The organism is Parabacteroides sp. AF19-14 (assembly GCF_003635485.1).
Classification (GTDB): domain Bacteria; phylum Bacteroidota; class Bacteroidia; order Bacteroidales; family Tannerellaceae; genus Parabacteroides; species Parabacteroides distasonis.
Genome location: NZ_QTMJ01000025.1, coordinates 665 through 58,335 on the forward strand (window position 1 = coordinate 665; position 57,671 = coordinate 58,335).

36 protein-coding genes (1 of these 36 cut by a window edge) are annotated in these 57,671 nt (G+C 47.3%); 14 read left to right on the forward strand and 22 right to left on the reverse strand.

All coding sequences use genetic code 11. From position 1 onward, the window contains the following. Nucleotides 1–170: 170 nt before the first annotated feature. Both DWX33_RS18925 and DWX33_RS18930 read right to left on the reverse strand, forming a co-directional pair. Nucleotides 171–1,748: an ATP-binding protein gene (locus DWX33_RS18925; RefSeq protein WP_122380857.1), complete on the reverse strand. Its 1,578-nt coding sequence runs from the start codon at nucleotides 1,746–1,748 to the stop codon at nucleotides 171–173. A gap of 282 nt (nucleotides 1,749–2,030) precedes the next feature. Next, the gene (locus DWX33_RS18930) at nucleotides 2,031–3,206 is read right to left on the reverse strand and encodes a 6-bladed beta-propeller (RefSeq protein WP_057327048.1); all 1,176 of its coding nucleotides are present in this window, start codon (nucleotides 3,204–3,206) and stop codon (nucleotides 2,031–2,033) included. A 128-nt stretch (nucleotides 3,207–3,334) separates the two neighbouring features. Between DWX33_RS18930 and ruvB the strand changes: the two genes are divergently transcribed. Both ruvB and DWX33_RS18940 read left to right on the forward strand, forming a co-directional pair. After that, nucleotides 3,335–4,360 (forward strand): Holliday junction branch migration DNA helicase RuvB, encoded by a 1,026-nt coding sequence (gene ruvB / locus DWX33_RS18935; protein ID WP_008778665.1) that lies wholly within the window; start codon nucleotides 3,335–3,337, stop codon nucleotides 4,358–4,360. An 11-nt stretch (nucleotides 4,361–4,371) separates the two neighbouring features. Then, entirely contained in the window at nucleotides 4,372–5,868 is a 1,497-nt protein-coding gene (locus DWX33_RS18940) for a lipopolysaccharide biosynthesis protein (RefSeq protein ID WP_122379019.1), read from the forward strand. Here DWX33_RS18940 and DWX33_RS18945 read toward each other — a convergent pair. Then, a complete protein-coding gene (locus DWX33_RS18945) occupies nucleotides 5,865–7,952 on the reverse strand; it encodes a sensor histidine kinase KdpD (protein WP_122380858.1) in 2,088 nt (695 codons plus the stop codon). The genes DWX33_RS18940 and DWX33_RS18945 overlap by 4 nt on opposite strands. Nucleotides 7,953–8,084: 132 nt before the next feature. Here DWX33_RS18945 and DWX33_RS18950 point away from each other — a divergent pair, with 132 nt between their 5' ends. Further along, nucleotides 8,085–9,443, forward strand: coding sequence for a TIGR00341 family protein (locus DWX33_RS18950; protein ID WP_005860553.1), 1,359 nt, complete (start codon nucleotides 8,085–8,087; stop codon nucleotides 9,441–9,443). Nucleotides 9,444–9,472: 29 nt separating this feature from the next. After that, nucleotides 9,473–11,605 carry a S46 family peptidase gene (locus DWX33_RS18955; RefSeq protein WP_370450843.1) on the forward strand — a complete coding sequence of 711 codons (2,133 nt, stop codon included), beginning with the start codon at nucleotides 9,473–9,475 and terminating at the stop codon, nucleotides 11,603–11,605. 139 nt (nucleotides 11,606–11,744) lie between these two features. Here the strand turns inward: DWX33_RS18955 and DWX33_RS18960 are convergent, their stop codons facing one another. From DWX33_RS18960 to DWX33_RS19000, 9 genes are all read right to left on the reverse strand, one after another. Then, nucleotides 11,745–12,914 (reverse strand): aminopeptidase C, encoded by a 1,170-nt coding sequence (locus DWX33_RS18960; RefSeq protein WP_122380860.1) that lies wholly within the window; start codon nucleotides 12,912–12,914, stop codon nucleotides 11,745–11,747. Nucleotides 12,915–12,944: 30 nt separating this feature from the next. Beyond that, nucleotides 12,945–14,555: a dipeptidase gene (locus DWX33_RS18965; RefSeq protein WP_005863888.1), complete on the reverse strand. Its 1,611-nt coding sequence runs from the start codon at nucleotides 14,553–14,555 to the stop codon at nucleotides 12,945–12,947. 27 nt (nucleotides 14,556–14,582) lie between these two features. Continuing rightward, nucleotides 14,583–15,623 (reverse strand): S9 family peptidase, encoded by a 1,041-nt coding sequence (locus DWX33_RS18970; protein WP_122380861.1) that lies wholly within the window; start codon nucleotides 15,621–15,623, stop codon nucleotides 14,583–14,585. A gap of 120 nt (nucleotides 15,624–15,743) precedes the next feature. Beyond that, nucleotides 15,744–17,516, reverse strand: a complete 1,773-nt coding sequence (locus tag DWX33_RS18975; RefSeq protein WP_122380862.1) for a DEAD/DEAH box helicase — start codon at nucleotides 17,514–17,516, stop codon at nucleotides 15,744–15,746. Nucleotides 17,517–17,639: 123 nt separating this feature from the next. Continuing rightward, nucleotides 17,640–18,695, reverse strand: coding sequence for a tyrosine-protein phosphatase (locus tag DWX33_RS18980; protein ID WP_008773268.1), 1,056 nt, complete (start codon nucleotides 18,693–18,695; stop codon nucleotides 17,640–17,642). A 73-nt stretch (nucleotides 18,696–18,768) separates the two neighbouring features. Further along, the gene (locus tag DWX33_RS18985) at nucleotides 18,769–19,698 is read right to left on the reverse strand and encodes a carbohydrate kinase (protein ID WP_121962624.1); all 930 of its coding nucleotides are present in this window, start codon (nucleotides 19,696–19,698) and stop codon (nucleotides 18,769–18,771) included. 17 nt (nucleotides 19,699–19,715) lie between these two features. Then, nucleotides 19,716–20,327, reverse strand: a complete 612-nt coding sequence (locus tag DWX33_RS18990; protein WP_122145574.1) for an SIS domain-containing protein — start codon at nucleotides 20,325–20,327, stop codon at nucleotides 19,716–19,718. Between the two features lie 94 nt (nucleotides 20,328–20,421). Next, a complete protein-coding gene (locus tag DWX33_RS18995) occupies nucleotides 20,422–22,068 on the reverse strand; it encodes a M20/M25/M40 family metallo-hydrolase (RefSeq protein ID WP_122380863.1) in 1,647 nt (548 codons plus the stop codon). Nucleotides 22,069–22,072: 4 nt separating this feature from the next. Beyond that, nucleotides 22,073–23,641, reverse strand: a complete 1,569-nt coding sequence (locus DWX33_RS19000) for an ATP-binding protein (RefSeq protein ID WP_122380864.1) — start codon at nucleotides 23,639–23,641, stop codon at nucleotides 22,073–22,075. Nucleotides 23,642–23,815: 174 nt separating this feature from the next. Between DWX33_RS19000 and DWX33_RS19005 the strand changes: the two genes are divergently transcribed. After that, nucleotides 23,816–25,036, forward strand: a complete 1,221-nt coding sequence (locus DWX33_RS19005) for a pitrilysin family protein (RefSeq protein WP_034531802.1) — start codon at nucleotides 23,816–23,818, stop codon at nucleotides 25,034–25,036. Between the two features lie 2 nt (nucleotides 25,037–25,038). Here DWX33_RS19005 and DWX33_RS19010 read toward each other — a convergent pair whose 3' ends face one another. Next, nucleotides 25,039–26,247 carry an acyloxyacyl hydrolase gene (locus DWX33_RS19010; RefSeq protein ID WP_122380865.1) on the reverse strand — a complete coding sequence of 403 codons (1,209 nt, stop codon included), beginning with the start codon at nucleotides 26,245–26,247 and terminating at the stop codon, nucleotides 25,039–25,041. A 20-nt stretch (nucleotides 26,248–26,267) separates the two neighbouring features. Continuing rightward, nucleotides 26,268–27,668, reverse strand: coding sequence for a sodium:alanine symporter family protein (locus DWX33_RS19015; RefSeq protein WP_005863901.1), 1,401 nt, complete (start codon nucleotides 27,666–27,668; stop codon nucleotides 26,268–26,270). Between the two features lie 175 nt (nucleotides 27,669–27,843). On the opposite strand from DWX33_RS19015, the gene DWX33_RS19020 reads away from it, so the two are divergent. Both DWX33_RS19020 and DWX33_RS19025 read left to right on the forward strand, forming a co-directional pair. Then, complete coding sequence (locus DWX33_RS19020) at nucleotides 27,844–30,171, forward strand: TonB-dependent receptor (protein WP_122380880.1); 2,328 nt, start codon at nucleotides 27,844–27,846, stop codon at nucleotides 30,169–30,171. 39 nt (nucleotides 30,172–30,210) lie between these two features. Further along, nucleotides 30,211–30,717 carry a flavin reductase family protein gene (locus DWX33_RS19025; protein ID WP_008778870.1) on the forward strand — a complete coding sequence of 169 codons (507 nt, stop codon included), beginning with the start codon at nucleotides 30,211–30,213 and terminating at the stop codon, nucleotides 30,715–30,717. 2 nt (nucleotides 30,718–30,719) lie between these two features. Here the strand turns inward: DWX33_RS19025 and DWX33_RS19030 are convergent, their stop codons facing one another. The 8 genes from DWX33_RS19030 to DWX33_RS19065 form a co-directional block, all read right to left on the reverse strand. Then, a complete protein-coding gene (locus tag DWX33_RS19030; protein WP_122380866.1) occupies nucleotides 30,720–31,484 on the reverse strand; it encodes an AAA family ATPase in 765 nt (254 codons plus the stop codon). 125 nt (nucleotides 31,485–31,609) lie between these two features. Then, on the reverse strand, nucleotides 31,610–33,256 hold the full coding sequence (locus DWX33_RS19035) for a hypothetical protein (protein WP_121962621.1): 1,647 nt from the start codon (nucleotides 33,254–33,256) through the stop codon (nucleotides 31,610–31,612). A gap of 11 nt (nucleotides 33,257–33,267) precedes the next feature. Next, nucleotides 33,268–34,554 (reverse strand): hypothetical protein, encoded by a 1,287-nt coding sequence (locus DWX33_RS19040; RefSeq protein WP_121962620.1) that lies wholly within the window; start codon nucleotides 34,552–34,554, stop codon nucleotides 33,268–33,270. Between the two features lie 10 nt (nucleotides 34,555–34,564). Beyond that, a complete protein-coding gene (locus tag DWX33_RS19045; RefSeq protein WP_147425518.1) occupies nucleotides 34,565–37,504 on the reverse strand; it encodes a hypothetical protein in 2,940 nt (979 codons plus the stop codon). Nucleotides 37,505–37,524: 20 nt separating this feature from the next. Beyond that, nucleotides 37,525–40,482, reverse strand: coding sequence for a hypothetical protein (locus DWX33_RS19050; RefSeq protein ID WP_122380868.1), 2,958 nt, complete (start codon nucleotides 40,480–40,482; stop codon nucleotides 37,525–37,527). Nucleotides 40,483–40,615: 133 nt separating this feature from the next. Further along, nucleotides 40,616–42,307 (reverse strand): helix-turn-helix domain-containing protein, encoded by a 1,692-nt coding sequence (locus tag DWX33_RS19055; RefSeq protein ID WP_121962617.1) that lies wholly within the window; start codon nucleotides 42,305–42,307, stop codon nucleotides 40,616–40,618. An 86-nt stretch (nucleotides 42,308–42,393) separates the two neighbouring features. Then, nucleotides 42,394–43,125, reverse strand: a complete 732-nt coding sequence (locus DWX33_RS19060) for a helix-hairpin-helix domain-containing protein (protein WP_121962616.1) — start codon at nucleotides 43,123–43,125, stop codon at nucleotides 42,394–42,396. 77 nt (nucleotides 43,126–43,202) lie between these two features. Further along, the gene (locus tag DWX33_RS19065) at nucleotides 43,203–44,567 is read right to left on the reverse strand and encodes a sodium-dependent transporter (protein ID WP_005863916.1); all 1,365 of its coding nucleotides are present in this window, start codon (nucleotides 44,565–44,567) and stop codon (nucleotides 43,203–43,205) included. 118 nt (nucleotides 44,568–44,685) lie between these two features. On the opposite strand from DWX33_RS19065, the gene DWX33_RS19070 reads away from it, so the two are divergent. The 7 genes from DWX33_RS19070 to DWX33_RS19100 form a co-directional block, all read left to right on the forward strand. Then, nucleotides 44,686–45,645 (forward strand): site-specific integrase, encoded by a 960-nt coding sequence (locus tag DWX33_RS19070; protein WP_048926888.1) that lies wholly within the window; start codon nucleotides 44,686–44,688, stop codon nucleotides 45,643–45,645. A gap of 610 nt (nucleotides 45,646–46,255) precedes the next feature. Next, the gene (locus DWX33_RS19075) at nucleotides 46,256–46,846 is read left to right on the forward strand and encodes a DUF3575 domain-containing protein (protein WP_048926887.1); all 591 of its coding nucleotides are present in this window, start codon (nucleotides 46,256–46,258) and stop codon (nucleotides 46,844–46,846) included. A 19-nt stretch (nucleotides 46,847–46,865) separates the two neighbouring features. Next, nucleotides 46,866–48,335, forward strand: a complete 1,470-nt coding sequence (locus DWX33_RS19080; RefSeq protein ID WP_122380869.1) for a DUF3868 domain-containing protein — start codon at nucleotides 46,866–46,868, stop codon at nucleotides 48,333–48,335. Between the two features lie 63 nt (nucleotides 48,336–48,398). Beyond that, on the forward strand, nucleotides 48,399–50,489 hold the full coding sequence (locus tag DWX33_RS19085; RefSeq protein WP_122380881.1) for an Mfa1 family fimbria major subunit: 2,091 nt from the start codon (nucleotides 48,399–48,401) through the stop codon (nucleotides 50,487–50,489). 144 nt (nucleotides 50,490–50,633) lie between these two features. Continuing rightward, nucleotides 50,634–51,743, forward strand: coding sequence for a FimB/Mfa2 family fimbrial subunit (locus DWX33_RS19090; RefSeq protein WP_122380870.1), 1,110 nt, complete (start codon nucleotides 50,634–50,636; stop codon nucleotides 51,741–51,743). Nucleotides 51,744–51,767: 24 nt separating this feature from the next. Beyond that, a complete protein-coding gene (locus DWX33_RS19095) occupies nucleotides 51,768–53,435 on the forward strand; it encodes a FimB/Mfa2 family fimbrial subunit (protein WP_199713330.1) in 1,668 nt (555 codons plus the stop codon). Between the two features lie 35 nt (nucleotides 53,436–53,470). Then, a protein-coding gene (locus DWX33_RS19100) for a hypothetical protein (protein ID WP_122380871.1) crosses the window boundary here: on the forward strand, nucleotides 53,471–57,671 show its 5' portion. The gene runs 1,730 nt beyond the window's last position; only the first 4,201 of its 5,931 coding nucleotides appear in the window; it begins with the start codon at nucleotides 53,471–53,473; its stop codon lies off the right edge, out of view.

A 57,671-nucleotide genomic window follows, 5' to 3' on the forward strand; every position in this document is an offset into this window, starting at 1 on the left:
TCGAAGTTCTGTATGCCGATGGGATAAATTGTCTGGTTCATGGCTTTGTGTATTTATGTGACTTATATACAAAGGTAACTCTTTCTCCCAAAAGGGCAAGTAACGGCGCTTTTTTCTGTACGGTACGATCAGTGGATGGCGCGTGCCGTGAGCGTTTTGCCTTTCCACAGCTATCGCGTGGGCTCAACCAGCCACTTCTCGATATTGCGGGTCTCGGCAGAGAAGTTCACGCCGATCTTGAAGACCTCCCGGTCGTCTCCGGCGAAGGGTAGGGCGTAGCCTTTCTCCTCGATCTGCCGCAGGGCCTCCTCGGCGGTTCCGTTGAGCTTGAACTCCATGATATATACATAGCGATCGGTTTGCAAGACGAGGTCTATACGCCCGTTCGAGGTATGGTACTCCACTTGCGTGTACAGGCCGACCAGCTTGAAGACGATGAAGAGGACGTTCCGGTAATGCAGCTCCGTGTCTCGTTCCGGCTTTTGCCCGGCGATCACCTCGTAGGGTGTGTCGGCGAAGAAGCTTTGGAGGCGGTGGAAGAAGGCGTCGTAATTGCCAGACCGTATCTCCCGAACGAACTGTCCGATCTCGAAGGGGGTCTTAGAGGCTTGTATGCTCGTATAGAAAGGAAGTAGGTATTTGACGAAACCTTCTTCCACCTCCTTGTTCGGGAAACTCAGTCGATAAATGCCAAACTCAGGATCATAGCCCTTGATGGTCAGATACCCGCTTTGGTAGATGACGGGTATGGGATTGTTCGAGGCGGAGTCGATGCTGTTCAGCACATCGGCGTCGGTCTCCGTGTTGGCCATCTCGTAGAGGTCGTAATGGGTGTGCTTGAGCAGCTCCACGAGGTAGGAGGGTGTTCCGGTCTCGAACCAGTAGTCTCCGAATTCCATCTTAGCGAAGGTATTCAATAGGCTGAATGGATTATATATACCCTCGGACTTGGCGGTGAAATGGTATCCGTCATAGCGTTGCTTGAGTTTTAGGCAGGTTTCCTCGTAGGTCATCATTTGGGTATCAGCCAGTTCCTTCACTTCGTCATCCAGATAGGCATGTATCTCTTTCTCTGTGATGCCGCATATCTCGACGTACCGATTATCCATCGACAGGTCCATGAGGTTGTTGAGGTCGCTGAATACGCTTACCTTGCCGAACTTGGTCACGCCGGTCAGGAACGCTAGGCGGATATATCCGTCCATGCTCTTCAGAACGCCGTAAAACGCTTTCAGTATAGAGCGGTAGGCCTCCTGTAACTCCAGATTCCCGATCGCCTGTAGCAAAGGCTTGTCATACTCGTCTACCAGTATGACCACTCTCCGTCCTGTTCTCTCATAGGCACGGCGTATCACGCCGGTGAAACGATCGGATGGTGTTATCTCTCTCTCGTCTTTCCCCCACAGGTCTTCCCAAAGGTTCAGATAACGTCGTAATATACTCTCTAATGCCCCAGGGTCAGAATATCTCTCCGCATTTAAATCCAAATGTAAGATGGGGTATCTTATCCAGTCTTTTTCCAATTTCTCCATTGCCAGTCCCTCGAACAGCTCCTTCTTTCCTTGGAAATAGGCCTCCAGCGTGGACAGCAGCAAGCTTTTCCCGAAGCGTCGGGGGCGGCTGAGGAAATAATATCGTCCGGTTGTTACTAATTGGTAGATTAGGGCGGTCTTATCAATATAGAGATAACCATCTTTGCGAAGGCTCTCGAAGTTCTGTATGCCGATGGGATAAATTGTCTGGTTCATATCGTCCTATATTTTATGCGACTTATAAGCAAAGTTACATAAAATATAGGAGAGGAACCGTATCTTTAGAAGTAAATTTTCAACAATAATATCTTACTATGAAGTAGATTTATAACTTGCTGACAGTAAGATGGATAAATATGCTTGTCGAATTTCCGTAAAAACACGTACATGTTTTCACGGATTCACGTACGTGTTTTTGGGAATTCACGTACGTGTTTTCCGAAAAACATGTACGAATAAAAAACAAGTCTGGAAAAACAGACAATAAGTAAGAAGTTTTTATTCCTTATACTTAGCCACCATAATCACGGGGTTGGATTCCTCATTCAATCCCGCTGCGATCTCATTCAAGCGGCCTTTCAGCTTACCTTTCTCGTAGTCTTCCACCAACTCATTGGCTTCTAGTTTCTTTATGAAAGCGATCCCATCGTTATTGATGATCTTTAGTATTCCGTGTTCGTACCACATATCAACGGGTGTCTGATCTACGAAATCGTTATTATATACGACACACTCAAAGATAGCGTCCTCTTGTTTATCATATACCAAGTCGGTTCTGGGGAATCCGGTTTCTTTCTCAAAATCCCATTGTTTCTTTGTTGTTTGCATGAAATAATACCGGTCGGTAAGAATACTTGGATAAAGAAATACTTCCGGGGCCATAGAGCGGATAGGTGGAGTCCTTACGATAAAGGGTTTGATAGAGTGATCTTGGGAATAACTATAAATCGTATCTGTAGATGGCTCTATTAAGACCCAACTTCCATTTTGGGAAATTAATTCGGTATTACGAGGTCCTGCGGACCAAATTCCTTTTGATAAAAACGGTGATATCTTATGCTCATAAGGGAGTTCGATTTCCTTGACAATGCTCCCGTCTTGTTTGGACAGGAGCCAAAATGCGCTTTTTCTCAGATTTTTATAATTGCCAATCTCATCGTAGCAGATTAAGTTGTCTTGATCGAAATTGTATATCTTCCCGCTATTGAAATTAAAATCTTTATCGTACTTTAAAGTTCGCTTAAAGTTTCCGGACAGGTCGTATACGATAAACTGGCTCGAATAGTAGTTGTTGATAAACAGCTCACCTTTCTCCTCATCGAGGGCAATAGACCCGATATTCGTGTATTCTTGGCTACCTTGGCCGCTGCGGTTGATTTTTCTCTGGCCTTTTCCGGTCCGGTCGAAGATAAATATATCTCCGTCTTGTCCGTTCTTGTTTCTAAGGATTATGAGATTTTTGCCGATGGCTTGCATGCTGGCTGAGGTTATGAATTCCTCATTCGTTTCTAATGGGATGTATTCCACATCCAAAAAGTCTTGAAGAATCAGTTCCTTCTTCGGATAATTTGCCGTGATATCCACGGTTAAAAAGTCGTTAGCCGGTTGCTTACCACTTTCGCATCCCGTTATCAGGAACAGGATCATCGCAGAGATTGTGAGTATAAGTTTCATGGTAGTATGTTTTTAAAGGTGTCCCTTTAGCAAACATATGCTTTTCTCACTGTTAGAAAAATATTTTATACATCTATTTTCGTGAATGTGTTGTTTAACATTATCTTTGCAAGTCAATGAACGTGAATATGGAAGATGATTTTGATATAAGGGATGCCCGGATGCCGGAAAACGAACGAGAGTACGAGAACGTGCTTCGGCCGCTTTCGCTCCGTGACTTCAGCGGGCAGGCGAAGGTGGTGGAGAACCTGAAGGTGTTCGTCATGGCTGCCCGCATGCGTAAGGAGGCGCTGGATCATGTGCTTTTGCATGGACCTCCCGGGTTGGGAAAGACAACGTTGTCGAATATTATAGCGAACGAGTTGGGGGTTGGTTTCAAGGTCACGTCGGGGCCGGTGCTGGATAAGCCGGGAGATCTGGCCGGGGTATTGACCTCGCTGGAGAAGAACGACGTGCTTTTTATCGATGAGATTCACCGGTTGAGCCCGATCGTGGAGGAATACCTGTATTCCGCTATGGAGGATTACCGGATCGATATCGTGATCGATAAAGGACCAAGCGCTCGCTCGATACAGATCGATTTGGCTCCGTTTACATTGATTGGCGCTACGACCCGTAGCGGCTTGCTGACTAGTCCGCTGCGTGCCCGTTTCGGCATCAATATGCACTTGGAGTATTATGATATGGAGACGCTGACGAAGATCGTGCTCCGTAGTGCTAATATCTTGAATGTAAAATGTGAGTTGAACGCCGCTAGAGAGATCGCTTCCCGTAGCCGGGGTACGCCTCGTATCGCCAACGCTTTATTGCGCCGTGTGCGTGATTTCGCTCAAGTGAAGGGGAACGGAGATATCGATAAGGCGATCGCTTGCTTCTCTTTGGAGGCGTTGAATATAGATCGGTATGGCTTGGATCAGATCGATAATAAGTTGCTGACGACGATCATTGATAAATTCCAGGGAGGCCCGGTCGGATTAACGACAATCGCCACGGCTTTGGGCGAGGACCCCGGAACGCTAGAAGAAGTGTACGAGCCTTTCTTGATCAAAGAGGGCTTTATCAAACGCACGCCCCGTGGCCGTGAGGTCACCGATTTAGCTTATACCCATCTGGGACGTAGCCGGGTGGGGGAACAAGGTTCTTTATTTGATTAGACAGATACGATATGGCAGGAGGAATGAAGCGGCTCGCTAAAGAGACAGCCGTTTATGGATTGAGTAGTATAGTGGGGCGTTTCCTGAATTGGATGTTGGTGCCGATGTACACACGTGTGTTGGCCGGAACAGGGGATTATGGGATCGTGACGAATTTATATGGTTGGACAGCCCTGTTGCTGGTCTTGCTTACGTATGGCATGGAGACGGGGTTCTTCCGTTTCATCAATAAGAAAGAGGAGCAAGAGCCGATGCGGGTGTACGCTTCCGTGCTGTATTGCCTGCTGGGAAGTTCGGCGCTGTTTAGCGTAGCGGTTTTCGCCTTGTTTCCATCTATTAGTGCCGGCTTGGGATATGGTGACCATCCGGAGTATATCGGGATGATGGCGGGTATCGTGGCGGTAGACGCTTTTTGTTGCATTCCGTTCGCTTATCTTCGGTATAAGGGAAAAGCATGGCGTTTCGCCGGGATTAAGTTGCTGAGTATTTTCTTGAATATTATCTTGAATATATTCTTCTTGATCACTTGTCCGTGGTTGCATACGCACTATCCGGAGGCGATAAGCTGGTTCTATCGTCCGGATTATGGGGTAGGCTATGTATTCGTGGCGAACGTGTTTACGACACTGATAACCTTATTGCTTTTGATCCCGGATATCTTGCCGGGCATACGGGCGAAAGTAGACGGAACGGTATTGAAACAAATCTTGCGTTATTCCTTCCCGATCCTCATTCTAGGTATTGCCGGTATCTTTAACCAGACGGCAGATAAGATCCTGTTTCCATTCTTGTTTGATGATAAGGAGTACGCGAACGAGCAATTGGGTATATACGGCGCATGCTTCAAGATCGCCGTGGTGATGGTGATGTTCACGCAGGCTTTCCGGTATGCCTATGAGCCGTTTATTTTCGCTAAAAACAAGAGCGATGATAATAAGAAAGCCTACTCGGAAGCGATGAAATATTTCATCATATTCGCCTTGTTTATCTTCCTCGGGGTAATGTTCTATATCGATATCTTGAAGTACTTTGTCGGGCCGGCCTATTATCCCGGATTACGGGTGGTGCCGATCGTGATGCTGGGCGAGTTGTTCTTCGGTATTTATTTCAACCTCTCCTTATGGTATAAGCTGATCGACCAGACACGATGGGGCGCCTATTTCTCCACGATCGGATGTGTGGCCACGGTCTCTATTATCTTGCTGTTCGGTCCCTCGTACGGTTATATGGCTTGTGCGTGGGCATCGTTCTTTTGTAATTTATTGATGATGCTTTTATCCTATTTTGTAGGACAAAAGAAATTCCCGATCGAGTACGACTTGAAATCCGCATTTCTTTATTTCGGAGTGGCGACGGTGTTATACGTGGCAGGCATGGCACTGCCGATACAGTCTGAATGGCTCCGGTTGGGATACCGCACGATCTTATTAGGCGTATTCATCGCATTTATGGTTAAAAGGGATTTACCTTTACGAGAACTCCCGTACGTAGGACGTTTCTTCCGTTAATCGGTAGGTTCGGAGGGCTTGGACGGCGTGGCGATTGGCATTGTGATAACGAAGCGTGAGCCTTTCGTATAAGACGGATCTGTCTTTATCTTACCGTTTAGCCAGTTAACGATCAAGCGACATAGGTAAAGCCCCAGGCCAGAGCCGGGAATGAAATCATTGGTCTTCGTGAAACGCTCGAATATCCATTCCTGTTTGTCTTGAGGGATGCCGCAACCCGTATCTGTTACCGACAAGGTCACTAAATTGGCTCCGCTATCCAGATGGTATGAAAGCGTGATGCTTCCTTTCTCCGTGAATTTATTCGCGTTAGCCAGCAGATGCGAGATGATCAAACTGAAATAAGCACGGTTGGTCAAGATCATATCATTCTCCTTATCGCCTTCCACCACATAGTTGATCTCCGGCTTCTCTTGATATTTCTTTACCTGTTGCATCTCATGTAAACAAAGCTCATGGATACGTGTGGGAACAAGAGGAAGGGAATCATTGCCGCTATCGAGCTGGGCGATCTCAAGGAGATTGTTCAGCATGGAAGTCAAGTGGTAACAGTTTTCATAGATAATACGGCTGAAAGCCTGTTTCTCGTCCATGGAGATATCGTCGTTGGTGATGAGTTCCGAGAAACCGTTGATTGCGTTTAAGGGAGTCCGTATCTCATGCGACATATTCCGGATGAAGGCGGTCTTCATCTCCTCGCTTTCTTGTGCTTTCTGGTTCGCTATCAAGACCAGCTCGTTAGACTTCTGCAATGCCCGATAGAGGGATCTCATTTTGCCTAGCCGGAAAAAGATATAGAACACGGCGCATAAAGCTAGAAGCAATAAGGATATATACAGGTAATTCTCTTTCTTGCTTTTCTGTAATTCCAATTCCAATGATCTCTTTTCGATCACCAACTCGTTCGCCCCTTTCTCGATCTCCAGATTTTCCATTTTCTTCCTGAGTTCTTGCATACGTAAGGTGTCTAGCAATACAGCGTATTCCTTGGATGTCTCATAGGCTTCCTTGTACATCCGGAGGCTGTCGTAAGCGGCAGCTTTCGCGGACACATAGGCGATTACATGTTCCTTGTAAAGCGGTATCTGTTTGGAGAAATTGATCAAAGAGTCACTGAACTCAATGAATTTCTTATAGTCCTTAATACCTAGGTAATAATTCGATGAGGTGTAGTAGAGCTCATACTCCGGGGCGGCGCTAGCTGATTCCGGATAAGCCTTCAGCAGATTCATGAACTTACGGTAATAAGAGGTCGCCAAATCCTTTCCAATAGCCTCGGCGCTAATGGCAAGGTTTGAATAAGCGCTTAATAATTGACGTTTGTTGACTGCGTAAGGACGTTTCCTCATCTCCGGGATGTTAGAGTAACCTAAGATCGTATTTAGGTAACGGGTAGCATATTGTCCTCGTTCTTGAGGGTTACTCGCATAAGCGCATAGCATGAAATAGGTGTTAGGCAAGAAATTGTACGCATATCGTAGGGGCAGTTTTTCCGCCTCGGCCAGAACATTGTCGAAATATTCTCTTCCTTGCTTAAAGTCCTCCTTAAGCATATTTTCTTCCATAATGCTGTTGCTGACAGCCATACCAAGTATATAATTGCAGGCTATTTTCTCGTAGGGAGATAATTTATCAGGTTCTTCCAGCTTGAATAGGCAATTCATGAGGACTTTCTTTCTCGGTTCACCGGATGTGTAGAATATGACGCGCGTATCTTGGATCATTTTCATGAACGACACGAGGCTGGCTCTGGCTTCTCCTTTTAGCTCCTGCTCGGCCTTGGCGATGTAGGTATTAGCGCTATCGGTTTGGTCCGTGTTGATATAACATCGGAGAATCTCGGTCAACGCCGCTTCCTTATAGTAATTGTCATTCGCTTTTAAGGCCTCCTGATAGAGTTGTTTAGCGTTTACTAATATGTCATCGTTTCGTGAGATATCCATTAAATTGGTAAGGATTTCCAGTCTAGAGCGTTCGGAGGTTGCTTTTTGCAAGGCGCTTTTAAGCGAGTCTGGCGTTGTCGTTTGAGATGAAACGACAAAGGACGTAAACAATAAGCATAAAAGCATTAGATATCGTTTCATACAAATAGGATCTCTTGTTGTTGTATTGTAAATGCAAATATACGTAATCTCACCATAAAAAAGCTATTAAATAGTTAGAAAAACAAACAATTGGAATATCTTTGCATAAATATGGGACAAGATTAATACCGCATGGAAAAAGGATTGCTACATAAACAGATTATGGATTTTTTCGTCCGTAATTTTGATGTCCGGCAGGAAAAGGAAGATGAGCTGGAGACGATAGAATCCATTAAAAAGGGGATAGAGTTTAAGGGGACGAACTTATGGGTACTTATTTTCGCTACGTTTGTCGCTTCTCTTGGGTTAAATACCAACTCTACGGCCGTGATTATTGGCGCGATGTTGATCTCGCCGCTGATGGGACCGATCATGGGATTCGGCTTGGGATTGGGTATCTCCGATTTCGACTTGATCAAGCGATCGTTCCGTAATTTTGCCACGGCTACGGTCTTCAGCGTAATAACGTCTACCTTGTATTTTCTTATATCACCGATCAGTGAGGCCCAAAGCGAGTTGCTTGCCCGTACGCAGCCCACGGTATACGACGTGTTGATCGCTTTCTTTGGCGGTCTGGCGGGAATTGTCGCTAGCTCTACGAAAAGCAAGGGAAACGTGATCCCGGGTGTGGCTATCGCCACGGCGTTGATGCCTCCGCTTTGTACGGCTGGATTCGGTTTGGCGAGTGGTAATTTATATTACTTTTTCGGCGCTTTCTATCTGTATTTTATCAATACGGTATTTATTAGCTTGGCTACTTATGTGGTGGTACGTTTATTGAAGTATCCGAAGAAAGTATTCTTGGATAAACAACGGGAAAAGATCGTGACCCGCTATGTCGGTATTATCGTATTCTTTACGATCGTACCCAGTCTTTTCTTGAGTTATAACTTAATCCGTAGCAGTTATTTTAATGAGAGGGTACGAACGTTTGTCACCGAAGAACTGAGTTTCCCGAATACGCAAATATTGAGTAAGGTGATTACGGATACAAGCGAGAAGAAAGAGGTAAAAGTGGTGTTGATCGGACAAACCGTACCAGACGAGATGATCGCGAACGCAAAAGCCAAGATGCCAAAATACGGATTGAAAAATGTCCATTTGATCGTACAGCAGGGCTTTGGCCAGGAAGCGACGGATATCAACGAGCTGAAGAGCCTGTTGATGCAGGATTTGTATAAGAATAGCGAAGAGGTGCTGCGTGTGCAAACCATCCAGATCGATTCTTTAAAACGGCAGGTTGACAAATATCAGAGTTATGGGCGTCTGACATCCGAGTTGATCCCGGAAATGAAAGTGTTGTTCCCCTTTGTGGTAGAGGCTTCTTGCTCGCATACCTATATCGTGAATACGGAGACGGCGAAACCGGATACGGTCATGCTGGTTTATCTGAAGAGTAAGACGAAGGTGAAAGAGGTTGAGCGTAAAAAGATTACAGAATGGTTGTCGGCCCGTGTCGAGGTAAAAAACATTAAGTTACTAATCGAATAATTTAGACTAATAAGAGAAGAATGAAGTTGATGAAAAGAGTGTGGGCGGCTTTGTTGCTTTTAGCCGCTTCCGGCCAGTTATATGCCGATGAGGGCATGTGGGTGCTGAAGGAATTAAATAAGCAGAATTTGGCGAGAATGGCCGAGTTGGGTTTTACCCCATCCTATGATCAGTTGTATAGTGAGACGGATCCTTGCGTGGCGAACGCCGTGGTAATCTTCGGTGGCGGATGCACGGGTATTACGGTTTCGGACGAGGGCTTGATCTTTACGAACCACCATTGTGGTTTCGGTTCTATCCAGCAATTGAGCAGCGTGGAACATGATTATTTGAAGGATGGTTTTGTATCCCAAAGCAAGCAAGAGGAGTTGCCGGTCCCGGGTTTGTCGGTACGTTATCTGAAAGAGACGGTAGACGTCAGCGATCGTATTAACAGCCAGATCGCCGGTATAGAGGACGAGTTCCAGCGTTTATCCGCCGCCGATTCTATCGGTCGTGTGATTTGTGACTCTGTGGGTAATAGTGAGTTCCAGGCAGCCGACGTGGTTCCTTTCTATAACAATAACAAGTATTTCTTGGTCGTATATGACGTATTTCGTGACGTGCGTATGGTTTTCGCTCCGCCTAGCTCTATCGGTAAGTTCGGTGGGGATACGGACAACTGGATGTGGCCCCGCCATACCGGTGATTTTTCCGTGTTCCGTGTGTACGCCAACGCGGATAATAAACCGGCGGAATACAACGCGGATAATAAGCCTTATACCCCGAGATATGTAGCTGAGGTGTCTATGCAAGGTTATCAAGATAAGGATTATGCCATGACAATCGGTTTTCCGGGAAGCACGGATCGTTATTTGTGTTCTTGGGGCGTGCAACAGCGTATCGAGAATAGTAATAAGCCCCGTATCGAGGTGCGTGGCATCAAGCAGGGCATCTGGAAAGAGGCTATGTCGGCTAGCGACGCCGTACGTATCAAATATGCCTCCAAATATGCGGGAAGTTCCAATTATTGGAAGAACTCGATCGGTATGAATAAAGGATTGGCGAATCTAAACGTGATCGAACGTAAACGTGCGGAGGAGACGGCCTTCGCTGATTGGGTAGCGAAAGATCAGGCCCGGGGCGCTAAATATGGCGAGGTCTTGAATTTGCTGGAAAAAGGATATACCTCGACCAATAAATATAGAGAGGCTTTGACCTATTTGAATGAGGCGTTTTCTAGTGGAGCGGAGATTATTCGTTTGGCCCGTATGGTGCAATCGGTGGATATTGAAGGAGCTACCCCGGAAGAGATTACTGTCTTTTTAGAGGATCGTATCCAACCGTTCTTCAAGGATTACGAGCCGTCTTTGGATCAGAAGGTACTGGCCGCGATGATGAAGATCGCGAAAGAACGTGTATCTCCGGAGTTCTTGCCGGATATTTATACGAGCGTTGATAAGAAGTATAAAGGAAATTATGAGAAATATGCGGCGGATGTATTTAAGAAGACTTCCTTATTGTCGTACGACAAGATCGCCGAGATGTTGAGAAATCCGAAGCAATATGAGAAATTGAGAAAAGATCCGGCGGCGGAACTGAGCTTGTCCGTATTGGTGTCTATCTTCCAGTTACAGCAGTTGATGGGCGATGCGGAGTATGATATCGCTAAGGGAGAACGGTTGTATTTCGCGGGCTTGAAGGAGATGTATCCGGAGAAAGCTTTGTCTTCCGACGCTAATTTCACGATGCGTTTAAGCTATGGTTCTATCGGAGGGTATCGTCCTTATGATGCCGCATGGTACAATTATTACTCAACGGATAAAGGTATCCTAGAGAAAGAGGACCCGACGAGCGATGAGTTCTGGGTACAACCGGAGATACTGGATCTGGTTCGTAGCCGTGATTTCGGACCTTACGCGAATGAAAAAGGGGAATTGCAGCTGTGCTTCCTCTCGAACAATGATATCACTGGTGGTAATTCCGGTAGCCCGGTATTCGATAAAAACGCCCGTTTGATCGGACTTGCTTTCGACGGTAACTGGGAGGCGATGAGTGGTGATATCGCTTTTGAACCGGATTTGCAACGTTGCATCGGCGTAGATATCCGCTATGTCCTTTTCATGATCGATAAATGGGGTAAATGCCCAAGGTTGATTGAAGAGTTGAGGCTCGTTCGATGAGAGAAAAAAGAGATGGGCATCCATGATTTCCGCGGATGCCCATTCTAAGGAGCTAATAATGCCCATTGTAAGGTGCTTTGAATGCCTATTCTAACAACCTTACGATGGGCATTGTAATATCCTATACGATAGGGAAGTTCTAAATGCCTAATTTAGACTTGATTGCCTTTGGTATCGCATCCTTATGTACCATGATATAGATCGTCTTGGCACGGACAAAACTATCGGACATGTTCAAGTATCCGCCGAAAGTATTACGCTCGGTTCCCCAAGAGTTCTTCGTGATATAATATTTCGTTCCGTTCTGATCCTTGGCGATGCCGGTAAGGTGCATCAAATGGTCATCGGTCGTGACGAACGCCTCGAAGCCTTCTTGACGGACCTGCGGGGTGACGTTTACTTCCGGGAAAGGTTTCTCGAATTTGTAGACTTCCTCTAGACGTTCCTTCTCGTCCATTTTCTCAAAGCGAGCACGGTCGGTAGTCGAGTAATCTTCCACCTTCTTTACCTCCGGGTTGATCGCCACGCCATTCTTGAAAGAGAAGCCTTTCTCGCTCACGTCGCCATCCCAACATACCGTGTAACCATTATTTAAAGCATAATCCGCGACTTGCATCATCTCATCCAACGGGAGGTTATACATTTGCGCATGTTCCCAGTTATCGGGAACCTCTACCTCGAATTTCTGGTAATACGGATGATGCGTGAAGCTTGTCAGCTCGATATAATCGTCCATATTCAACCCTAGGGAGGCGGCGAATGTCTTCGGGGTATATTCCTTGCCTTGATAAGTGAATTTCTCCGGAAGCTTGCCTAGGTAGGTATCGAATAGGTTATCGATTAGTTTGTAATATTCCGGGCTACGTTTCTTCATGTCCACGGCTGTCGTTGCGATCGCCTTGATGTATTTTACCATCTCGGCATGATTGTGCCGGTCGGAATCGTAGTTGATACCCGAGTACACCTCTTCCGGAACGATACCTACTTGGTTGAAAGCGTTCATGAAGGTGTGGGAAAGACTTCCTTGACCGATATTACCTCTGCCTTGGCGGACATAATTATCCTGCAACTGGTTCATGTATTTCTGGCGGACGATAAACATCTCAGAGAGATCGTACGTCCCTTTTCCCATACGGAGTAATTCCGACTCCATGAAAGAGGTCGTGGCGAAGCACCAGCAGGTTCCCGTGGATGCTTGATTCTTGACTGGCGTGGCGGGTACCTTTACTACATCCGTAAATTGGTAGCCTTGAGCGAATGTGCTCAAAGCACCTAGCGCTAAGGCGCATGATAGAATGAATGTTCTCATTGTAGTATCTATATTTTATAATTTAATTGATTAGAAGCCTCTTTCGAATTGGGTCCAGAATGAGTCTCCCATTTCTCTCCAGCGTAGCATCGTGGCTCCGGCGAAATCGGCGGTATATCCGGTTAGGTATTCTTTTGCGGCCTCCTCACCTTGTTGGGTAAGAATCTCTTTGTAACGGCTCTCTACGAAAGGAAGTTCTGTCTGCCCTTTCTCCGTAAAATGGGCGATAGATGCTTTCATACGATCTTTAGTCGCTCCCCAACGTACGGTAGCGAGTTTATTGGCACGACGGAAAGCCCATACGGCGGCATCTTCCCGGTAACGGTGCTGTCCGCAAACCTTGAAGCAAGCCGGGAGATCTTTCGTCCCACAGAAGATGGGGATGCGGGGGCTTTGTCCGGGATTATCATAGGCCATCCAAACCACGCCGCCTACCGCATTGGGTAACCAGTCACGTAACTGGATCACGGTAGAGTAGGAGCATTGTGGTACGGCAACCAAACGGTAGCTTTTTACGGCGTCCGGTTTTAACCCATTCAACATGTTCACCATATCCCGAGTCATCCAAGGATTGGCTACCGGACTGATAACCGTATCGGTCTCGTTACTATCTTTTTTCTTTACGGCTACTTTCAAGTTCTGGGTCATATCGTATTCCGTACCCTCGTACGTTTCGGAGAGGAGAGCCATCACATCCGTTACGGATACTTGCCGGTCCGGCTTTACGCTGATGGGAAGTTCTTCCGCGTCATACGATAAACGTAAGGAAGGCGCTAATTTATTCAATATAAAGAACTCACGGATACTGAAGGATTTCATCTCACCGGAATAATTTCCGCCTCCATATGCTTCCCAGAAGCGGAACGGTTTCTTTCCGTCCCAGAAGCCCATGCGCTTGGCTACCTCGAATACGTTGGCGGAAGCCATGCAATTGTCCGTATCTTTCGGATCGACCTTAGAGATACGCGGGATATTCGCCGATACGCCTACATGATCGTCGGGGATACGGATCGCCGCCCATACGCCACCGATCTTATCCGGACCCTCGCCGAAGACCTCGAAATGCCATACCTCTTTTGGATCCGCTATCGTAAGGCACTCGCCCCAGTCGCCATATCCGTATTTCTCGATCAACTCGCCCATCACACGGATGGCATCACGGGCGGTCGTGCAACGTTGTAAGACGATTCGCTGAAGTTCCTCGATCATGAACATTCCTTTCTTGTTGACAAGGGCTTTCCGGCCGGTGATTGTTGTTTCCCCGATGCCTAGTTGCTTCTCGTTCAGGCAAGGATAGGCCGTGTTGAGGAATTGATACGTAGACCGCGCTTCGGGCAGTGTTCCTTTCGCGATCATCCCCCGGGTTCCCTCGGCATATTCGGTATGCATACGTCCGGTATAGACCGTGGTTGTCGTATCGTGATCGTACGAGGCGGAAGGTACGATATCCATCCAAGTGCGGTAATTGCTATCGCAGGTGTGGCTAGTCATCACGGAGCCATCCGCCGAGGCTTTTTTGCCGACCATGATACTCGTACAACTCTCCGGGTTCAAGATCGGCTCCGGATACTGGATTTGTTGCGCCACCGAAACAGATAGGCTGGCGCAAAGCATAAGAACATAGGTAAAAAGTTTCTTCATATTTCTTGTGTTATTTAGATGTTTGTATCAATTAAATTTGTAGGCAGCTTTTCGTACGTCTTTTACGGATTTGAATGGCTTATTGGGTTTTAGATGCTTGGCGAGGAACTGGTAGATGCCGAGTCGTATCTCGGAAGCTTGTTTCGTGTCGGTCCGGTCGAAGCTATGGGCACCGGGAGCACGGTCGAATATTTTGTAGTCGAACTTCTTTCCTTCGGCCTTGAGAGCACGTATCATATGCTCTACTTCCACTACGTTCACGTCATCATCGCTAGTATTGGTATGGATGAGCAGGGGATCTTGTAGTTTTTCCGCGTGCCAGACCGGTGAGCGGCGTTTGTATTCCGCCATATCCTCCCGGGGAGTCTTCCCGATATGGCCCTCGTCGGAGAAGATTTTCCGATAATCATCGGTGGAATATCCCATGCGCATGATCACGTCGCTTACCGGTACTCCGGCGAAACCGCATTTATATTTACCGGGGTAGGTGAAGAGGTTCATCAGTGTGATCATTCCCCCGTGGCTCCATCCCATGATACCGATACGATTGGCATCTACGATATCGAAATTCTCTACCATATAATTACGACTAACGTAGACATCCTCGTTTTCCAATCCTCCGTAATCGATATTATCGTAAGTAGCCTTGCCATACCCCGTGCTACCCCGGTATTCAGCGGAGACCACGATGTATTCCTGGGCGATCAGTTCCCGGACGATATGGGCGTAATACGTGTTGAAATCCGCGTGTACGCCACTGTGCGGGAGAACGATCAAAGGATATTTCTTGTCGGGATCCACACTTTTAGGGATGAAGATATAAGTCCAGAACTTCAGTTCGTTTCCGGCACTCATCCCGGTAGGATTCGTTTCTTTCCAGTGGGCGGGGCCGCAGAGGTAGACTTTGTCGATATGGGCGATGTCGCCCACTTTCTCGTACCACAGGAGGTCGTCCACCTTCTTTACGACTTGGTCGAAATCATGTTGGTAGTTTTGCGCTATGGCATAGTTTGTTCCGAATATAAAGAAGAGGCAAAAGCAGGAAAGATGTTTAAGCAGTGTCTTCATGTGACTTATCTTTGAATTTGTGATTGACTGTGATTTTCCGGCTGTAAATATACAATAAAAGAAGCGTGATCCGTAATAAACGAACCACGCTTCTTTGATAAATTATGTATAAGTTGTATGTTACTTGCGTTTCTTCCTGCTACGAGGAGTGTCCTCATAGAATTTGCGCTTCGGTTTGTCGTCACTACGGCTGGAACGTCTGCCGCCACGGTCTCCACGGTCACTTTCCCGGCGGCTGTCTCTGCCTCCTCTACCGCTATCCCGTCTGTCTCGGAAGCCATTGCCTCCACGACTGCCTCCACGAGGACTACGTCCACCTTTTCCTCCCTCGCCTTTCGCTTGCGCCGGTTCTACGGAGATACGTCGTCCGTCTACCTCGAAGCCGTTCATCGAGTCCATGACACGGTTGGCTTCTCCCTCTTCTACCTCAAAGAATGAGAAATTATCACGTAAGTCGATACGACCGATACGAACCTTGCCTGGTACGCACTTGTTGACTAACTCGATAAGTTGAGGAGGCGTAAGCTCGTCTGTCTTTCCGAAGTTGATAAAGAAACGGGTGTAACCTTCTTCCGCTTCGCCTCTGCCACCCCGTTTACCTCTCTCTCGGGGAGCGTTCTCGTCTACAACCTCGATATCATCGTTATCTTTATAATAGTCGATCATCCGGTTGAACTCCAAGGATACGACACGTTTGATGATATCTTCCTTATCCAGCCATTCCAATTTACGGTAGATAGAAGGCATCAAACTGGCGATTTCCTCCTCGTTCACTTTCACTTTCTCGATTTGGTCCACCAAGTTGAACAATTGTTTCTCACAGATTTGCTCACCGGTAGGCATCTCGCCTTTATCGAATTTCTTGTTGATGATTCGTTCGATCTCGCGAATCTTGCCTTTTTCCCTTACGTGGCAGATAGAGATAGCGATACCCGTTTTTCCCGCACGGCCCGTACGTCCGCGGCGGTGGGTATAAGATTCTACCTCATCCGGCAGACCGTAATTGATTACATGGGTTAAGTCATCCACGTCCAAACCACGTGCGGCTACGTCCGTAGCGACCAATAACTGGATATTCTTGATACGGAACTTCTGCATCACGTAGTCACGTTGCGCTTGGCTCAGCTCGCCGTGCAAGGAGTCGGCGTTATAACCGTCTTGAATCAATTTATCGGCGATCTCCTGTGTCTCCTTACGGGTACGGCAGAAGATGATACCGTAGATGTTCGGGTAATAATCGGCTAGACGTTTCAAGGCGAGATATTTATCCTGCGCACGAACCATATAATAAATGTCGCGGATATTCTTGTTTCCCTCGTTCTTCCTGCCAATGACGATCTCTTTCGGATCCTTCATGTATTTCTTGGTGATAGAGGCGATCTCTTTCGGCATGGTAGCGGAGAAGAGCAGCATATTTCGGTTTTCCGGTATAGCCGCCAAGATCTCGTTGATACTGTCGGTGAAACCCATGTTCAACATCTCGTCCGCCTCATCGAGGATGACGTTCTTTACGTTGCTTAAGTCAACCGTCTTGCGGTTCATCAAGTCGATCAAACGTCCCGGGGTAGCCACTACCACGTGTACGCCTCTCTTCAGTGTCTTGATCTGGCTCTCTATACTGGAACCTCCGTATACAGGGAGAACCTTCAGGTTATCGATGTATTTAGAATAATCGTTCAAATCGTCCGCTATCTGTAGGCAAAGCTCGCGTGTCGGACAAAGGATAAGCGCTTGAGGCTGATATTGAGAGACATTGATCTTTTGCAGGATCGGCAGGCCGTAAGCGGCTGTCTTGCCGGTTCCTGTTTGTGCCAATGCGATTACGTCGTTATCTTCTCCCAGTAAGAAAGGAATCACTTCTTCCTGTACCGGCATGGGCGATTCGTAGCCCATCTCTTGAATTGCCTTTAATATCGGTGCGGCAACTCCTAATTCTTCAAATGTTTTCAAAATGCGATTGTGTATATATGATAATATTCAGTGGCCGCAAAGGTACGTAAATAATTCGGATTCATATCAATAAAGTAATATATCTTTTAGCCTTTCACGTTTCTTATCAGTAAGACGTAATCCTTTGGATAAATATTTTTCGGTAGAGCCATACTCTTTCTTGATTTTGTTAAAAACCAAGTCCATGAGTCCCTCGTTGGCTGTAAGGAAGACCGTAATGCTTTCTTGGGCGTCTGTGGAGAGATGTTTCACGATATCAGCTAAATGACTCGTATCGATATATTGATTGGATGTCAAGTAGTCTTCCATGATGGCATCCCGGGGAATATCCAAGGCGGCGAGTAACATGGCGGTGAGAAACCCGGTACGATCCTTTCCGTAGGAACAACTGATGAGAATGGGGTAATTATCCTCGTTCTGGAACTGTTCCAGTACCTTGGCGAACTGATCGGTATTATCTGTCACGAATTGCAGGTACTCGTCTTCCATATATACCCCGGCGTCTCCTTTCCGCATTCGTCCCTCGATAACACGTTGGGGGGCATCGGCGATCTTGCCGACCGAGATGGGGATTTGCAGGATATTTGCTTTCGTATATTTGATAGGGGCGGTGAGGGTTTCTTGGTTCGTACGGAGGTCGATGATGGTCTTGATCCCTAGATTATCCAATCGGATGGAGTCCCATTCGCTCAAGCTGCTTAACTCGCCGGAGCGAAATACCTTGCCCCATTTCACCGTCTTCCCGTTTGTAGAGGTATAACCGCCTAGATCCCGGAAATTCTGTACACTATCCATAACCGCCGAGCGTGCCCCGATGATCCGTGCGTATTTATCATTAAAAGAAAGGCGGAAATACTTACGTGAGATATTATCGTTCGTGATGTAAGTAGCCACGCCATCCTTGATGTTGGCGTAAATGATCGGGGACTCGTTGGTGAAAAGATCCGGGTTGTCGGACACGGTCATCTTGACAATCCCCTCCATTACCGGATCGGTTTCCCATTTTATCACGTAATTTCCGATGTCATCACGTAGGCAAATCGCTCGTATGTCGGGCGCGTTAGAGGAACAACCCACTAACAGGATCACACTGGCGAATAGAGAGAGAATCTTTCCTAACATTGTCTTCTATTATAATAAGCTTTCCTTACAAAGATAGTAAAACAAGTTTTTCCCGCTTCTTCATTAATGATATTTAAGACTGACTAACATACTTCGCCGCGAACTCCTTGGATATATAATTATCATAGCTTTGGCAAACCTCGGAGGCGAGGTCCATTCCGCAGCGGATGATTTTTTCCCAAGTATCCTGATCCAGAGAGGGAAGGTCGGCATGGCGTACGTCATACTTTAGAAGTCCGTAGATAATACCCGCGTTAAAATTGTCGCCGGCGCCGATGGTACTAAGCGGCTGGATTTGCGGGGAATCGAAATGTCGTGTGAAATTACGGGTGTGGAGATTGACTCCGTTTGCCCCGTGAGTTGTTAAGAAACGATCACAATAAAACTGAATATGCTCTTTGTAAACCTTCTGTGCGTCGCTCTTGCCATAAAGGTTCTGGAAGTCCTCGTCCGAGCCCCGGACGATGTCGGCGAATTCCAGATTTTCCAGTACGGTAGGCATGAGGCGGATCGCCTCATGAGCGTGTGCCTTGCGGAAATTGGGATCGTAATAGATGATCGCTTTCCGTTCTTGGGCGTATTGCAGAAATTCTACCATACGAGTCCGCAAGACCGGGTTCAGGGAATAATAAGAGCCAAACACGAAAATATCGTCTTTCTCGATCTTAGGCAGGGGCACCTCCAGCCGTTGCGCCGGGTAATCCTTGTAGAAGATATAATTAGCGTTCTTATCGTCGTCCAGAAAAGCGAGTGATATAGGACTTTTCCCATCGGGGAAACGGTCTACGAACTCGGTCGTGATGTGGTTATCTTCCATGAAATCCCGAATCATGTCGCCAACCCGGTCGTTGCCCAGCTCGCTGATAAAGGATACGGGGACATTCAATCGACCTAATGATATCAATCCGTTGAAAACGGAACCACCGGGAACGGCCTTCTGTGGCTGGTCGTTCCTGAAAATGATATCGAGGATGGTTTCTCCTATACCAAAGACTTTTCTCATGACTATATACTGGTTTGTTATTCATTCTTGCTTAGCTCACGGCTCTTGGAGCCTAAGTAGCCCCCGTGATGGCGCTTGGCGTAATCCTTGTTGGTGAAATGGATACGCTTCATGGTTCCGACCACGAGGATATCGCCTATTACCGTCATGACGGTCGTAGAGGTAGTGGGTGTAAGGCCCAGCGGACAAACTTCCTTGGGGGCGCCGGTCAACAGGCATACGTTTGCCTCAGCAGCTAGGGGACTATCGGGGTTGCTGGTGATGACGATAAATTTCATGTCCGGCACCAAACCCCTCGTGAGATCTACCAGTTCCACTAGCTCGCGTGTCTTTCCTGAGTTGGAGATCAATAACATGATATCGTTTTCGCGTACGATTCCCAGATCTCCGTGTTGTGCCTCGCTAGGGTGCAAGAAGAAGGCAGGCGTACCGGTCGAGCTAAAGGTGGTAGCGATATTCAAGGCGATTTGCCCGGCTTTCCCCATTCCACTCATGATCAGTTTTCCACCTAGGTCGTGTACATGTTTCACTATAAGCGATACCGCTTCCTCATATCCGGGCGTAACGGGTATGTTGCGAACCGCTTCCGCTTCCTGCTCCAATAAAGAGGTGATATTTTCGTTTACCATATTGTTGATTGATTGTTTTACGGCATTCCTGCCTGAATAACGATCGCGAAAGTATTTATATTTACTGATATTGGCATCATCTATTTCAGACAATTTATCTTTTTAAGACGTTTGCGAATTCGGACTTCGGCTTCCATTTCGGGTATCCGGTATCTTGCGCCAGTTTATAACCGAGGTCGAAGAATAATTGTACTTCTTGTAACAGACCACTGTAATCATCCGTGTCGGGATGGGTCTGGTCGGTCGGTTTGTGGTAAGTTTCCGCCCAATAATGTGCGATATGCTCTTTGGCCCACTCCTTACCCTGTTTGCGGTTGTCGTTCCAACCTTTGGCGAACATGGCCGGGATGCCTTTTTGTACGAAAGGGAAATGGTCGGAGCGATAGAACATCCCGTTATAAGCGTCGGGGTCGGGCATGATGTAACGGTTGTATTTCTTCGCTAGCTCGGCTAGGGTATCATCCAGCTCGGAGTTGCCGTATCCGGTGATCGTGACATCGTTGTTCTCGCCCCATAGCGGGAAGACATCCAGATTGATTACGGCGGCTATCTTATCGATCGGGAACAACGGGTGCTCCACATAGTATTTCGTACCGAGGAATCCGGTCTCCTCGCAAGTAGGGGAGAGGAAGACGATATTCCGGCGGGGTTTCTCTTTCAAGGCATTGAGACAACGTGCCATCTCGAGCATCCATGCGATGGCTACGGCGTTATCGGTAGCGCCGTTGATGATACTGTCGCCGTTGATCGGTGCTCCATAGCCTAGATGGTCCCAATGGCCTAGATAAATAACACTCTCATCCGTGTTCCCGCTACCGGGAATATAACCGATTACGTTGGGGCTTTGCTGGCGGTCGAAGGTGTTCCTCATCGAGACGGTTACCGTAGATTTCAAGGAGATGGGCTTGAAGTCCGGCGATTTAGATTGCTCGATTAGTTGGTCAATGTCGTAGCCATTATCGGCTAGCAATTGCTTGGCGGCATTGAATTGGATCCAGCCGTTTAGCGGGCAATGATAAGCATCGCTATCGCTGTCCACATACATCTTAGATTGGGCGGAAGCTCGTACGACCGACCAAGGGTAGCCTGCTCCCCGGTCTTCATGGATGATCAAGACTCCTTTTAATCCCTGTCGGGCGCCCTCCTCGAATTTATACATCCAACGGCCGTAATAGGTCATGATATCACCGTTAAAATAATCCGTGTTGTCGCTTCCGAGTCCCGGGTCATTTACGATAACGACCGCTACTTTATCCTGCGGGTTCTCGATTCCCTCGAAATCATTTTTCCCATACTCGGGGGCTACGATCCCATAGCCGGCGAATACCAGTTCCGCATTGTCTATGTCGATCTCCGGCTCGATCCGTGCGGAGAAAGCGGTGTAACCTTCCAACCAATCTAAGGGGATTTTCCCTTTCGGGGTCTTTAGGACCATCGGGTCCGGGCATCGTGTGCGTGAGGATATGATATTAACCTGTTGGAGATAAGAATCTCCGTTGATGGGTTTCAGCCCGACTTCCTTCATTTGGCGGGCGATATAGTTCACCGCACGGTCGGCCCCTTCCGAGAATGGTTTACGGCCTTGGCAGGAGTCATGCGAGATGGCCTCGGTGTATCGCTTTAGATGTTCCGTGGTCGCAAGGCTTTTCGCTTTCTCTATATCGTTGCCTCCTCCTCCACAGGCGGAAAGAACCAAGGAGGTGATCGTTAGTAAACAGGTTGCTATTTTCATGTTTCTCATAGAATTATAATGTATTTTCAATCAGCCATTCACCTAAGTTGCGAGTGGCTGCGTCGAAAGCGACACCCACTTTGACTACTTCCCGTTCGTCGGCCGTATAAGGAATCAGATCGCCTCGATCGTCGATTTGCCGGATCGCCTCTTCCGCTGTTCCTTTCAGCTTGAACTCGAATACGTAGATGTAGCGAGGAGTTTTTACGATGGCATCGGCACGTCCTTGGGCCGAACGTACCTCGGCCTCGGTGAATTGCCCTAGTAGCTTGAATACGATGTAGAAGACCACTTGGTAATGACGCTCGGTCCGGTCGTTCAACTCGTAAGGGATATCGGCGAAGAAAGCCTTTAGGCGGGTGAGGAAAGCCTCGGCGTTTCCGTTCTCCAGCTCTTGGATGAACTTCCCGATATAAAAAGGAGTCTCGGTTTCCGGTAAATGCGCATACATGGAGGCGACAAAATTCAAAAATCCATATTTAACTTCCTCATTCGGGTATCCTAACGTATATAACCGGAAACGTTCATCGTAACTTTTAATCGTCAAATATCCACTTTGATAAATCATGGGAACCGGGTTATTGATGTTCGCCCGATCGTCCGAAAGGGATACCTCGGATACCTCGATCCCGTCCAGCTCCCGTATATCGTAATTCGTTTTCCGTAACATCTCCGCCAAGAATGTCGGGGTACCGGAAGCAAACCAATAGTCGTAAAAGACCTGTTTACTCAACACGTTCAATACGCTAAACGGGTTATAAAGGGCGATACCGCTGCGGAAATCAAAATGGTAGCCGTCGTACCGGCGTGTAATTTTCTCGATGGTACCTTCGTATGAAAGCTTATTCGCCTCGGCCAAGGCATGAAGCTCCGGCTGGAAAGTTGCCTCGATCTCGGGCAATGTCATGCCACAAAGGGCCGCGTATTGCGGGGCTAGGCTGATGTCGTTCAAATGATTCAGGTTGCTAAAAATACCGACTTGCGCGAACTTGGTGACACCGGTTATGAATACGAAGCGCAGCCAAGGATCGGCATCTTTGAGGACCGTATAGAAGGCGGTCAATAATTCCCGGAACTCGTTCTGTAGCTCTTCGTTGTGCAGGTTCCTAAGTAATGGCTTATCGTACTCGTCGATCAGTACGACCACCTTCCTTCCGGTTATCTCCGCCGCCCTTCGTATGATGGTCATGAACCGTCCGGAATAGGTGATACCCTCTCCTCCGGTATCATATATTTTTTCCCATTCCCTCAACTGGCGTTCCAGCATATTCTCCAATGCCTTGCGGCTATCGTACAACTCGGCGTTGAGGCTGAAATGAAGTACCGGATGCTCTTTCCACTCGGTCTCTAGTTTCTCTATGGCTAATCCCCGGAACAATTCTTTCTTCCCCTCGAAATAAGCCTTGAATGTCGATAGCAGCAAGCTTTTCCCGAATCGCCGGGGGCGGCTTAGGAAATAAGGGACACCTTGGTATGCCATTTGATAAATGAACTCGGTCTTGTCAACATACAAATAGTTCTCTGTACGTAGTTTGTCAAAACTCTGTATGCCTATCGGTAATTTTCGGACGATATTTCCCATAGCCTTATCTTTTTAATTTACACAAATGTAGGTATTTTTTCCAAGGAGGCAAATAGATCGAAAAAAACACGTACGTCTTTTTCCGGAAACACGTACATGTTTTTTGAAAAAGACGTACATGTTTTTCCGGAAAGTCTTTCGTACCTTTGCGGGCTGATACAAACAAGAAGGAAAATGGATTATATCGCTCATACATTGCCGAATGGTCTTCGCATGGTACATCTCCCGGTTAATTCCCCGGTTTCTTACTGCGGTTTCGCCGTGAACGCCGGTACACGGGATGAGAACGAGGATGAGTTTGGCTTGGCGCATTTCGTTGAACACATGATCTTCAAAGGTACGGAGAAACGGAAAGCGTGGCATATCCTGAACCGTATGGAGAACGTAGGAGGGGAGTTGAATGCCTATACTACGAAGGAAGAGACCTTTGTTTATTCCATTTTTATGGAGGAGGATTTCGGCCGGGCGTTTGAGCTATTGACCGATCTGGTTTTCCATTCCCAATTCCCCAAACAGGAGATCGAGAAGGAGGTAGATGTCATCTTGGATGAGATCAATTCGTATGAGGATAGTCCTTCGGAACTTATATTCGACGAGTTTGAGAACTTGCTTTATAAGGGTCATGCCCTCGGGCATAATATCTTAGGGGATGAGGAATCTCTTCTTCGCTTTGACTCCGAGTCCGGTCGTTCTTTCATGCGTCGTTTCTACGCCCCGGAGAATATGGTGTTCTTCTCGATGGGACGAAAAGACTTCAAGAAGATCTTGAAATCAGCGGAATCCGCTTTAAGCGATATCTCTTTCCCTATGGCTGAACGGATCCGGAAAGCTCCGGACCCCATCGAGGCTTGCGTACGCCAGATCCATAAAGATACCCATCAAGCCCATGTACTGATCGGTGGCCGGGCTTTCAGTATGCACGATAAAAAGCGCATTCCTTTATTTTTGTTGAATAATATTTTGGGTGGTCCGGGCATGAATAACCGCTTGAATGTCTCCTTGCGGGAAAAGCATGGCTTGGTCTATAACGTAGAATCCAATATAACCTCTTATACCGATACCGGACTAGCCAGTATCTATTTCGGGACAGACCCGAAGAACCGTGAGAAAGCGATGCGTTTGGTGCATAAGGAATTAGCCCGTTTACGTGACGTAAAACTGTCCGCCACTCAATTAGCCGCCGCCAAGAAGCAGGTAATCGGTCAACTGGGTGTGTCGGGCGATAACCGGGAGGGCCTTTTCCTTGGCTTAGGAAAAAGCTACCTCCATTACAACCGTTACGATACCCTCCCCGAAGTATTCGCCCAGATTGAGAAAATAACCGCCGGGCAAATCCTTGAGGTGGCTAATGAGGTACTTGCGCCGGAACGGTTGTTTTGCTTGATTTATGAGTGAGGCTAATTATGGAACCTATACCCAACTCCCAACATCAAGTTATTCGGATTATGGAACTTGTGCAGTTGGTATCCGACATGCAGGAATAAATTTCGTGTAACCGATACCTTGAGGGCTAGGATCTGGTATAATCCTTTCAGGTCGCCTTTGTTGTAGAATAAATTATGTCCGACTCCTATATTGATCGAGAAGAATGGCATCGTGAACTCGCCACGGGCGGAGAGGCCGATACCGATTTGCTCGTGTAGGGGCGGGCGGTAGAATCGGGGTTCTTCGCCGACTTGGATGATCTCGTCGGAATAAATATTCGCGCTTTCGTCATATTGGCCGTCTAGGGAGATACCTGCTTTTAGGAACCGGTTGAATTTGTACATCGGGTTGAGGTTAAATCCGAGGATGCCGAACTGACCTGGAAAAATATGGGCCTCATCACCTAGCATAACTCCCTTAGCACGGGTCGCGCCATATAGGATGACATCGTAACTGACACGTTGCCAAAAGCTGGAGAGGTATAATTGATTTGCCGGTAAGGAACGTGCGGTACCTATCTCATGATGGCTTTCCTCGATAGGATTGAGCGTGTAGACGAGTCCGATCCGGCCGCCAATCGTATTCAATCCCGCATTCGGAAGATGAGTATTTCCGTTTGAGTAGTGCGTTAAATCCGCCCCGACGAGCAGGTTGCAATAACGGGATAGTTTCGCGTTGAGGAAAAATCCCAGATTGATATAGGCATTGATCTTAGAACCGATGATCTTATTACGGTAATTATTGTTTTCATCATACGGATGCCACCCGAATGAGGCTCCGAAATTCCATTCATAATCGAAGGATAACCGGGAAGAGATCTTGGCGATGCGGGAGCTTTGGAAAACATACGCCGCCCAAGGATTACCTACTTCCTGCCGATTGCCAAAGGTATTATAAGAAACGCCTATTCCTTGGTAAGTGTGCGGATAGAGCTGGCCCTCCTTAGAGTTCGGATTCTGTTGGAACCCGTATTTCAAATGGAATGAAGCCGCCTTACGTAAAGTAAGCCCGTTTCCATAGCCATCATCTTTCAGGAATTTGCTAGTCGGGGCGACATACGAGGGACGTACGTCGAATCCAATTTTGTGGATTAGGGATTTATTATCATCTTGAGCTTTTACCGTACAGGTCCATATCATCATGACCGCTATGTAAAAGCTTATCATCTTGCTTTTTATCATACTTCAATACGTTTGTCTGATCACCAACACTGCGCTTTGTCTTTCAACTCGGGTATCTTGTTCTTATCGAATACAGGGCTTTTAATACCCGCTTTCTTTTGGGCTACGTAATCCTGTAATAATAGGAACGCCTGACGGCTCAACAATGAGATCGCGATCAAATTGCAGATCGTCATAAGTCCCATGGTCACGTCCGCTAGGCTCCAAGCCAAGTCTAAACTAGCCAACGCACCGAACATGACCATTCCACCGACTAATATACGATAAATAAATAAGACACTTCTCTTGGACGTGATAAAACGAATATTCGCTTCTCCGTAATAGTAATTACCGATAATACTACTGAACGCGAATAAAAGGATCGCTAAAGCGACAAACGTACTACCGATGCTACCCACCTCGTTACTCAAAGCTTGTTGCGTGAGCTGGACTCCATTGATGGAGCCGTCTAATGGCGCTCCGCTAAACAAGATGATGAACGCCGTGCAGGTACAGATAATCAGCGTGTCGGTAAATACGCCTAATGCTTGGATCAATCCTTGTTTGACTGGATGGGAGACATGCGCCGTAGCCGCTACATTCGGTGCCGATCCCATACCGGCCTCATTACTGAATAGACCTCGTTTAATCCCTTGCATCAACGCCGCTCCGACACTGCCGCCTATCGCCTGTTCCCAACCAAAAGCGTTTGACAGAATGGTTTCTATAACAGCGGGTAGGCGGGTAATATTAAACAGTACGATTCCCAACGCCAATGCTATATATCCTAATGCCATGACCGGTACGACAATACTGCTTACTCTCGCGATGCGCTGAATACCTCCGAATATGACGATTAACGTAAGTACCGTAAGAATCGCTCCGATCCAAGCATGATCGATGCCAAAAGCGCCTTCCCAAGCTGCGCAGATGGTATTGCTTTGTACGGAATTAAAGGCAAAACCAAAGGTTATCGAAATCAATACGGCAAATAATACGCCCATCCATCGTAACCCCAAACCATGTAGCATATAGTAAGCGGGACCGCCAATGAACGAGTCTTTCCCTTTTTCTTTATATAATTGAGCTAACGTAGATTCCACGAATGCGCTGGAAGAACCCAATAAAGCGATCAGCCACATCCAGAATACGGATCCGGGTCCGCCGATCGCTACGGCTGTCGCTACACCGGCTAGGTTTCCGGTCCCTACACGGCTGGCTAAAGATACGGCGAAGGCTTGGAAAGAGGAGATATGCTTTTCCCCTTTTTCTCCTTTCCCGGCAGAATCGCCTAATAATCGGATCATCTCGCCAATCATGCGGAATTGCACGAACCTACTTTTTATCGTAAACCATACGGCGCATCCCAATAACATGATAATAAGGATGTATGACCATAATATATCGTTGACTCCGTTGATCCAATTATTCAATAGCTCCATGATTTATAATCTGTTGTTTGGTTACAAAGATACGTATCTACGAAGCAAATTCATCGAAATATTATTTTTTTATCATTTTCTTGTAACGTTTTCCAAACGGCTGTCGTCTTATAGTTAGAAACAAATGATAAGCGGGAAAGGCCACCCTGCTATATTCGGAAAAAATACGATAAAAATGAAACGGATGATGATTTGGATCATACTGCTAGGCGGTATGGTACAGGGAGCTTTTGCTCAGAACTTGGAGATAAAGGGAATGGTGCGGGACGCTCGCAACAAAGAAATCTTGGAATTTGCAAATGTGGTATTGCAAACAATGGACTCTTCTTTTGTGGCGGGTACGACTACGGATATGAAGGGGCATTTTTTATTAAATAAGATTAAAAAAGGGAGTTATATTCTATCTGTCTCTAGTCTAGGCTTTAAGACGGAGTATATTTCCTTGGAAGGCTTGTCCAAGAATATTTCTTTGGGAGAAATATCCTTACATGATGATGCGGTATCCTTAGACGGGGTGACGGTTAGCGCCTCTGCCCAGACGAGCCATGCCGATAAAAAAGTGGTCTTCCCATCGGATCGCCAGATGAAGGCTTCGGGAAACGGCATGGATTTGTTGCAGCAGATGATGCTACCGAGAGTGCAGGTGGATTTGTTGAACAGTGAGATCAAGGCCACGGGAAATGGGGTAGTCCAAGTGCGTATCAATGGTGTGAAGGTGGAGCAGGATGAGATCAAGGCCTTGAATCCCTCGGATATCATCCGTATAGAATATCATGATAACCCGGGCTTGCGTTATGGCAATGCCGATATCGTGCTGGATTATATCGTTCGCCGGCCGGATACGGGAGGTAGTTTCGGTCTGGACATGGCGCAAGGTATCAATTCCATGTGGGGTGAACATAATGCTTGGGGAAAGATCAATCATAAGAACTCGGAATGGGGCGCTTCTTATCGGATCGGTCCTCGTGATTTCTATGGAATGAAACGGAATAACGAGGAAGAGTTCCATTTAGCGAATGGAACGACCTTGAACCGTGTGGAAATAGGCGAACCTTCGCGCGCTCGTTTGTTCATGCATAACCTGAATGTGAACTATAGCTATCAAAAGCCGGATAAGTATATGTTTAACGCCACGTTCCGCTACCGGAATAATCATCAACCGCATTGGGATTATCAAGGAGTCTTGATGAATAAGGCGAATCCGGAGGATAAAGTGGATATGATCGATCTATCGGGATCAGCCTATCAAGCTCCTGCGCTGGATTTGTATTACCAACGGGATTTGAAGCATAACCAGACCTTGGTGTTTAACGTGGTAGGGACTTATAACCAAACGAAATCGACCCGTATCTATCAAGAGAGTAAACATGAACAATTGTTGACTGATGTGAATAATGTGGTGGATGGTGATAAATACTCGATTATCGGCGAGGCTATCTATGAGAAGAAATTAACGAATGGTAATCGGTTGAGCGGCGGTTTACGCCATAACCAATCTTTCTCGGATAACAGTTATATCAATGGGCATAACTATAAGACGCATATGGAACAGATGGAGAGTTCCGTATATGCGGAATTCAAGGGAAAGGTGAAAAAACTGGATTACTCATTGGGTGTGACCGTGAATCGATCGTCTTATAGCCAACGGGGTGAGGATGCGGATTATGAACGTTATACGGTGAGTCCCCGGTTGACCTTGTTTTATGCTTTGCCCGGGGAATCTTCCATCCGTTTGAAATCAACGATGGGGAATGTGACTCCTTCTTTGGGTGAGCTGAGCGCTATCGACCAAGTGATCGATTCCTTGCAAATACAGCGGGGTAATCCTAACTTGAAGTCTTATATGAGTTATTATACGGAATTGAATTACGAGTTTCGCAAAGGTCTGTTTTACGTGAATGCCTTGGGCGCTTATGAGTATCAGCCGGACGCTATCATGGACGAGAAATATCTGGAAGGGAATAAGATCATCCAGACTTGGGATAATCAGAAAAACTGGCAACGGGTTGTCGCTTCCGTCAACTTGCGGGTCGGTCCGATCAAGGACATCTTGCAATTTTCTGTCAATGGTGGTATGAACCATTATATGAGTAACGGTAATACCTACACGCATCGATATACGAACTGGTGGTGCGACGCGAATGTTTCCGTTACTTGGAAAAATTGGTCACTCATGTATATGTTGATGACGAATTGGAACTGGTTTAAGGGCGAGACGATGAGTGGGGGTGAGAATATCCAAGGAATCCAGCTCGGTTATAGGCATAAAGACTTGATGATTGGCTTGCGTGTCTTTAATCCGTTTACGGATAACTATAAGCAGGAGACCGAGAACTGGAACCAATACGCCTCTTTCCACCGTTCGAATTACATCAAGGAAAGTTCCCGTTTGTTTGTGGCGACGATTTCCTATAACTTCTCTTTCGGCCGTAAATTTAGCGCTGGTCAGAAGAAAGTGAATAATGCCGATAATGACTCGGGGGTAATGAGTACCGGTAAATAAGGGAATATTTTATATCTTTGAGGGAAAATAAAATGAGATATGAAAGCGATTAATCCGAATGAGATCAAAGACAACTTTATCGAGTTGATTGGTAAGGAGTGGATGCTGGTAAGCGCCGGTGATAAGGAGAAGTTTAATATGATGACTGCCAGTTGGGGCGGCGTGGGAGTGTTATGGAACCGTCCGGTGGTGTTTGCTTTTATTCGTCCGGAGCGTTATACCCGTGAGTTTATCGACGCTAAAAATGAGTTCACGATTACTTTCCTAGGACCGGAGCACCGGAAAGCCCATAGCATTTGTGGCTCTAAATCCGGCCGGGAGATTGATAAAGTGGCCGCTACGGGGTTGACACCGTTCTTTACGGAGGCTGGTAATCCTGTATTCGAGGAAGCTCGCCTTACGTTGGAATGCAAAGTGGTCTATAAGTCCGAGATCGAGGAGGCTAAGTTTTTAGATCCTAGCGTTTTCCCTCGTTGGTATGATGAGAAGAACGGCAATGCGCATATCGTTTACATTGCCGAGATCGTAAATGCTTGGGAGAAGTAATCTCACCCAAGCAGTTCTTTCATCATTTGCTCCGTATGCGTGAGGAAATATTTAGTGAGCTGGTAATGCTCTGTTTCCTCATACGGGGTGATGTGCGCTCCGGTATCATCGATGGCATAAATGTCCGCGTTCGGATAAGCCATCAAGATCGGGGAGTGCGTGGAGATAATCAGTTGGCAACCGTTATTCACCAGTTCATGGATACGCACCAAAAGGGCCAGCTGCCGTTGTGGGGAGAGTGCGGCTTCCGGCTCGTCTAATATAAATAATGTATTGCGGCTGGCATAATTCAGGAAAGCGCTGAGAAAGCTCTCGCCGTGCGATTGCTCCAATAAACTCCTGCCACCGTAAGCTTTATAGGCGTAGATCTTGCTGTACTTACGTAATTCCAGTTGGGCTTGCCTATCCAATTCGGCCGCATGGTTAAAAAAGGATTCTGCCCGGAAGAAGAAATGCTTTTCCGGTTTTCGGGTCTCGATCAGCTTAATATGCTCGGGTAAGACATTGGCGTAAATCTTGTAGGCCTCGGTTCCGTCATAGAGCATACCCGCTTCTTCCTCATCCCTTTCCTCATATTTACTCATCATCGCTTCCAGCAGGGTAGATTTTCCCGCCCCGTTTTCCCCGACAAGGAAAGTAACCGGCTTGCGGAAAATGAATGATTCCGTGAAACGTACAGCCGGAGCTTTATAGGGATACTTTAGCTCCTCGGGATTGCCGGCTACCAAGTCCGGGTCCAGTAATTTTACTTGCTTCAGATAGATCATACAGAATATCTTTTGCCGCAAACATAGCGAAAATAATCGGAGATATTGAAGTGAACCCTAAAAGTTTTTTGTCTAACTTTTAGGGTTCACTTCATTTTTTAGACAGCCTCTTAATTTTTATCTCATCAGAGCTTTACCCGGAAGGGACCGCCTACGGAGTTGAACAATAGATCCCCGTTTTCCATGTATTGGATAATGGCGTATGCCCCGTTACCCCGGCTGGTTTGCCCGAAGATTACCCGGTGGCTCGTAGCGCCTGTTCCCCAATCCAGTCCTGTCACTTCCCAGCCGTCTGCCTCCGTGTAGCCGTTGACGAATACCATATTAGAGGCGGTACTTATAGCCGGTATCATGCTGATTGAACTTACATCCGGACGGGTCCATACCGAATACCACTGGTTTTTCTCCGTATCCCATTGTAAACGCTCTACGCCGAAAGGCGGCGTGACAAGCGGCCCGATGGATAATACGGCCACGATCTTGTCTGGTACGGTGTTAGGTATCACGTTATTTACGACAAAAGCGCCATAACCGGATATTGCCACGGATTGCTCGGATTGTATCCATTCCGTAGAGGCAGATAGCCCACAGGAAATTTCTTTCTGGTCGGCGATGCGGGGATTTTCCGCATCAACGGGAACGGCATCTTCCGGAATATCATCCCGCCAGAAAGCGACTAGCTTCATTCGTTTGGCACCGTCCGTGATAACGACTAGCTTGTCCTCGTCGTCACCGAATCCCATCAATGTCGGTGTAGAACCTGTTCCATAGCCCATCTTGATGGCGGGTGCCTCGGGGCCTCCGTCATAAGAAGCGGTCCATGCGCCGTCGGCCTCATCTTCCGATAACTTACCGTTTTTCCATACGAATTTGTGCATGATACCTTTGCCCCCGGGCGTACGGCTGTTGCTGGCTATATAGATACCGTTATGCTCGTCGACAGCGGCGGAGTTGGTGATCACTTGATCGTCCGGTATCAGTTTGACGACCGGGGGCATACTCATTGTGCGATCGATGATGGCGATACCGTTGCCCGATGCGACTACCAAGTATCCATCGTATGTCATTACCATTCCCACCAATGTTTGCGGATTATCCATGTATGGTGCCATATCGACCTGTTTGTCTAAGACGATACCTGCTTTGGGGTTACCTGCTTCTTTTAACTTATAGCGACAGATGACCGTCCGGGCGTTTGTATAGGCATAGTTTTCGTTGTCACAAATCACGTAGTTACCGTTAGACATAGACATTTGTGGATATTTACCCAGAATCTCCACGGCATCGGCATATAATTGGTCGGTCGAGGTATATTGGGTATCGACCAATTTCCGTAAGTTTTCTTCCGTATTCATTTGGATACCATTAGGCAAGCCTATTTCCGCCACACGCTCGAAAGTGCCGTCGGCTATATGGATATAAGATACCCGATCGCTACACATTCCCCACATATAATCCGGGTCGGTCGATGAGAGCGTCATCAAATTGACCGGACCACTCCAAGTGGAGGCGCAATCATCCGGATTTATTTGGAATGTGCCGCCCTTTACCGCATAGGGAAAGGCATCGGTTTGCGCCGAGTTGAAATGGGTCAGGCTGTAATGCTCTGACGCTAGATAGGGGTTGGGAGTCGGAACGGTCGCTTCTGATAATGGCGGCTCGTTATCGTCTCTACTGGGATCGTTCTCATCGTCCGAACAGGAAAATAGAGCGCAAGTTGCGAACACGAGAAATGTCATTCTCCATGCTTTTTCTTTTAATTGGTATTTCATTCTTCTTTAAATTAATAAGTTTCTTCCTCAAAATCATCACGCAGGAAATCGTTTGCGGCATATTTGAATCCGTATGGCCCGTAATCTCCTAAGGCTTTATGGGCCAACTGCTTGTCCGGGTCTGTTACTTTATCGATCGGTTCTCCTTCATCATCTTTGTATTCGGTGGGAGTCATTCTGGAGATGGAATATTCCCAATCCTTGTCCGGCAGGATGTTGCGGTACATGATCGCGATAACATCCCCGATCGGTTTCCCGTCGACATCCTGTTTCTCGCTATCCCATACAAAAAGGTTCCAATGAGCGCCCAATTGCTTTTGGGCCTCTACTTTCGCTTGTATCTCGGCGAGTCTTGAATTTTGTTTCAGGCAGATAATGAAGGTCGCCTTTTCTCCTTCTTTTGCGTTCGCCTCTTTATCATAGATGGAGTAGTAGGAACGGGTATTGGATGTTGCGCCGAGGCAGATAGACCAATAACGGGCTTTCGCCCCCTCATATTCTTCCACCGTTCGGGGAAGTGGTACCGGGATGAAACTGAATATCAACACCGAGTCGGCATGTACATGGGTGCGGGCATACAGATAAGCGGTAGAGTTGTTCGGATAATATCTTCCTTTCGGGGCCAAGAAGAAAGGAACATCCCGATTCTCGTCCGATTTTTGGGAGAAGCTTTGACCTGTCACCTTCTCGATGTTAGACTCCGTACGTTCCGGGGCTTGGATCTCTTTCAGCGAATGGATGTCTATGCCTTTTATAGCAGGCAGTGCTACACCTCCATATTCATCCTTATCGCCGTTCGCATTCGTCCCTAAGTAATGCCGGATGCAGATCGCAAGCCGTTTGATGTCTGCGTTCACCCGGCAGATATTCTCTGAGGGAAGTTTCGCTATCAGTGTCTCATCCATGGAGGCCGGTACGACATAGATGGTGAAACGGTTGTCTTTTTCCGACGTGCTAACGAAAGGATTCTCACTCCCTTCGTCCGGAATGATCTCATGATCGTTGATACCGCCGATGGCAGAGCCGGTCTCGTCGTCGTAGAGCGAAAAGCTGAAGTAACGGGCGTGAGGGAACTGCCCTTCGATGCGTAAGGCAACATCGGGATATTCGTTCATATTATACGTATATTCCCAATAGTTGCTGAACAAGTCGGGATAGGCTCCCAGTATCTCGCCATCTCCCCGCAACGTAGCGCTCCATTGTTCTTTGGGGTCGATAATCGTTTCATCTGGTTGGTCATTGTCGGAACAGCCTATGAACGACATGAATAGTAATGTTGTAAATAATATGGATCTCATCTTTGTTTATTTATTGGTAAATTGATTGAAACGGGCAGTCCCTGAGATAAGGAAAGCCGTTGTTTTTCGAGTTGTCACTATCGATAATCCAGACACCCTTGCCGCTGAAATCGAAATTATTGAACGTTGAGGTGTTTTTCTTCTCGCTATCACTAAACGATTCGGCGCACCAGCCGCTTCCCGTACCGTCCAGATAATAAAGGTCGTGGTGGTGCCAGATCACGCTCGACTTCCGGGTGCCTACTACGCCGTTGCCATTGGGGGATACCTTTCCGATATTTATACAGCGAACTACCTCCGAGTAGGAATCCACACAACCGACGATGCCTCCATTATCGGATTTCTGGTCGGAAGTGATAGACCCCGAATTATAACAGTCGTGCGTCATCCAATGGTTTTCATCGTAATCGTTTCCTTCCTCTTGGTAACCTAGAATTCCACCGACGTGCGAATCTACGTTATCAGAAGAGATATTGCCCCGGTTACAGCAATAAGCCAGCTCCATGTTGTTTCCGATTGTGACGCCTCCCGGATCTTTTCCCATTCTTCCGGCGATACCACCCACTTGTGATGCGCCATTTGATCCTCCGGCGATCTCTCCGTGGTTGGCAGAGTTCATGATGATCATCTTCTTGCTGTCTCCTTGTCCGAGGATGCCTCCCAAGTTACCGTTGCCGGAATTGCTTACTTTCCCGTAGTTGGCACAATAAGAGATCTTGTGCTCCACGTCATTCATGTCGTCATACAAACGTCCGACACATCCTCCTACGTTCTGGCTTCCGCTTACCTCTCCTGCGTTTACGGCGTATTGGATGTTGAGGTTATGGGTGGTGGAGGTCTCTAATCCGATATAACCAAAGATACCTCCCGTTTGCTCCATGCCTGCGATATTACTGTAATTAATCATGTGCGTGTAAGTACCATCGGTGAAGTCCACTTTGCCGGCGATACCTCCGGTGCATGTATTAGTGCTATTCTCGACAATGTTGGCATTGTTTACGCAGTGGGTGATACTTGCCGTGCCTCTTATATGCCCGACGATTCCACCCACTCTGTCACTACCAAAAACAGAGCCTGTGAAACAAAGATGATCCAGATGAGAATGTAAGGCATACCCGACGAGTCCTCCCATAGACGTACCTTTTCCATCTGCTCCCGGAGAAGAGACCTTTCCCGGATAGTTGCTCTTAAAGCTGTCGGGAGAGGGGATGGAGGAGAAGTTCAAGTCACCTATATCCCCTTTGATCGTACTGCTATTGGCATATCCGACCAGTCCGCCGGTAGCGTCGTTGCCATACACCTGCATATCGTTATCGAGGCTGAAGTTTTTCGTTTCCAATGTCCCATGCTCCAATTCTCCGATGATACCTCCGGCGAAATTCGATGTGGCGGTCACGTTTATGTTGATAAGGCAAAGGCCGCTCGTTTTGATATCGCCATACACATAGCCGAACATACCGCCTGCGTACTTATTTGCCTCTACGTTGAGGTATCCGTTATTTACTTGCACGACCTGGTTGGTTTCTGCCAAGTTCAAGTGATTGTCGCATTTTAAATAGCCGAAAAACCCGGCGGCTTTCTCATTACTTTTCACCAAGGAGGCGAATGTGCAGTTGCTTACGCTTAGTGGGGCGGTCAAGGTCGCGGTACCAACGAGTCCGCCGGCATCTTTTTGTTCCGAGCGGACAGGAGCCCATATGTTGATATTATTCAAGCTACTGGCCTCGTTGAGTGCCATCTCACCGGCAAGTCCGCCGGCCCGGTCTGCTCCAGCATAAATAACCTTTAGTCCGGAATCCTCTTTCTCTATGGAATGCTGGAGAGTGATATCCTTAAAGGCACACCCTCCCTTCATGATACCTCCGGTTATGCCTCCGGCTCCCCGGTTGCCTGCGTGAACCGTGAAAAGGAAAGGCATGGAATTTTCTTGTAAGTTCGAGAAATCAGTTACCGTAAGCATTCCGTTCTCCATGTATCCGACAAGTCCACCGACATAACTGTTCGCATGGACAGAGGCGAAAAGACGACAATGTTCAGCGGTCAGGTTTCCTGTGGCATGTCCGATAAAGGCACCGATATGTTCGTTGCTGTCGGTGATGCTACCGCTAACGGTTACATTCGTAAGCGTCACGTTTCCTTGCGAAGAGCCTGCCAACATTCCGCCATTCTTTTTAATTCCCTGCATATTGGCTCTGATAGTCAGGTTCTTTATCTGAGCACCGTCATATAATGTTTTAAAAAGACCGACAGTGGTATCACTCTCTGCCTGTGCACCGAGATAGGCGATCGTGATAGACTTGCCGTCACCATCGTATATACCGGCAAAGGACTCGCCAAAAGTATAACGTCCGTCGTACACGTCGCTACGATGTGGGGCTTCGAAATCTGCGGTTTGTTTAAAATAGAGCCCGGCTGCGTGTGCGATGGTATCATAACGGTTAAGGCCATATTCAAGCATGCCGAAATCCTCCTGTGAGCCGATCAAGTAAGGTTTCTCTGCCGTTCCTTCCCCCTCTAAGTCATACTGTACCGTTGAGGCCATGATCGTATGGAGCATCTCGTCCCGGAAAGTGACCTTCAGCTTGGTGCCTAACTTGGTCCCGTCCATAAGGAATGCGGTCAGGTCGTAGTCGCTATCCGGTATCTCGTCTGTTTTCGGGATATAGATGCTGTAAGAAGGATTGCTTTCGCTATGTAGCACGGCAGCGTCGTATGCCCGTATGGAATCGTCGGTATGCGATTTGAGGTGGAGCTTGATTTGCTGGATCGTATCGGCGATTTCCCAGATCCCTTTCTCTAGGGTGAAAGAGCTTAACTTGAAGTCTCCCATTTCCTCTAGGCGGGAACCCAGCTCATTCGATCGGTAGAGCTCGTCATCGCTACAACTTGTCCAAAGGAAAGCTGCCAAGGCCATGAGAAGACCTATGATATGGATTCTTGTTGTATTCATTTTATGATATGTATTAATGATTATTCCTTGATCTCCTCTTCCATTTCCGAATGGAAAGGAACGGGGAAGTTTCCTTTGCTCTCAGTTACATGCCAGATCGAGTTCGTCTTGTTAATATTCCAGTTTTTGTACTTCTTGGGGTCGCAGAGTTCGTCGATAGACAGGTTTGTCAGATAAGAGTTGTTTTCGTATATTACCGGTTGGCCATAATAATAAAGGTTCGAAAGCGATGTGAAGTCTCCGTAACTATTAATCAGCGGATCCTTCCATTTATCACCCACATTTAAACAGTTGTGTGCCTCAAATCGGCTATCGCCCCGGCCTACGATACCTCCGGCCTTGGTTGAGTTGCCCTCGTAACGTCCCCCGTTGAGGCAGTCCTTAACGATACCGTATTGTTGCATGTGCCCCACGATGCCACCGATACGGCTAGCGTTGTCCGCTTTGACACGTCCCATGTTGACACACTGCGAGATGATGACAGCGTTGTTTTGATAGTCGGTGGCTCCTTCGACAATCGCGTTGACTCCACCCACTAAGGTCGCGACCGTGCCGATCGTGGCGAATACGGCAGCTGTCGTGGTACCGCCGGTAGCTATGCCGGAAACGACACCCGCCGTCGCCGCCGCACAGATGCAAACCCCCGCGATTACTTTTTGCACGATCTCTTTGATATGTTTGCTCTGCTCAATATGCTCGTAGCGTTCCTCACGTTTATGATTTATGTTGTAGTTGATCGTATTGTTATTATCATCGGAGGTCTCGTAGAAGGTCAATAACGTGTTCGTGTTATTGATAAAATCGGTGGCCGTTCCTTGATTCAGGCTAGAGGGTAATATGCCAGCCGACAGCGCATAGCCGTTCCGGATGTTGGCCATCTTGTCGTTAATGGCACCATCTATCTCTGATACTTTCGCTTTGAGAGAAGCCTCCATCAGCTCGGCTTCCTCCTCGCTCAGCATTTCAGAGACTCCGATCCGGAACATGGTTTTATCAGCGACTAGCAGGAGCCAATCCGCCACTGTTTCTCCAACATGTAAGACATGTACTATTCCTTTAAAAATTTTTTCTCCGGTAGTGGCCGCGGTTTCCAGAGCCGAACCGGTTACCGCTATGACAGGCCCTAATATTCCCAACATACATTCCACGCTTCCTATGACGCAGCTCGCGATAGCCTCGCTTGACCATTCCCTCGGATCGCCGATCTCTCCGACCAATCCTCCGGTCGGACCGGTTCCGCTGTTCAATATATAGCCCATATTTCCACAATAATTGATCATCGTATAGTTTCCGGCCAATCCGATGATACCACCGGCATAATTGGCATTGACATCCAGATCCCCGAAGTTCTGGCTGGCGAAGAAGGCACCCCAAGTAACCTTGCCAACCACGCCACCGGCGCTTTCGCTGTTATTTCCGGATACCTTTCCGGTATTCAATGCGTTATGCACCACCGCTATGGATGTATTCCCGGCGATACCGCCCACGAACGAGCCGCTAGCCGAGGCCGATACCGCTCCCGTGTTATAAACGGCGTAGCATCCTAACTGCGCCTCACCGCAAATACCGCCGACCGAGGATTTACCGGATACCGCCCCGGTATTTCCGCATGATTTTACCAACGTGTTATTGAAAAGCAACTCATCTGAACCCAACCGGGTACTGCCGATAATGCCGCCCACGCCGATGTAACCATCGATATTTCCCTCATTCGTACTCGCATATATGTAAGAGACACCCGTACCTCCGGCGATACCTCCGGTGGCATACCCGCCGTTGCTCGCATCCGAGGGATTATAGGCCTTGGAGCCTGTGATGTTACCCGTATTTACGCACCCTAGGATAGACAGGGAATCGACAGAACCCACCAAGCCCCCGGCTCCTGTATAGTCCGAGCTCACGGATGCGTGATTCTCGCATTGTTGCAGGTAGGATTGGGAATACAACGAACCGACTCCCAACAAACCGCCGACACCATACGACCCGGAAACGGGGGTACTCGTGTTAACGCAACTGTCCATCGCGATCATCCCGTACAGGTCTACCACGCCGACCAGTCCTCCGGCCCCTACGCTTCCTTTGCTCGCCTTGATATAACCGCCGGAAGTCGTGCAGCCAATGAGCGAGGTCTTATCACGCATATCGCCCGCCGATACCGCCCCTCCGACCAATGCGCCGACCGCGAAATTCCCTTCCATCTTGGGATTCTCCATCCATACATGTTTAAAGATGGCTTTCTCCGTGTAACCGAAGAGGGCGATCCCGGTGGAGTTCTGGCGGGTGGCCCACAGGTTTTTGATCTTATAGCCGTTGCCATCGTAAATACCCCGGAACGGATTGTTAGGGACATTACCGATCGATAGCCAGCCGAACTGGTGGTCGCTATCATAGGAAGCCTTATCCATGTTGATATCCGCTATTTGCAGGAAATAGGTACTTGCCGTCAGAAATTTATTCTGGGTTTGATCGTTCGTCATGCTGCGGAGGCGTTTCAAGTGATCGTAACTACTGATGATAAAGGGATCCTCCGCGGTTCCGTTTCCGGACAGGTTCGCCGTCTTGTTGTACGGATCGAGAACCCTTACCGTACCTTTCGATATCTCTATCCGGCATCCCAGCCCATATTCATTCCAAGTGGTATCGGCCTCGGCCTCTGTTACGACAGGAGTAGTCAGGTACAGCAACCGATAGATGCCTTCTTTCAATCCGGTGTCGAGGGTCAGGATCGATTGACCATCCAGACGTATGTGCCCTCCCCTGCGGGTAATGACCGTGCCGTCTTCCGTACGCATCGTACAGATAAACTCGGGGTAATGGAAATTCTCCGTCTCGTCTTGCAGGGTGATTACATATTGAGAACCCTCGAACGTGTCCCCGTTTCCCGGAGGCGTGACTCCCGAATCGTTATCGTCTTGGCAGGCGAGCAATAATAAGCCGCATAGGTAAAAGAGATAAAACGGCCAGCTTGTTTTTTTCATATGCAGAGTAACTTGTTTTGGATGCCAAAGGTATTGGGGTCTAGGGTTCCGGGCAAGAAAAGAATAGCGACAATTCCGGTATAGGAGAGCGACAAATTCGCTTTTCTCCTGAAAAGCACGAATCCATCGTGGTTTATTTCTCTTTCTCGCCTATAATCTCCCGGTATTGAGAGGGAGGCATCCCGTATCTGTCTCGGAAGGATCGCTGGAAAGTACGCAATGTACCGAAGCCGCATTGTTCCGCTATTTCCTTTAAGGTGACTGGATTTTTTAGGGAGAGCAGATGGCGGGCGTTTTCCAAGCGATACATTGTTATATATTCCAATACGGTCTGGTCGTTTTCTTCCCGTAGGGCATTCGCTAGTGTCCGTTCATTAATCTGTAAGGCTTTGGCGAGTTCTTTCCGGTCTAATGCCGGATTCCGGTAGAGCCGTTCGTTGATCATGAATGCGCCTAAGCGTTGTATGATCTCGTAAGACGTCGGTGGATTGGTGATTTTCGCGGCCGGTTGTCCCTCTGATTCCGGTTCAAGGGATAAGAAGTTCTTCGCCCATTTGTCGTGTTCTTCCAACCGGGTTACGAGTAGCCGGTTCTTCGCGTTTAGTTTATTGGCATAGATAATATATAAGGAAAGTAAGAGGGTGACGAGACCGATGATGATAAAAGCTAGTTGTAAATACCGTGTTTTTTGTAGGTTCTCCTGTTGGGTCTTCTCCACTTCGTATTGGATTCGCAATTCATCAAGCTGGCGTGCGATCTCCTCTTTTGCGATGGAATCGTTGGCTTGGATATAATCGCGATACAGCCGGATACTTTGCTGAGGTTGTCCGCTTAAAGATAATAGTTCGGCCTTGGTTCGTATGTCATTTAGGTAGAAAGGGTAATAATCCCGGTGTGTCTCCAGCAACGTATCGATGTAGGCTATCGCCTCTTTATAGGCACCTTCCTCGTAACGCAGTAAATAACGGGCCTCATAGAAATGCTCGTAAGCACGGGCGGGGAAGGCGGGAAGCATATAAGTGCGGGCTTCCCGCAGGCAGTCTCTCGCTTCCTCTTTCCGCCCGGCTTTTAGTAGAGCGATGGCACGAAGGGAGAGATGGGTGACAGGGTAATGTCCGCTAGGGTCTTTCCAGCCTTTCCCATTCCAGTAAGCCAGCATTTCACCATATAGGTCGGCGAGGGGAAGCATCTCCTCATACCTCTCGGCTTTCTGGCAAGTCATGATTTGCCATTCGCACAGGCTTTGTGCTGTCGTGAAGGCGTTTAGGCTTTCTTTATAAGAAGGGCAGGTTTGCGAGCCCTCCCGTAATACGGAATATGCCTTCTCGTATAGGTTGAGCTTGTAGAAGATCTGGCCTTGTACCCTAAGGGCCATCGCCATACCTACGGGTTGCCCGATCCCCTTGGCTTGCTGATACATAAGCTCGGCCTCCTCTTGTGCCTGGCGATAGGCTTGATCGGAGAACAAGCGGTTGATAAGCAGGTTGTATAAGGCGAAGTAGTAGTCATATTGCCGGGTGTCGAGCAGGAAAGTCATGATAGGGCGTGCCTCTTCCTTGAATCCGGTGGGACGCATATTCGCCATCGCTTGCAGATAGGAGGCATAGGCGAATCCAAGGTCTGCCGTGTCTTTCCGGGCTTGGGCGTTATTGATAACTCGCTTCCAATCGTCGGGTGATTCGCTTTCGCGTGCCTCTTTCTTTAATGTCTCGAAAGAATCCGGGGAGGAGACTGGGTTTGTCGTTTCTGCCTTAACGTAAGGCAATGCCCCGATAAGTAGGAGAGAGACTATGAGAATATATTTTATCGATAAGAAGTATTTCATCAATATATGTTATTTCAAGATCACAAAGATACGGATAATCTGTTTTTGATGGGCATTAAGATTCTATGAATAACCTGATTTTTTATCTATTGGAATGAGAAGTAATGCCGCAACCGCTCCCGGTCGTATTCCGTGAACTCCTCCAGTAAGGCTAGGTTCTCCCAGCCCTGTAACTTGCCTTTCTTCCGGACTTGTCGCTCGATAACCCGGGCCTGTTTATAGCTGACATATGGGTGACTTGCCAGTTCTTTAGCCGACAATTGGTTGACAGGTAGCTGACTTATAGCCGACAGGTCTGCCGAAAACCACGATTTCATCGATTTATAGCGTTCCTCGTCGATACCATATACTTCCCCTAATTGCTCTACGCTATAAAAGCCCCCTAATAGCTCCCTGTATTTAATGATCCGTTTGGCGAAGACGCTACCAATTCCCGGAACTTTCTTTAGGGCGGTGGTATCGGCCGAATTTAATTCTACAACTGTTCCTAACGGCCATTTTTCTACCTTTGGATATGAGGGTAAATGGAGGTTTGATTCCCTTCGGATGCGTTTGGGATTTCGTTCGGAGGGAACTTTGTTTTCTTTCGAGTGGAATTTGTTTTCTTTCCGGGTGGGATTCGGGGGATTTCCGTTCGGGGTAATTGGAAGGGAGGTGTCTTGTTTCATATTGTCCGTGACCAGATCATCGGGCAGAACCTTTGTCCGGGAAAAATCCGTCAAGATAATTGCGATCCATGCCATCGCTATTAAGGAAAGGAGTAGGGTAAGAGCCTGCCTTTCCCCCTTGGAGAAATAAAGTAAATCACGCCATTTCATAGTCTTATGTTTTGATTTGTGGAACTTCCACCGACAAAGGTAGAAGTTCCGTTTCTATTGACAAGGAATTCTCGGTATTATTTACCGGTAATCCATTTCAAGATCCCTAATTCGTTCAAGAATACGATACCGATGGCGATTGGGGCCACGTATTTCATAAAGAATACGTAAGCGCCGAAAAGACGGAACTTAAGAGTCCCCTCATTGGTCAACTCGGCTTTCAATACTTTTTTATCGACACGTGTACCTACGAAAATACAAGTGAGCATACCTCCCAGCGGTAGCATGATCTTGGCGGTCAGGTAATCCAGTGCGTCGAAAAAGGCCAAGCCTCCAATCGTGAATCCTTTCATCACCCCGAATGAGAGAGAACTGAAAATTCCTAAGAAAAATACCCCTAAGGAAACGATTAAAGCCGCTTTCTTGCGTGTCATGTGGAACTCCTCAAGAACGTAGGCCGTAGCTACCTCATGTAAAGAGATCGTGGAAGTCAGTGCCGCCATCGCTAGCAAGATATAAAAAATACAGGACCACAAGCCACTCAGCGGTAATTGTCCAAATACGTTCGGCAACGTGATAAACACGAGTTCCGCACCAGCGGAAGGGGTGATGCCGAAACTGAATACCGCCGGGAATATCATGATACCGGCCAATACGGCGACAAGCGTATTAATGATTGTCACCTGCCAAGCGGTGGCCTGCATATTCGTATCTTTCCCGAAGTAAGAGGAGTAAGTGATCAAGCAGCCCATACCCAAACTCAAAGAGAAGAAAGCCTGTCCTAGTGCGCTCAAGACCACTGAGGAAGTCAATTTGCTAAAGTCTGGCTTGAAAAGGAAAAGCAATCCGGCCTCAGCGTTCGGTAAGGTCACGGAACGTACGCACATGATCAGCAAGATCAAGAATAAAAGCGGCATCATGATCTTAGAGGCCCGTTCGATACCTTTTTCTACACCCGAGACAATCACGAAGTGAGTCAACCCGATAAAAGCGCCCATCCAAAAGATCGGACGGAAGACATTGGAAGCGAAATCCTGAAAATCGGCCGTATAGTCTATATCCGGCTGTCCATACAAACGGCCACTTAGCGTTTGCCAAACATATTCAAGCGTCCAACCGGAGACGACCGAGTAATAACTTAAGATCAAAAATGCGGCCAAGATACCGTTGTACCCAATCCAGCACCATTTTGTACCGGGAGCCATTTTCTTGAAAGAACCCACCGTATTGCTGCGGGAATGCCGGCCGATGAAAAACTCGGTTATCATTACCGGAATGCCCAAGAATATCATGAAAAGTATGTAGACCAGTAGGAAGGCCGCACCTCCGTTCGCTCCCAGCATATACGGGAAGCGCCATACGCTTCCCAATCCGACGGCGCATCCTACGGTAGCTAGTACTACGCCCAATTTACTACCGAATGTGACTCGATTGTTTGCCATATTATTTATTGTTGCTTTTATGCTTTTAATTGTTACCTATTTTCTTATTTTCGGGAGCAAAAGTAATAATTTGAATTAATTTGTTCGTGTAAAGTATAAATAATTTAGTGAAAGGAGTATGAAACGAGGACGTAAGAAAAAGTTAGCAATCTCATTGATGGATTATATGGGAAAACGAAGAGACATGAAACGGCAGTTAAAGAAAGAAGGGACAGCTGAGTTGTATGAGGTGGCCGTAAGGCATTTTTTAAGATTCGTGAAGAACCCGGGGTTCTGTTTGGCCGATTTGAATCGTGCGTTGGTGATAGATTTCATCACGTATCTTCAGGGAAAAGGATTAGCTACTAATACGGTAAATACGTATATCAGTAGTTTGCGGGCGCTTTATAATATGGCTTGCCAAGAGGCGTTGATTCCTGCGTCATATTATCCGTTTGAGAATTTGAAACTCCGGCGTGCGATGACGGCGAGGCGTGCGATTCCCGCATCTTTGTTCCAGCAAATCGCTCAGATCAAGGTGGTGGATGACCCGCAAGTGGAATTATCGATAGATCTTTCCTTATTCAGTTTTATGGCTTGCGGGATGCCTTTTGTGGATATAGCGTACTTGACGAGGCAGAATATCCGGGGGAATGAGTTGGTATATCACCGTCATAAGACAGGACGTATGATCCGGTTGGAGATAACCAGTAGTATGTTGCAATTGATCCGGAAATACGCGGATCGGCAGCGAGCGACCGGATCGTCGTATTTGTTCCCGATTCTTCCGCCCGGGAATCCGGACCATTTGAGGTATAAGCGTAGCTTGGCTCGGCATAATGCCCGGCTGAAACGGATTGGGCAAACTTTACGGTTACCGAATCCGTTTACGTCGTATGTTGTTCGCCATAGCTGGGCATCAGAAGCTTTACGTTGCGATATGCCGATGGCCTTGATCAGCCAGGCGTTGGGGCACTCGTCGGAGAAAACGACTCGTTTTTATCTGGAAGAATTGGATATATCACGTTTGGCTCATGCGAACATGAAGGTGATAGGCTCTGTAAATCGGATTTTAGAGAAAAGGATGGATGGTTTGTGAACTTATTTATGGAATAAGGAGTTTTAGCGTTAAAATAGTAACTTCCTCCCTATTAGTTCACAAAAATACATAATAAATATTTTATTATCACAACTTTTCTGCATTAAAATTGTCAAGTTCTTTTCACCAAATAAGGAATTTAGGGGAAGCTATGTCTTTAAAATGAACCATATTCACCTTTATTGATTCACTCTCTCAACTAAAGAGGAATTTCTATACTCTACAAATTCCTCCTGAATATCAAAAACAAATAATACAATAAGCTCGTTTGGATAGGCCTATATGTAAGCCATTGATTGGTAGCTGTATAGAAACACCATAATATTTATTGGATTTCATGTACGTGTTTTCCAAAAAACATGTACGTCTTTTCAGGAAAACATGTACATGTTTTTCTGAAACGTTCCGTGTGGTTTATTGATATACTATATAAACGACAATAAGATGTTGTTTAACGCTTATTCTCCTCTAACGTTTTTGAAACGCTAAACCTTATTCCATAAATAAGTCCACGGGCCATTCTTGCCGTTAGTTGATTTTAGGAAGTTGGGTCTTGAGGGGCAGAAGGGTGAGAAGATATAAGATTAACAACCATAATGAATAAGAAAGAATGAAGAAGACGATTTTCATGCTATTCTTGTTGTCAGTCCCGTTTCTTTCGAGAGCGCAGGGGGTGCCGGTCGAAGGGAAAGGCTCCATGATTGGGATCAAGAGTAATATTCCTTATTGGGCTACTGCCACGTTTAATTTGGGGGCTGAAGTTTATCTCGCCCGTCATTGGACACTTGAGTTGGAGGCAGGCTTGAATCCGTTCAGCGGCAAGAACGATGATGGGAGTTATGGCCGCTCACTGAAGCATTTGCGTCTGCACCCGGAGTTGAGGTATTGGTTTTGCGAGACGTTTAACGGCCATTTCCTCGGCGTGCATACTCCGTACCTATTATATAATGTAACCGATATCAAATGGCTGGGTACAGAGGGCGAGCGTCACCAGGGATGGGGCGCGGGAGCCGGTATCAGTTATGGATACTCGTGGCTGCTGTCTCGCCATTGGAACTTGGAGGCCACGGTGGGCGTGGGCTATCTGTACTTGAAGTCGGACAAGTATCCCTGCGCAAATTGCGGCCGCAAGCAAGAAGGGATCAAGAAGCATTACTTCGGGCCTACGCAGGCGGCGATCAATCTCATTTACCAATTTTAAATCGATGGAGGACTGAAAAATGAAGAATCTACAAGGATGGATGATACTTGGGATCGCATGTTTGGCCGGTTGTGTGGGTACTACGATTCCCGTACAGGCGCAGCAGACGGCTACCGCCATCGTCGTGAAGGAGCGGTTGGTGGAGCATGTGGGCGATCGCTTGATAATTGATATGAAACTAGCGTTGGACGAGTTGTCGCTATCGGCCAACCGGAGTTTGGTCTGTACGCCGCTGATCGAGCGGGGCGATAGCGTAAGGGCTTTGCCTCCCGTGATTGTGAACGGGCGTAACCGCCAGATCCAGTACGACCGGTCCGGGCGCGACGCGGCGGCGAACGGGGAGTTTGTCTTACGCCGTTACAATGGGAAGGAGCAGACGTTCGATTACCATGCCTCCATTCCTTTCGCCAAGTGGATGGAGCGTTCGGAGGTGTCGCTGGTAGTCGATTTTTGCGGTTGCGGCTGGGAGGCGTTGAGTAATGACAAGTCGCCGCTTTTCCCGATCCGAATCGCGGAGCCTGTGGTATTGCGGCCGCTTTTGGCCTACGTCACGCCGGAGGCGGAACGTGTGAAAGAGCGTGTGAAGGAAGGAAGCGCCTTCCTCGACTTCCCGGTAAACCGCACGGAGATATATCCCGAGTATCGCGACAATCCCTCGGAGTTACGCAAGATCCTCGAGACCGTGTCATCGGTGAAGGAGGATCCTTACGCTACCATCACGGAGGTATATATCAAGGGTTTCGCGTCGCCGGAAGGTACCTATAAGCATAACACTTATTTGGCCGAGCATCGCGCCAAGGCGTTGATCGAATATGTGAAGGGTCTTTACCACTTCGAGCAGGCCCGTTTCACGGTGGATTTCGAGCCGGAGGACTGGGCCGGATTGGAGAAACGGGTGGAGAACTCCTCGCTTGCGGACAAGGAGGAGCTGCTGGCCATCATCCGTGCGGACGAACCGAAGGATTACGACCGCCGCGAGGCGAAGCTGAAAGCGTTGAACGGGGGGGCCTCGTATCGGGTGCTCTTGCGCGATATTTATCCAGCCTTGCGCCATTCGGATTACGCGGTGCGCTACACGATCCGTTCGTTTACGGTAGAAGAGGCCCGTGAGTTGATCTATTCGGACCCTAGGCAGTTGAGTCTAAACGAGATGTTCCGGGTGGCGCAGACGATGGAACCGGGTAGCGACGCTTACCGCGAGGTGTTCGAGATTGCCGTGCGCATGTATCCGGACGATCCGGTATCGAACCTGAACGCCGCCCTTACGGCGATCGACGCGGGTCGCCTGGAATCGGCCCACCGTTATCTGGCGAAGACTTCCGATTCCGCGGAGCGTACCTTGGCGGAGGCGGCCATCGCTATGCTGGAGAACCGCTTGGACGAGGCGGAGGCCCTGCTGGGCAAGCTGTCCGGCAATCCTTCCGTGGCTGCGCAGGTGGAGGAGAACTTGAGGCAGATCGCAGAGAAGCGGGAGGAACTGGCGGATTGATGACGAGAGTTGTGATTGCAGAATGATAACAATAAATGTCAAAAATAAAAACGGATGAGAATCATGAAAAAGAACTATTTATTAAGTGCGGCCGCCGCTTTCTTGCTGGCGGTTACGGGTTGCTCCGATGATATCGAAAACGGAGGCAATTCCGGTGGTGAGGACGATGGCAATCATGCCTACATGAACGTGCGTATCTCTACAGTTGCGGATGGACCGATGACGAAGGCAGATCCCTCTTCTCCTAATGGCGATGGTTCCGGTTGGGGCGAGGACGGCAACGGCTGGTTGGGTGAGCTTCCGGGCAAGAATGAGGGCATGGTGTATAATGTTAATATTTTCTTGTTTGAAACAAACGCAAACACATTGTCCAAAGCTGATCACTTGGATTTTCTTAATGGCGAAGAGAATCCTACCGTTGCCGGATATGGTTATTATGATGTAAAGACGGGAGATAGTAGTGGTCTTGATGCTAGTGAAGGTGGAAGCGAACCGAATCATGGTAGTAGAAATATAAGAATTACCATGAATAGTGATTTGGATGAAAATCCGAAAAATTATCAAGTATTTGCTATTGTGAATGCTGGTACGGACTTAAAGACAAAGATTAAGTCTTTAAAAGAGCTGCGCGACTATGTAGCAGAAGGTAATGTCATTGCTAAAAATGGAACAGATGTTGCTAATGCGAATGAATTCCTGATGTCTACACACAAAATGGTGAGTGATGCAACGCCTGCCAATTTTCCCTCTATCGTAAGCCTTTCCTCTCAAAATACAGCGGAAAACCCGGCGAAAACCGCTGTTTATGTGGAGCGTCTGGCGGCACGTATCGATTTGACCTATAAAACACCAGTAGAAGGGAAAGTTGCGCTGGATTTTGATAATGAGAGCTCTCCGGTAAATAAACAAGGAACTTTTCATTTGACAGGTTATACGTTAATAAACCAGTGGCAAGGAAATACTAAGATGTTCAAGCAGGTTTCTCCTACAGTGGATAGCTATGAAAAAGATTTAGAAATGAATGATCAATACAAAGAGGGCGATCCTTTGCAATACTTGGGAGATGAGATATGGCAATGGGATCCTGCTTCAAAGCCTAACGGCTCATTTAATTTCGTATTGTCTGAGTCTTTTAACGAAAAGACTCTCGCTGACGTTGCAAATGATAAATGGGAAAAACTCTATAGGAACTACTTCAACGAGGGCTTGAACGATGTTAATAAGGTGACTGCTATTCCTTTGAATAATCCGCCAGTATCTTATGAGGATCCGGTAAATAACAAAACTTATTATCCGATCTCATACGTCAGAGAAAATACTTTGAATACAAGCGCACAGGTGCATGGTTATTCTACCGGTGTTATCTTTAGGACGAAATTTACTCCCAATGAAGATTTTAAAATGACAGAATATGTTAATGGTGCTATCTTCGATAAGGCCCAATTGGATGACACAGAAAACTTCGTATTCCTTACCGCAGAACATTTTAACGGCAAAGAGGCACAGAAGTTAGTTTATAAAAATATAAAGACTGTAGCCGCAAGAGCTTTCAATATACCTGATGGTACTGATAAAACAAACTTGTTGAAAGGAATCATGGAGGGTTGGACTGATGATGTCACTTCGACGTTAGCGGATGTAAAAACGGCAATCGAGGGTATGTCGATTAAGAATAAGCTGGAGGAGAAGTTTAAGAAATATTTGGAAGATCAACTGAGCACTGCGACTGACTTGACTCCAGATTTAAAGAATAGGTTGACCTATAAAGGGTTTGTTAGCACTCAAGATCAAAAGTTACAAGCTATTTTGAACAAGACGGATAATATGAGTTCAATTACTACCGACGAAATAGGACCTTTAGCCGAAAACTATGGCGTATCTTTCTTCCGTAACGGACAAAGCTACCACAAGTTCTGGATCCGTCATAACGATAACATGGCAGACAAAAAGATGGGCGTGATGGAGTTTTGTATCGTGCGTAACAACGTTTATCAGCTGTTCGTAAAGGGTGTACGTGGCTTGGGCGACCCGCTACCTTATACCCCGGGTAAGGATAAGCCCGACACGCCGGATGAGAATAACGAGCTTACCATTGATGTCACCATCTACGTAAAAGACTGGGTGAAACGTACCAACAAGCCTATCATCCTATAACCCTACCCCTTCGGGGGATTCTTTCGATGGGCATTGTAAGCTCCTTACAATGCCCATCATAAGAACCTTATAATGGGCATCATGGTTTACCTCCATCCCTGATAGTATGGGCGGAGGATTACTGAGTATCTTAATAAAATGATTATGAACCGTTTATTTCATACCTGCAAACAGTGGATGGGCATCGTGGCTGTAGCCGCGGGGTTATACGCTTGCGATTGGATACACGACGACTCGCTGCCGCTTTGCGAGTTCCGGCTGTATTTCAAGTACGACTATAATATGAAATTCGCTGACGCTTTCCAGCACGAGGTCGATTACGTCACGCTCTTCTTCTGCGATCAAGAAGGAAACTTCCTCTTCCAGCGGCGGATCGAGAAGAGCGAGCTGGATGAGTGGAACTCCATCGCCCTCGACATGGAGCCGGGTACTTATCAGGTAGTCACCTGGGCTGGGCTGGACAAGGGCAGCTACGCATGGGACGATCCCGCCGAGGAGTCGCAGGCTGTCGGGAGAGTACGAGACGTCAAGGTACGTACCTTGCGCGAGGACGATACGACACAACCCAGCGAGCTGCGCCCGCTTTGGCATAGCCTCGATACCTTCACCGTGACACGCGATAGGCCCGAGGCCGACACTATCTCGCTCGCCAAGAATACCAACAAGTTGCGTGTCGTGTTGCAAAACGTGATGGGCGAGGATATGGACGTGAACAACTTCTCCTTCCAGATCGTCGCCGACAACGGGTATATGGATTACGACAACTCCTTGCTGGAGGATCCCGAGATCCACTACCTCCCTTATTACGCCGAGAACGTGAGGCTGGGCGCGGACCCGACCCCCGGGGCTACCGTGGGCGGGCAGTTCGTGGCCGTGGCCGAGATGAATACCATGCGGCTGATGGCGGGGCGCAACTACCGCCTCATCATCCGTCACCACGGATGGAAGAAGGACGTGCTGAACGTGAACCTCAACGATTACCTCCTGCTCACCAAGATGGAGGGGCACCGGATCTCCGCACAGGAATACCTGGACCGGCAGGATGAGTACTCGATCATCTTCTTCCTCACGCCGAAGGTATGTCCCGATTGCCCGGATCCTCCTATACCTCCTGACCCACCGGGACCGGATGATCCTGATGATCCGGACAACCCCGATGAACCCGATCCGGAAGACCCCACGATCGTGGGGTACGCCTGCTTCAAGATACAGGTGAAAGACTGGGTGATCCGTATCAACGACGGCATATTGTAAATCAAGAATCTTAAAACATCGCTAATGATGAGACGCTATATCCTATATGACTTATTGGCGGCGATCGTCGCCGGTCTTTGCCTCTGCGGGCTTTTTACGGCCTGCGGCGAAGACCGGGGTGGCGATCTCCCGGATGATGACCCGAACAGCTGTCTCGTGACCATCACCCTGCGGGCTTCCCTACCGATACGCCCGCCGCAGACGAAGGCCGGCGAGGCAATTTCTTGGGAAAATGATGACGAATATGAGCGAGACATCACGGACTGGCTGGTGGTGGCGTATGACGAGAGTGGCGTATTGGCGGGATATACGTCCAGCGAAGGTACCTATAATAAGAATGATGATAATTCTCGCACGTCGGTGGATATGAGGTTGCCGGTCGGCACGTACCGTTTCTATGCGTTCGCCAACTTGGCATCGTTGGAAGGCGGCGAAGCGCTTCTTGAACAGATCAAAAACACGAACTCCAACCCGGGAGACCTTGGCTTGTCGGAAGAGGCTTTGACAAGGGCGGTGAACATCTTGGCCTCGGGCAATAGCATAGATGGGCGGAATGGTACACTGGGCGGCAAGTTCGGTGGAACGGATACGGAGGGCACTGGAAACCGCTTGCGTATCCCTATGAGCAGTTACGCCCAAGAGCATACGTTGGCTCCCGCTCCGGCACCGAACACATTCAAGATCCCCTTGATCCGTATGATCGGCAAGATACGAGTGGAGATAACGAATAACTTATCCCAAGCGATCACCGTAAACCGACTGGACATCATGAACCTCCGCAAGGGAAGCCTGCCGATCTGGCTCTTGCCTTGGGGAGATAATAAGTATCTGGAGACTGCTGGAAACGCTGGCGCGGAGTCGCTGGCCCCGGATCTCCCGACTGGAAAGGAGGTAGCATCGGAGCATTTATTTAATGAGGAGATCATCCTTGCCGCAGCGACTGATGCGGAGAAAACCGTACCTGCGAAGAATTCGAACGGTACGGACAACGTAAAGACTTATACCCGCTATATCCCCGAAGGCAATGCGGGGGCGAGTGAGATCCTGCTGGGTGTCGATATCCAAGGCCGTCCCCGCACGGAGCATACCACGAGCTTCGGTTTCGTGCGCCGAAACGACCTGCTGATTATCCCGGTCTTGATAACCAACATCGCGACAAAATTGGAAGTAGCCGAGCAACGCCTCCCCATCGGGGTTTACCCGACCGCCTTGGTGTATGGAGCGAAGGATGGCGTGCAGGTATTGGCCCCCATAACGCATACCCTGCAAGCCGCCGGCGACTTGTCGATCCGCTTTGGAATAGAAGCAATAGACGGTCTTCCTTTGGGCACCGATTTCACCATCAAGGGGTACCAAACCGGCGAGGATGGAGATATTGTGACCGAGAAATATAGTTCCGTCAGCTGGAAGAACGATGACGCGAGCAAGCCGCTAATCACGGCCATGAACATAGATGGAGAGCATTTTGTGGCAAACACGGAATCGGACATCCCCCAAGCAGCGCTTACGCCGGCCGATGACGAATCTAAAAAAGGTGGCTCCTTCACGATCCGTACCCAAGAGCTGGGCGGAAAGGCGGAGGCCACGATCATCCTCACGCTCGTGGTAAACTATACCGTGGATGGGGAGAAGCAAGAGATGCAAATCCCTTACACCATCAAGATCAGAAACTATAAAGAACAACAACCATAAATATAACAACAACCAAAGAAAGGAGGACCTGACGGATGAGACCATCAATCAACCTACGATATAAATCCCTGTTATTAACTTGCTTGCTAATCCTCGCTACGGGTGTAGTTGTACCGGCGTGGGGGCAGTACACGATTATTCCCAGTACACAAGAGAAGGTCACTGAACGTGTGGATACGGTGTATGTAAAAGATGGGGTAGCGAGGGAGTTGTTTGTGCCGGAGTTGAGGAATAATGATGGACATGATGGAAACGATCCTCGTTATAAATGGTATGTACGTTGGTATCGGAAAGGAAAGTCTTTAAATGACGTAATAACAAAGACCGATGTTACAATTACGTCTGAGAATTTGGTAAAAGGAGGGACGGCAGAAACAAAAAAACATACCGCTTCATTGGTACCAACGTCTGATGAAACATCATTATTTTGGTGTTCGGCATTTTATTCTGCAAATTCAACGGCTACGGGAGCCTCTACGGTTACATATTTGGCAGATAAGGTAGCAGAGGATGTTGTCATTTGCGATGTAAGTTTGAATAGTAGTGAATTTCCAACACAAAGTAATACAATTAAAGAACCCACAATTTCCATACGTTACAAATTTATTATCCGCCCCGCCTCTGTTATTGCAGAGCGAATAAGCGCATTGTTAGGAGAACCTCTTATTAAAGATAATATATGGACCGCAGGAACAGGTAGTAACATTAATGTACAATTAGGGATGAGCGCTAATAATTATGCATGGGATCCGGGTTCTGGCATAGTGGTTGGTGATCATTATAGATATACAATAAACGAAGTGGTAAAACCGGATTTGAAATCTTGGGAACAGATCATAGATTCTTTGAGTGTCACTTCTGAAACGACATTGAAGGTTTGGGCTGTCAGCAGCGATAATACGGTAAGTCCTTTACTCTATCAATATACGCTTAGCCCCATCAGTGGTTCCGGTTTTATGTTGGAAGATACTATGTTGGTACGACAAGGAAATAGCCAATTGGATGTAATGCGAGAGCCGGATAAGCATAAAGATCTCTATGAGATGATTGGCTATATCAATTTTGATAGAGGAGACTCCATTACACTTGAAGATTTAAAGGCTGATAGAAGTAAGAATATGGTAATACCTGAGTGGCCCTCTGGGGAAACGCCTAATGGAAGGTGGTTAGACCCGGAAGTGACGGGATATGCTCCATATAATTATAATACGCAAAAGGCCAATGTATTGAATCGTCTGACAACTTTGCAGAATCAATATGGATTGTTTCGCACGGCCAATTTGGAGGGTGTATCAAAAGATGGACAGGCTTCATTTGTAAGTGGTCTAAATAATTATTGGTTTATTGCCAAGCAGCCTGACCCTTCTTATACGGCATCAACAGTATATGATCGAACATATTTTAATACTGATCATCAGAAATTGGGTTATTTCTTCTTTGTCGATGCTGCAAACCTGCCGGGGCGTTTGGTGAAGATTAAATTGGATGGTACTATGTGCGCACATACGGGTATCCTAGTAAACTTTTGGGTAAATGATATGACAACAAGAGCGAACGAGACTCATTCAGGTTCAAGAGGAGGAAAACCTCTTCCCCCAAATATCAATATAAATTTCATTGGACGGGATAATCAAGGAAATGACGTTGTCTTGCACCGTTTCACTTCGGGAGATGCATTGACGTACTATTCATTAAAGGCCCCCTATAAAAGTGGAAATTATACGTATGAGACCAATGAATATATCGGTAAATGGCAACAATTAATGTATGCATTTACATTATCCGAATCCCTTACTGATTATAATGAATTTTATTTAGAGGTACAAAACAATACCATTCACTCTTATGGCGCTGATTATGCCATCGATGGTCTGCGTGTCTACCGTACCAAGCCGCAGATCGACGTAAAGCGAGTGGACGCTTGCTCTTCCGCCCAGCTGACTGTTTCTACAGATTATGATCTTTTGTTGAGAAATATGGGATGGAGCCTAAATCCGGATGTATTGGCAGGATTGAATATGGGGAACGAAATTACTGTAGAGTCTAAACATCTATGGAAATATCGTTATGGGCTATTAGGTAATGACGCTAAAGCAAACGTTCAAGATAATTATGTGGGAAATGTTTATTTCGGCTTTGCTAAGGATATGCAGAATTCGGTATCTAGTGACAGAGACGCTTGGATTACATTGAATAGAGACCTATTAGAGTATGATAACGTAAGTTATAATAGTCGTAGTAAGTTATATCGTATAGTGGTACCTACAACTGAGAAGGCACGAGAGGACAGGTTTAACGGTATAACAGATCCTGATAAGGCGAAGGCATTGCAAATAGAATGGAATTTACGGCTGATTAATAATTTCTATCATGATGCGATGAATGGTATTTGGAATACTGAAATAACAAATAATGCGTTACAACGATCGGCTGGAGAAGGATTTCCTACCGAAGAAGCCTATTTAAACTATCTGGAAGCGGGTTTGAAAAAACATAGTAGCTCCTATGATAATTATGTGATCACGATCAGTTCCGATAAAGTGAAAGAGATCATGGAGGGAGTTGGCGGTTTAGATGAGTCGTACGAGCAATTGGTACGGGCTGTTTGTTCTGTATTAGGTATGACCCGCCTGCGTGTACCATGGTGGGAGGAGGAAAACGGAGAGCTGACCGGAAAAGTTGACTTGAGTGTAATCGATGTGAATAAGACGGATCTGAAATATAAAGGTGAACGAAACTTCGCGACAGAGGAGGCTGCCGCCACGGGCGAGTATGACGTAGTGATCTTTAGCGCACGGACAACAACCGATACAAGTGAGAAAATTGACTTCCCGAATGCCTCGGTTGATTTTAAGGATCAATGTGTGTTGTCATCCCCATTCACAGTACTTCCCTCCTTTACGGTTGTGGCACGTACCCAAAGCGATCTGCCGAAAGGTACGATCGCTTGTGAGGGACGGATCAGCGCAATTGAGGAGGCAACCGTGTGGGTCGAAAAACTTGATGAGGCTAACAATCCAACCGGAGAAATGTCTGAGTATAAGGAAACAAACCCTTTTTCTTTGTATAAATATACATTCGACTGGTTCTTAGGAGACTCGTTGGAGTTTGAAGAGTTTAGCCTTACGTATAGGGAATCTTTAGTGGATATATTAAAAAAGTATAGGACTACCTTGTCTGGAGATAAAGCCATGGACGCTTTCCCCGCAAATGATTTGATTGATTATTGCAAAAGGGAGTATAACAATGAGAAATTAATAAAGGAGTTGCATACATTGCTTTTCGGTGATATAGACACAGAACCGAAATTGGTGATTGGTGGGTTATATGGAAAAGCTGAGTTCCGTTGGGTTGAACGGGTGGTAATGATTCCTTATATGCCATCGGATATTAGCGAGGAGGATAAACGTGAATGGCTTTTCTGTGATCAGCCACAAGTACGACGACTGGAAGCTGCTCCCGCTCCGACCTTGTTGGCCGGTTTCCCGGATGTGGTGTATCCGGAAGGAATGGAGTATTATCCCAATGTCCCTTTACGTATCGGCTTGCCGAATATCATGGAGAGAGGGATAACCAATATCCCTATTCAAAGCAAAGGCCTTACGATGGGTATGCAAACATCCAATCAATTAGGTTTGCCTAGCGGCAACGCTACCACTATCTTCTTACGGCAAGGGCAGACTTATACAGAGGTGGGTAATTTAACAAGGTTGTCTGCGAAACCCCAAAGTAAAAATGATACAACTGGTGAAATTGACAATGGCGGTGGATCATTCTCCATGACTTTTAATGATAATGCTTATCAACAATTCAATGAAGGCCAGATTTATGCCCTCTATATCCCCTTCGGTGAATATAATGATGATGGTTTCGTGGATGGCTCTTGTGAGGGATACGCCACCTTGCTTGTCAAGATCGTACCGGAGTATCTGACTTGGAAGGGTACAAACACGGGCGAGAACGCTGAGGCTTGGTATAATGACAAGAACTGGAAGCAGTCCACGAAAGGGGAATTGTATATAGATCAAACGGGAGCAAGCGATGAGGATGCCAATGGTAACGATGATGTGACCGCCGCCTTCGCCCCGCTTCATTTCACCCGTATCACGATCCCGGGAGGGCAGACGCTGGAATTGGAAGACTTGAAAGAGGATAAGAATTTACTGCAAGGAATTGATACGACATCTGAAACAAAGGCTACCCAATATATCCAATACGATATGGCGGTAGACAAAA

Bases quoted from the DNA above. Each gene is read 5' to 3' on its own strand.
- DWX33_RS18925 (WP_122380857.1), bottom strand. From the start codon at position 1,748: ATGAACCAGACAATTTATCCCATCGGCATACAGAACTTCGAGAGCCTT.
- DWX33_RS18930 (WP_057327048.1), bottom strand. From the start codon at position 3,206: ATGAAACTTATACTCACAATCTCTGCGATGATCCTGTTCCTGATAACG.
- ruvB (WP_008778665.1), top strand. From the start codon at position 3,335: ATGGAAGATGATTTTGATATAAGGGATGCCCGGATGCCGGAAAACGAA.
- DWX33_RS18940 (WP_122379019.1), top strand. From the start codon at position 4,372: ATGGCAGGAGGAATGAAGCGGCTCGCTAAAGAGACAGCCGTTTATGGA.
- DWX33_RS18945 (WP_122380858.1), bottom strand. From the start codon at position 7,952: ATGAAACGATATCTAATGCTTTTATGCTTATTGTTTACGTCCTTTGTC.
- DWX33_RS18950 (WP_005860553.1), top strand. From the start codon at position 8,085: ATGGAAAAAGGATTGCTACATAAACAGATTATGGATTTTTTCGTCCGT.
- DWX33_RS18955 (WP_370450843.1), top strand. From the start codon at position 9,473: ATGAAAAGAGTGTGGGCGGCTTTGTTGCTTTTAGCCGCTTCCGGCCAG.
- DWX33_RS18960 (WP_122380860.1), bottom strand. From the start codon at position 12,914: ATGAGAACATTCATTCTATCATGCGCCTTAGCGCTAGGTGCTTTGAGC.
- DWX33_RS18965 (WP_005863888.1), bottom strand. From the start codon at position 14,555: ATGAAGAAACTTTTTACCTATGTTCTTATGCTTTGCGCCAGCCTATCT.
- DWX33_RS18970 (WP_122380861.1), bottom strand. From the start codon at position 15,623: ATGAAGACACTGCTTAAACATCTTTCCTGCTTTTGCCTCTTCTTTATA.
- DWX33_RS18975 (WP_122380862.1), bottom strand. From the start codon at position 17,516: ATGGGCTACGAATCGCCCATGCCGGTACAGGAAGAAGTGATTCCTTTC.
- DWX33_RS18980 (WP_008773268.1), bottom strand. From the start codon at position 18,695: ATGTTAGGAAAGATTCTCTCTCTATTCGCCAGTGTGATCCTGTTAGTG.
- DWX33_RS18985 (WP_121962624.1), bottom strand. From the start codon at position 19,698: ATGAGAAAAGTCTTTGGTATAGGAGAAACCATCCTCGATATCATTTTC.
- DWX33_RS18990 (WP_122145574.1), bottom strand. From the start codon at position 20,327: ATGGTAAACGAAAATATCACCTCTTTATTGGAGCAGGAAGCGGAAGCG.
- DWX33_RS18995 (WP_122380863.1), bottom strand. From the start codon at position 22,068: ATGAGAAACATGAAAATAGCAACCTGTTTACTAACGATCACCTCCTTG.
- DWX33_RS19000 (WP_122380864.1), bottom strand. From the start codon at position 23,641: ATGGGAAATATCGTCCGAAAATTACCGATAGGCATACAGAGTTTTGAC.
- DWX33_RS19005 (WP_034531802.1), top strand. From the start codon at position 23,816: ATGGATTATATCGCTCATACATTGCCGAATGGTCTTCGCATGGTACAT.
- DWX33_RS19010 (WP_122380865.1), bottom strand. From the start codon at position 26,247: ATGATAAAAAGCAAGATGATAAGCTTTTACATAGCGGTCATGATGATA.
- DWX33_RS19015 (WP_005863901.1), bottom strand. From the start codon at position 27,668: ATGGAGCTATTGAATAATTGGATCAACGGAGTCAACGATATATTATGG.
- DWX33_RS19020 (WP_122380880.1), top strand. From the start codon at position 27,844: ATGAAACGGATGATGATTTGGATCATACTGCTAGGCGGTATGGTACAG.
- DWX33_RS19025 (WP_008778870.1), top strand. From the start codon at position 30,211: ATGAAAGCGATTAATCCGAATGAGATCAAAGACAACTTTATCGAGTTG.
- DWX33_RS19030 (WP_122380866.1), bottom strand. From the start codon at position 31,484: ATGATCTATCTGAAGCAAGTAAAATTACTGGACCCGGACTTGGTAGCC.
- DWX33_RS19035 (WP_121962621.1), bottom strand. From the start codon at position 33,256: ATGAAATACCAATTAAAAGAAAAAGCATGGAGAATGACATTTCTCGTG.
- DWX33_RS19040 (WP_121962620.1), bottom strand. From the start codon at position 34,554: ATGAGATCCATATTATTTACAACATTACTATTCATGTCGTTCATAGGC.
- DWX33_RS19045 (WP_147425518.1), bottom strand. From the start codon at position 37,504: ATGAATACAACAAGAATCCATATCATAGGTCTTCTCATGGCCTTGGCA.
- DWX33_RS19050 (WP_122380868.1), bottom strand. From the start codon at position 40,482: ATGAAAAAAACAAGCTGGCCGTTTTATCTCTTTTACCTATGCGGCTTA.
- DWX33_RS19055 (WP_121962617.1), bottom strand. From the start codon at position 42,307: ATGAAATACTTCTTATCGATAAAATATATTCTCATAGTCTCTCTCCTA.
- DWX33_RS19060 (WP_121962616.1), bottom strand. From the start codon at position 43,125: ATGAAATGGCGTGATTTACTTTATTTCTCCAAGGGGGAAAGGCAGGCT.
- DWX33_RS19065 (WP_005863916.1), bottom strand. From the start codon at position 44,567: ATGGCAAACAATCGAGTCACATTCGGTAGTAAATTGGGCGTAGTACTA.
- DWX33_RS19070 (WP_048926888.1), top strand. From the start codon at position 44,686: ATGAAACGAGGACGTAAGAAAAAGTTAGCAATCTCATTGATGGATTAT.
- DWX33_RS19075 (WP_048926887.1), top strand. From the start codon at position 46,256: ATGAAGAAGACGATTTTCATGCTATTCTTGTTGTCAGTCCCGTTTCTT.
- DWX33_RS19080 (WP_122380869.1), top strand. From the start codon at position 46,866: ATGAAGAATCTACAAGGATGGATGATACTTGGGATCGCATGTTTGGCC.
- DWX33_RS19085 (WP_122380881.1), top strand. From the start codon at position 48,399: ATGAAAAAGAACTATTTATTAAGTGCGGCCGCCGCTTTCTTGCTGGCG.
- DWX33_RS19090 (WP_122380870.1), top strand. From the start codon at position 50,634: ATGAACCGTTTATTTCATACCTGCAAACAGTGGATGGGCATCGTGGCT.
- DWX33_RS19095 (WP_199713330.1), top strand. From the start codon at position 51,768: ATGATGAGACGCTATATCCTATATGACTTATTGGCGGCGATCGTCGCC.